Source organism: Clostridium sp. AF28-12 (assembly GCF_003435225.1).
In the GTDB taxonomy this organism is placed as follows: domain Bacteria; phylum Bacillota; class Clostridia; order Lachnospirales; family Lachnospiraceae; genus Pilosibacter; species Pilosibacter fragilis.
In genome coordinates this window covers 1-57,671 of sequence record NZ_QWGJ01000010.1, presented here as the reverse complement: position 1 = coordinate 57,671, position 57,671 = coordinate 1, and the positions used below count along the sequence as shown (strand labels likewise).

Below are 57,671 nucleotides of genomic sequence, written 5' to 3'. Positions count from 1 at the left end.
AGTAACTGCTGCCCTAAGCACTTCCTTGACTGAATTTGTCAGCGAAAAACAGCAGTGATACGGAAAGGAGTTTTTATGCGATATCTGATCAATCCAGTGAAGGCTCTGCTTTCACTGTTTGCCTTTATTTTATTTCTTTTCCTTTTTGTCGTCTCATTTCAATCACACAAAATAATACCAATGGTTCTGTACGCCGTACTTTCCGTAGTCTATTTTCTTCTTTTATGTCATTTTACGAAATATCTTGAAATCGACGAAAATGGTGTGCGAAATCGTTTTTTATGGAAATCCTACAATGAACTTTCCTGGGATAAGATTCAGGAGGTTGGGATCGCCAATATGAAGGTCATGAAAAATGCTGAAAGAACGAAAGTTGGAGAACTTTATCTTTACTTTTCTCCAGAGTCTATGACCGAGAAAGAACGTTTTCATATGTGCCTCAACTGGCCGCCAAAAGAAAAACGCTACATGCGGTATTCCGTAAAACGTCTGAAAGCTGTGCAGAAATATTGGGAAGAGAAACCGGTTCTCGCATGGCTGAAAGAAGAGGCTTATCTGGATCGCTATTTTAGACGCTGATTAAAAAAACCGTCATCCGGTGTGTTCTTCCTCTCACACGCCGGATGACGGTTCTTTTTTTATGTATCATCCACGAGTTTATACTCTGTGAATTCCTTCCGGATTGAACACAACCCAACTGATTCCATCCAGGGACGCGACCGTGATCGTCGGATCCGCTCCTTCTAACTTCAGTGGATTATCGATCTGCATCAGATGCGGAGTTCCTGCTACCAGATCCTTGCAGCACTGAATCGCGTTCGGCATAACCGTCGGAGCTATCGGTCCTCCGACTGCCCGGTAATCATGATGGGAATTCATCACGATATCATAGCGGTCTCTCATGTTCCAGATCCGTTCCAGATTCTCCCCGGCTTCCTCTGTGCTGATGAATCCCGGTTCTCCAGGTCCAAGTCTGAACAGCAGATGATTATTGCATGCATCCCCGCAGAATAAAATACGGTTTTTGTCATCAATCACCACCATCTCACCCGGTGTGTGTCCACCGCATTCATAGAACGTCAGCGTTCTTCCGCCGAGATCAAAGACCTGCCCATCTTCCAGCGGTTTTCTCTCCGGAATCTTCGGCCACTCCACAATATCCACTTCTTCCTTATATGGATAATACTTGTGCTCTCTCGCCCGGATCATCCTCGCGTAATCTCTTCTCTGCTCCACAGTCGGCGGAAACGGATATAATTCATAGTCTTTTCTATTCAAATAGACTGTATCAAACCATCCAGCACCGCCTGTATGATCCCGATGTCCATGAGTCAGGACAACATCATACGGCTTATCCGTAATTCCTTCCACAAGCCCTTTCAAATCTCCGATTCCAATCCCCGTGTCAAGTAAAAGTGCTCGTTCCGTTCCCACAAACAGGAAAATCGAAGCACAGTCAAACTCATCGATCTCATATGTATCAGGTGCAAATTCAAACCACGGCATTTTTCTTGTTTTCACTTAAAATACCTCCTTTTTCGTTGAACACTACTTATTCAGCGCGTCATCAAACATATCCAGCATTCCTCTTATGATCTTTCCATCATTGTTTCCCGGCCGCACCTTTGCGAAACTCTGGAATACTTTATGGTCCGCAGATGCATCGTCGAGAATATATCCTGCTTTTCTTCCATCTGTATGGGTCACAACCACTGTGTTCTTAAGCGGGGACGCTTCTTTACATTTCGCTCCGATCCGGCAGTATGGCTCCGCGGCTTCCCCCACAAAAGCAGCATCTCCAAGAATCGCAAGCTGCATATAGAGATCCACCGTTCCATCCGGCACCATCTCTACAAGTTTCTTTTCCGGATGTTTTCCGTTTTCAAACAGGTCCGGGCGATATCCCCGAAGGAAATTATCCACCAGAAGACGATTGTACTGCATATCAGCGCCTTCCGGAGCTTTCTGCCCCTCCAGTTTTACAATGGTAGACGATGTTGTTATCTTCATCCGTTCTTTCATATCCCGGATCGACTCGATCACATGGATCGCGTCGATCCCGTGCTGGAATCCCCAATGTTTCTGGATCATGTACTGGGTTCCATCCGGTGTGTCTATACTCTCAGAATATCCATCCTTCTCATATGTTCTCGGAAATCCCTCAGAGGAAAACAACGGATTCTGATCCCCGGCTGCCCCTGATGACCAGATAATCACAGGAGTTCCACCGTAACGCTCCTGCACATAATTGCAGGCATATCCCATGAATTCCGGCGAAGTCTTAATTTTTCCGTCAACGTCACGTCTTGTAAACGCGCACGTTCCGTGACAGCAGTAATTCAAAAATGCCGCAATCAAATTTCCATCGTAATCTTCCCATTTCATGACCGCTAAAGTCTTATCTGAAAAACCAGTATAATTCTGTCCCTGCATCCAGAAACCATCCTCAAAAAGCTGGTCTCTGTTTGTATTGATATAGCTCTCTCCAGTTCCAAATCCATACCGGGCCGGACGCAATGAAGCGATCGCGCCTTCAACAGCTTTATGAATCCCCGCCATTACTGTTTTTTCATAGACGATCTCCCGTTCGCTCTGATCCTGCGGCTTTTTGCCCCGCGGTGCCGGAACATGACCCCAGCAAGGAGCGGAATGATTGTGTGTATTGAATGTAAGAATATGCTCATAGTCAAATCCGTACTTTTTCGTGATCTCCGCTTTCTGCTCTCCGTTCAATGTCTCCCCGACATCCATTCCAAGGATCAGAAATCTGGTCGCTCCATTGTCAAGAACGATTGCTTTTGCCTTTAATTCATCGAGGCATCCCTCGAAAAATGAATTTTCATATTTGCGGAACGGAAACAATTCTTCGGGCGGATTGATTCCGGCTTCACAGGCCCCTGCTTTCAACTCGTACATGGCAGTTCCTCCTATCAGTCAATCTCCTCGATCCGACAGCACTGGACAAAATGTCCACTCTCAATCTCACGCAGCTGCTGCGGTTCCTGACATTTTGCAGTCGCATAAGGACATCTGGCCGCAAAACGGCATCCCGGTTTCGGATTGATCGGGGACGTAAGCTCCCCCTTTAACTGGACACGCTGCATTTTCCGCTCAACGTCCGTGGACGGAATTGCGGAGAGAAGTGCCTGCGTGTAAGGATGAAGCGGTTTTTCAAACAACTTTTTTGAAGAACATGTCTCAACAAGCTGTCCGAGATACATAACGCAGATATTATCTGATATATGGCGGACAACAGAAAGATCATGCGTAACAAACATGTAGGTAAGCTGTTTCTGCTCCTGCAGATCCATTAAAAGATTTAATACCTGGGCCTGAATCGATACGTCCAAGGCTGATACCGGCTCATCGCAGACAATAAACTTCGGATTTAAAGCCAGAGCGCGGCCGATTCCCACACGCTGTCTGCGCCCTCCGTCAAGTTCATGCGGATAAGATCCGCGGAGACGTTCCTCGATTCCGACAAGATCCATGATCCGGTCTGCCTCTCTGCGGATCTCTTCCTTTGATTTAAATCGTCCGGATATTTCCAGCGGTTCCATAATGGTTCTCGCGATATTATACCGTGGATTCAGGGATGAATATGGGTCCTGAAAGATGATCTGGACATCCTCGCGGTATGTGCGAAGCTCCTTTTTATCCAGATGCGTCACGTCTCTGCCCTCGAACAGGATCTTTCCCCCTGTACTCTCCTGAAGATGGATCAGGGTCGTTCCAAGTGTGGATTTTCCACATCCGGACTCACCAACAACCCCCATCGTCGTACCTTTTTCAATCTTAAAACTGACATCATCCACTGCGTGGAGAGTTCCATTCGGAACGTCAAAATATTTTTTTAAGTGCTGAACTTCAATTAATGCCATGTTCTAACGCTCCTTTCTGATCTCATCCAACCGGATACACTCGCAGAAGTGACCCGGTTCCAGCTCAACCGCCGGGATCGTTCCCTGTCTGCACTTGTCTGTTGCATGCGGGCAACGCGGTGCAAATGCACATCCTGCCGGGAGATTTGTCGGATCCGGAAGAAGACCCTCAATCGGGCGCAGTCGACTGGAGTTTAAGTTCATGTTCGGAAGTGCTCCGAACAGACCATTCGTATACGGGTGTGCCGGGTGTTTAAAGATATCATATTTTTTGCCGGACTCAATGATCTTTCCGGCATACACAACTGCCACATTGTCACATGTCTCATTTACAACACCGAGATCATGTGTAATCAGAATCATGGAGGTATTCAATCGCTCCTTCAAATCGTTGATCAGCTCAAGAACCTGTGCCTGAATCGTTACATCCAGAGCGGTCGTCGGCTCATCGGCTAAGAGCAGTTCCGGGTTGCAGGCCAATGCAATTGCAATGACAACTCGCTGTTTCATTCCACCGGAGAACTGGTGTGGGAATTCATTGTAGCGTTCTGCCGGGATTCCTACTAATTCCAGCATCCTCTTACCTTCTATTTCCGCCTCTTCTTTGGAAATATTTCGATGAGCAGATACAACTTCTGAAATCTGTCTTCCGATACGCATGGTTGGGTTTAAGGCTGTCATCGGATCCTGGAAGATCATGGAGATCTTATGTCCGCGGATCTTCTGCATCTCTTTTTCCTTGAGTTTCATCATATCGGTTCCCTGGAAATAAACTTCTCCGCCGGATTTTGCGGAAACATCCGGCAGAATCCTTAAGATTGCCTTCGCAATCGATGTCTTTCCGGCACCGGTCTCTCCTACAAGAGCAAGTGTTTCTCCTTTATTTAACCGGAACGAGATGCCATTTACTGCGTGGATCACGCTGCCCATGGATGTATACTGAACTGTGAGATTTCTCACATCAAGAAACTCACCGATATCTGCCGCCTTCTTTTTTTCATCTGCACTCATTTTTCCACCTCCCTTTACTTTCTGAGTTTCGGATCCATCGCATCCCGGAGAGAATCACCAAGAAGTGTAAATCCGACAACAGAAAGTGCGATAAAGATTCCCGGGGATATCAACATGTACGGATATGTACGGATATATCCGCGTGCGCCCGCGAGCATTGCCCCCCACTCTGGCTCCGGCGGCTGTACGCCAAGACCGATAAAGCTTAGGGATGCACAGAATAATAATGCTGCTGCAAGACGTGATGTACAGTTAATGATCATTGGCATAACTGAATTCGGGATGATATGTGAAAATATGATTCGGAAGTTGGAACAGTTGGATGCCTTGGCCGCCTGTACATATTCTTTTTCACGGATACTGAGGATCTGTGCCCTTAAGATTCGTGAAAGGGCCGCAACATTTCCGATTGCCATAGCGATAACGGTATCGTGATATGCAGTACCGAGAGCTGCTGCAACGATAATGGAAAGCAGCATGCCGGGAATTGCGGAGAGCACATCCATCATACGCATTAAGAGGTTATCTACCCATCCACCGAAGTAACCGGCTATAGAACCGATCACCATAGCTACGATCGCTCCGAGGCCTACAGAAAGGAATCCGAGGGACATGGAGTAGCGGCCACCATACAGGATACGGGATAAGATGTCGCGTCCAAGGTCATCTGTTCCAAAAATATGCGCAGCGCTCGGGCCCTGCTTTGCGATCGCCAGATTCATCTCCAGATAATTATACGGAGAAATCCACGGAGCAAGAATTGCCAGAACAATCAAAACCGCCACGATCACAAATCCAATGATCGCATTCGGGTTATGAAGCAGAATATTTAATACTTCCTGCCATTGATTGACGCCTTTACGTTTTTCCTTTTTCATATCAGCCATTCTCCTCCTTTCTTTTTTTCTTCTTCGTTCCACCCTGTACAAACTGTGCGCGGATGATCGGATCAACAGCCGCATAGCCGAGGTCTGTTAAAAGTACGATCAATGAGAACAAAATCGATAAGAATACAACACTGGACTGCGCCACCGGATAGTCACGGGTATTTACCGCGTTGATCAGGTATAAGCCGATTCCGGGAATCGAGAATACCTGCTCGATAACAAGAGCACCGCCAAGCTGATTCGCAAGCTGCCCGCTTAAGACAGAGATGATCGGAAGCATTGCATTTGGAAGTGCATGTTCATAGATAACTTTTCTTTCAGAAAGTCCCTTGGAACGGGCTGTTGTCACGTAATCAGCACGGACAACCTCCAGCATCGCCGCACGGGCGGTACGGACCATTCCGGAGATTCCACCTAAGCTCTGTGCAACTACCGGAAGAACAAAGTATTTAGCTCCATCCATTCCCTGTGCCGGCAGAAGTTTCAATTTCAGTGCAAACAGCAGCACAAACAGCATTGCCAGCCAGAACGTCGGCATCGAAACACCGATTACACAAAGTAAAACTCCGATGCGGTCTGCGAATGTTCCTTCATGGATCGCGGTGAAAATACCCAACGGAATACCGATGATAACGGTAAACAACATTGCGAAACCGGCAATCGCCAGTGTGCGCGGGAAGCGGGCCATCAGTTCTTCTGTAACAGATGTATTTGTCCAGTATGAACGTCCAAAATCAAAGTCAACAAATGTCTGTTTTAAGAAATTTCCAAGACGGACCACATATGGCTGATCCAGCCCCAGCTCATGTTCTTTAATGAGAATCTGTTCCTCTGTGGCGTCCGCACCTAAAATCAGCGAGGCTGGATTTCCCGGAACAAATGTCATGATCGTAAAGATCAGAATCGCAACTGCCAAAATAACCGGAATCATCATCAATAGACGTTTTACAATATATTTCCCCATATTTCTCCTTTCCCGCTGTCAGTAGTAGAAAAGCGGCACGCGGAGCGCTTGCCCGCGTGCCGCCCTGCAGCGCGTAGTTGTTATCCGTTAGTCGGCAACACCCTTATAATCAGGAGCAAAATCAAATGTCCACGGCTGTGCATAGGAAAGGTACTGAACCTTTAATCCTGTGATTCCATCTTTTGCTGCTACGTAGTTGATCGGTCCCCAGAGACCATAGAGGATAGCATTCTCTGTGTAGTAATCAAATACGGCGTCAACTGCTTCCTGGCTGTTTGTGTCAACATTGTTTGCAACATCACAAAGTTTGCTTAAGTCACCTTCCGGAAGACCATTGAAGCTTGTCGGAACTCCGTTGTAGCTTGTATGGGTAGCGGAAAGGAAGTTGGAGTAAAGAGCTGCGAGGGATACACGGTTTCCGTTGTTATCGATCTTAAGATCCCACTCAGAGAAGTCATATTTATAGTTATCAAACAGAGCTGTATCAGCCGTCTTAACTTCCATGTTGATACCAATCTCTTTACAGTAGTTCTGGATCATCTGAGCTGCTTTTGTCTTAACTTCGTTGGACTCAGTCATGATAACGAGAGTCGGGGAACCGTTCTTTACATAATCGGACTCTGCGAGGTATGCTTTTGCCTTCTCGATGTCATAGCCATTGTCTTCTTTCTCCCATTCCGGATTATAGTCGCCGTAAAGAGGAGTTGCAAATCCGTAAGATACGCTTGCGGTCTTACCCATAATCGTGTTTGTGATACCTTCTTTATCGATTGCCCACTCGATTGCAAGTCTTAAATTCTTATCATTTGCGACCTTAGATCCAGCATCCGGGAACATGTTGAAGCTTACATTTACGCAAAGGATGGAGTTGAATGGCTGAACTGTATATCCGTCAAGCGCATTTCCATTATCGTCCATGAAGAACTGGAGGTTATCTGCAGAAACATAGTTGACTGCGTCTACATCACCTGTCTCAAGTGCCAGTGCAAGCTGTGCATCCTCAAGAATGATCTTAAAAATACATTTTTCAACATTCTGTTTCTTAGCGGATGCAAGAAGGCTTTCATCTGTCTGCCAGTAATTCGGATCTCTTTCAATTGTAACGGATGCGCCTGTTACAAATTCTGTTACTTTATACGGTCCGCAGCCAACCGGATTTGTTGCGTAGCTGTCTGCACTATAAGCATCCTTATCGTAAACGACACATCCACTCAATACAGATTTTACTGCAGATGTCTCTTTACATTTATCTTCTTTCATGTGAAATACAACATGAGTTGCATCCGTCGCTTCTGCAGAATCCAGATATTTTGCAAACTGTGTCGCATTTCCTGTTGCCAGATATGTATTATAAGACCATGCGACATCCTCTGCATCGATCTTATTTCCGGCCTGATCATGAACATAATCGTAAATTTCCACGGTTAAAGTTTTTCCATCATCGCTGACTTCATAACTCTTACCGATCTCATTTTCCAGTTCTTCACCCAGCGCCGGGATGCTGTATAATGCGTCATGAAGTGCTTCTGTCAAATAAATTGTACCTGTGGACGCACCATTGAATGGATCCAGAGTAGAGATCTGTGTGTTCATGCCAAGAGTAACTGTTTTTGCACGTCCGCCAGCACTCTCTGCTGCTCCTGCTGCTCCTGCTGCCTCTGTCGCTCCAGATTCTGCCGCTGCCGCTGTTGTCTCAGCTGGTTTGCTTCCGCCGCCGCATGCACATAAACTAAGTGCCATGGACGCTGCCAATAACGCCGCTAAAGTTTTTTTCATAAGTGAATCCTCCTGATCTTTTTTGCCCTCCGGCTTTTTTAGTTGTCTCTATTTTAGACGGGATTTTTTATTTTTGAAATGTGCTGTTTTATTGTTTTTGTGTAATATTTTTATTTTTTATGCAAAAATCCCCTGCGGCTTGTGCATTATTTTTACACTTCGCAGGGGATCACGCTTTTGTTTTTGACTGATTTTTTAATTTTTCTGCTTCTTCTCCTGATTTTTAGGTAAAAACGCAGGCAGTGTCGGTATTACCGAGTACAGGACAACCACACTCGTGATCACATACTGATAATATTGGATGCTTCCTGAAAGCTGCATTCCATTCTCAATCACTGCAATCACCAATATTCCAAGATAAAAATTGCTGATGGGGACTCTCCGCTTCACCTCACTGTTTTTCAGGATCAGGCTGGCGCCTCCGGCAATGCACACAGCAAACATGCCGTCAACCTCCAGACCATTGCCCATGTTTGACACTGCCAGTCCCTGCCTCGAAATCAGTAACAGCGCCGCCACTGCAAAAAAGAAGCTTCCCAGAATGTAGGCACTCAGTTTATATTTCCCCACAGGAATTCCATTCTGGCGCAGGACCTGTTCGTCATATCCCATGGAAAGGATATTTTTTCCAAGTATCGTAAAGCAGAACATTCCCTCCAGAAAAAGAATACTGAGGATCATGATGATGTGCCCTGCAGGCATTGTTGAGCCCTTCATTCCGGAAATGCTCATGATTGGCTCCGGGAAATCTGAATATGTCATTCCCTTTGAAAGCAGGTACGAAATTCCCTGAAACAGTTTCTGGGTGATGAGCGTCACAATAACAGAGGACAGATTAAGCCCCGCTATCAGAAATCCATTTAAAAGTCCACAACAGCATCCCGCCGCCAGTCCTATGAGAATACAAATCGGAACCGGAACATCTGCCGTCAGTAGTTTTCCAATCAGAATTCCCACCAGCGATATCTGGTACCCCAGAGACAGATCGATCTCTCCACCCAGCATGATGATCGCAAGACCTGTGATCATCACGATACGGTACTCATTCTGCATCAAAAAATTATAGAGATTAAACGGAGAAAGGAAGTTTGGATTCAAGACCGTAAAAACTGCGACAAGAATCAATAATATGACCTGTGTACTGTTGCATTTACGACGCATTTTCTTCCTCCCTTACAAATATATCCATGTTCGAAATACCGGTATCATAAAACACAACAATACCATTCGCGTCCGATATCTCATTATATCCTGAATAATAACTGTAACACTGATATACACCTTTTTTCCGTACCAGAAGACTGCGGATGATGTTATCCGACTCCTTACTGATACTGTAATCACCTACAAAACCACGAAATATTCCGTTTCCTTTTGCCGCCTCGGAGACCAGCCTGCGATTTTGCTCTGTATTGTCCACTCCAAATACAGCAATCTTGTCCGCCGAGTAGGACAGATCACCTCTGGAAAGGCATTCTTCCAGACGACTCGCTGCACCTACGGCTGCTTCGCCGCTCGCCGCAACAACAATTCGAATATCCCTGTTCTCGCGGTCTCCCAGAAATGCGTCCATCGCCTGCTGGCCTTGAAGATTTGTCTGGATATTCATATACTTTTCAGCTGTGATCAGCTCAATATCCGGCACATAGTACGGATTCAGGATCGCATCACCATTCTTATCGAGAATCAGCCCCCCTGTCGGCTCTTCCACCGCACACCGGATCCCGTATCCATCGGTATATTCCACCTTTTTTCCATCTTCTCTGTAAAATTTCAGATGTTTCATATCATAATGCCTCAGATATTTCTCACCGATCAGCTGGTATCCCGCCATCGTCATAATATCTGCTTCCGTGGCTGCATTACCAAGCAGGAGAAGTTTTGCAGGTTTTTCTGTCGTCGCATCATTTGTTTTTTTCAGAAAACTCCGGATCAGATTTACAGCGCAAATTCCGCGACCCAGACTGGAATTAACCATTTGGATGTCCGCATGTTCCAGTTTTCCGGAAGAGCTGAACACAACCACCTGCATATTGTCATCATGAACCCGTTCCAGAATTTTATCGTAGGCGGAACTGTCTCCTGTACACTGGATCACAAGAACCGCCGGGTGCATCGCCACATAGTTCTCGATCTGGTTGATCTGCTGGTTCATGTCATTATCGCTGAAGGACACAAGAACCCTGTTTCCGCAGGTTTTCAGCTGTTTTTCCAGTTCCTGAGCAACAGACGCGACAAAACTGTCATCCGCAGATGTCATCGCCAGACAGGCTAATGGTTTCCCATTCTCCCTGTTCCGGCAAATACAGAGCATTACAACGATCAAAAGCAAAAGAAATCCGGGCATGATCCGGATGAAAAATATGTTTTTTTCTTTCATCACTGATCCCTCCCCGGTACTTCATAAAATCTCTTGTTTTCAACTTCCTTAAGCAGCGGTTTTACTTTCTCGTAAGTCATACGTCCGGATTTTCCCTTTTGGGTCATCGTAATATACCCATCAGCAGAATTCGGGCATTCTACAGGTGTGAAAATTCCGAGCAGCAAGGTTCCCTCATATAAAAGTTCCGAAAGGACTGAGAGAACTACCTGTCTGGAATCCTGATCCAACATGTGATAATGCCAGAACAGGATCACATCCGGCTTCTCCAGCTTCAGTCGGAACGCGGCGATTCGAATTCTTTCGCGGATCGTCAGAAATTCGCAGTCCGTCATATCAAAATATCTTTCATCCCTGGCCCAATGCACAAATTCCTGTAACAGGTACTTTTTCAGATGTTTTTTTATGATCCCATGCTGACTTGTCTTATCTGACAGGCCAAAGATCAGATTGTCCTCCGGGCTCATCCACTTTACAAGGTATCCGAAATTGGAGAAATCAATCTGGTGGACATGGACTGTATGCTTTTTTTCTGTTTTCACATCCAATTCTGCTATCAGCTTCTGATTCGGCAGGACTCCGCCAAACATATCTTCCTGATCGATCAGTGCTATAAATTCCCCACGATGCCCGGAAATGTTGAATTTTTGTCCCATGACATGAATCTCTTCATCCCAATTTTTTGACTTTTGTTTCGTGATCGGCATCTTTCCAGCCTCAGAAACCGCACGGGATGGAATTCCTTTTCCCCAGATTTCCTCTTCCCACAAAATCTGTCCATCATTGATCAGGCAAATCCTGTCCATCAATGTTCCAAGCCATCCGGCATCGATTCCGGAAAAAAGGACCGATATGCCCTGTGCCTTTGCCGTTCCCAGAATTCTGTGCATCAGCTCAAAACCGGACATGGAATACTCCAATTCTGATGTTTCCGCCATAATAAGATCCGCGCCTTCCAATTTCGCCTTGATGAGCGCTACTGCGAATTTCTGGACCGCGCTCAACCGGTCCACTGAGATTCCAAGGGATACATCCACTCCATAGAGTTCCAGCTGTTCTCTTATAAAAGAGCGCATCCTGTTGGGAACCAGAAAATGGCTCTGTTTTCCCTTTGCCCGGAACGTAGCGATGTTCTCCCACACCGTCATCTGTCCAATGAGGCCAAAGTTTTTCTTTAAATTGCGCACTTCAATATTGTCCGGTACTTTCTCCCAGCCACACATCGTTCCGCGAATAAATCTGATACCCTGATCCGGGACACAATTTCCCTCAAGGATTTCCAAAAGCAGTGTTTTTCCGGAATGGAATCTTCCAACGACTCCCACCACCTCGCCTTTGTAGATTTTAAAATCCAGCCCCCGGAGCGCAGAATTATTCTTCTCTTCATAAATCGATCGCAGACGGATCAGTTCATTCTTCATCAAACGGCTCCGTTCTCATCGGAAGAAATACCTCGACAAAGGTTCCGATGCCAGAGAAACTTTTTACAGAAAGGCCATATTCCTTTCCAAACAGCAGTTGGATTCTTCTGTTGACATTGTGGAGACCGATTCCGTGTTCCTTTCCCTCTTCCACATGTTCCGCGTGGATTGATGCGTCCAGCTTTTTTAACTGTTCCGGTGACATTCCGGATCCATTATCCGCCACCACAATGCTTAAATTTCCGTCGGTGCAGAACGCCTTCAATGTCACTCTCCCACCTGTCGTGATCTCGTTGAACGCGTGCAGGATCGCATTTTCTACCAGCGGCTGAAGACACAATTTCGGAAGCCGGCAGGCCAGAATCTGCTTTTTTTCTTCCGGCTCGATATCCACATGCATGGTAAATTTGTTCTTGAACCGATACTGTTGGATTGAAATATAGTTTTCCAGATTCTTCAGCTCTTCCTCGAAAGAAACCACCGTTCCCTTTACACTGATATTATAACGGAAAAAGAGTGCAAGCGCCTTTACCGTGTCCGCCAGATCATCCATTCCCTCATTTAACGCCTGTCCGCGGATACATTCCAGCGTGTTATACAGGAAATGGGGGTTGATCTGGTTCTGGAGGTATGTGATATCAGCCTGCTTCTGTGCCAGATCTTTTTCCAGACTCACATTCTGTACCATCATTTCCTGAGCCACACGATTCTTTACAAGACGTTCAAATTTCGATGTTGTGAGGATCATGATCTTATCCATATGCATCACCCATAAATTCTTCGATACTCCGTCGGTTTCAATCCCATTTTCTTTCGGAACAGTTTGCTGAAATAACGTGCATCCGTGAATCCGAGAGAATCCGCAATTTCATTGATATTCATATCACTGTCCGCAAGAAGCTCACAAGCCTTTTTCAGCTTGAACAACGTAACGTATTCTGTGAAATTCTGGCCGGTCTTGCGCGCGAACAGTGTTGAAAAATAGATTGGATTTAAATTTACAACTTTCGCGACGTCCTCAAGTTTTATAGGTTCGTTATAGTGGGACTCCACATAACTGCAAGCCAGTCGAATCGGTTTCAGGTTTTTCTTATCCGCCATTTCTGAACATTCCCTGATTTGTGCGCCGTAGAGTGAAATCAGGCTGTCTCTGTATTCTTCCATAGAATCCGAGTCATCCAACCGGGAATTCGGTGATACTTCTCTGTCTTCCGGTGCTTCCAGACCTGTTTTCTGGAAAAAGCTTTCTTTCCCCTCTTCTGCAATTGCACCGATCTCGTGAACAAATTCCGCAAAATCCTTTGTTGTCTCTACCGCTCTCGGCACAGAGAAGATATCATAGATCGTATTCGCAAACATTTCCTCATCGAGAACATCCCAGGCATGCCGGATCTGCGTTTCCCATTCTTTTTTCTGGGCAGATATATCTGCTCTCCTTAACTGCCCATACCAGATCAGGCGATTTGTCCCAATTCCGAACCGACAGAACATCGTATACCATGCGCTGCGAGCTGCCGCCGGAATCTCTTTCGGGTCATTCATAGAATCTCCAATGCAGACTGTAATGTTCATGCCGTTAAATAAGTCCGCCAGCCCCTGTGCTTCTTCGTACAATCTTTTCAACTCACTCTCTACCTCATCTTCCTGATCAGACGGGTAGTTCAGGAAGATCTTCATGGATCTGGTCCTTGCACGGCATACATATTCAAAACAACAGTGAGACAGTTTCTTCTCTGCAAGATCTTTTAATTTCTCTATGACGGAATTCAACTGTTCATTTCCCTGCTTATCTTTTCGAAGGTCGTCCACACAGATAAACAGAAATCTAAAAATCCCCGGCTCTACTTTCAGCATAAATTCCTGATTTACCATATCGACATTGTCGTAAACCGGCTTCTGTCCGTTCCTGTAGTAAGACACAGTCTTCATAAAATGCTCATGGAGTGACTGGATATAAGCAGAATTATCTTTTTTCTGTTCCCCTTCGCGGATTCCCTTTGCAATCCTCTCCAGAGTCTCGTTTAATTCGTCCTCGTTGAGAGGTTTTAGAAGATAGTCATTGACTTTGTATTTCAACGCATTATAAGCGTATTCAAACTGATGATATCCACTGAGCACGATAAAATTCGTTTTGCATCCGTTTTCATTACACCATCGGATAACCTCCAGACCGTCCATGACCGGCATATGGATATCTGTGATCACAATATCCGGCTTTTCTCTTACGATCACGTTTCTCAGATCTTCTCCATTGGAGACCATACCGATCAATTCGAGCCCAAGATCGTCAAAACGGATCAGACGTTTCAACATCTCGCAGATGTTCTGTTCGTCGTCTGCTATTACAATTCGAATTCTGTCGTTTCTCATAAACATCCCTCGTTATCTATTCGGCAATCTCTTATTTTATGCTTATTTCGTAACTATTCAGTACCTTCATAGTTACGTGCAAAAATCCATTCCAGATCAGCTTCGCTGATGGGATTTTTGCCTTCCAGCCTATGTTTCCTTACGGTCAGCGCAGCAAGTGCGCAGACCTACTGAACAGTTCCCTTATTTCAAATAATTCTGTTCAAGTTCTTTTTCGCGTCCTTCTCCCTATCCGGATCTGCAAAACTCTCAAGAATCACGATCCCACGCGGCGGTACCGCCAGCATCATCTGGTTTTTCGGGACTTCACAGGTTCCATCCGTTGGAAGGTCGGTCACATCCGGATCACCTGTGTTGCAAATCACACGCCACTTTGCTCCTTTCGGGAGATGTGGAAGTCCAAACATATGCGGCTCCCAGTGCATGTTATAGGCTACATAGAAGTTCGCGTCATCACTCCCGTCCGGGCGTTTCGCGTAGGCACCCCAGTAGAGGATCCCGAACTGGCGGCGGAAATTTTCAAACTCCGGCTTCCAGGCGTTTTCCCCGTGATAGGACACATCCGGTCGTCCACAGGACTTATAATCCATGATCCGCGGTTCCCGGTCCATATGGAACATCTTGTGGGCTTTCCGGAAGGCAATGAGGCGTTTCACAAAGTCTACCTGATCCTTGTGGGTCTCCAGAAGCTTCCAGTTTAACCAGGAGACCGCATTGTCCTGACAGTAGGCGTTGTTGTTTCCGTCCTGACTGTTCCCGAACTCGTCGCCCGCCATGAGAAGCGGAACACCCTGACTTAAAAACAGGAGCAGATACGCATTCTTTAAGAGCTGTTTCCTCAGCTCCACGATTTTTTTCTTTCTCGTCGGACCTTCCGCGCCGCAGTTCCAGGAATAGTTGTAGTCGCTTCCGTCCCGGTTCTCCTCGCCGTTTTTTTCGTTGTGCTTCCGGTCATAGGAGACGGTATCCATCAGCGTAAAGCCGTTGGTGTTCGCCATGTAGTCGATCACAGCATACTCCGCCGGGTTTCTGCGGTTCCGGAACTCAAAGGCCGACAACATTCCCTCATCGCCCTTCAGGAACCGGCGCATGTCCTCCATGAACTGCATATTGTATTCCGCGAGATTCTTTTCCTCCACCGATACCGCGCCATCTCCCGGAGTCACATAGCCCTGTTTCGGCCGGCGGTTCATGACCTCATTCCAGTTTTCCGCAAAAAGCTTCGTCCGCTTTAAAAACGGATCCTCCGCTGCCAGAGAAAGATCCGGGAATCCGGTCAGATGGAAACCATCCACATGATACTCTTCCACCCAGTACCGGAGCACGGAAAGGATCTCCCCCGGAAGCTCTTTTCCTGTAAAGTACATCTCCGGGATACACTCGATCCCGGCCTTATGCAATTCTTTGACTAATGTTTTAAACTCACCTTCCGCCGACATTGTCTCACGGGAGGCATACGCCGTCTTCACCGCGTAGAGATAGGACGGACCATATCCCCAGTAATTTAAGTATCCTGTCGGCTCCTGTTTCGCGTTATGGAAGCTGCTTCCGGAGGATGACATCATGATCTCATCGAACTCTGTCACCGGCATCAGCTCCACCGCCGTGATCCCGAGTTCTTTTAAATATGGGATTTTCTCCATGACACCGGCATACGTTCCTCGGGCAGATACCCCGGAGGACGCATGCGCCGTAAATCCCCTGACATGGAGTTTGTAGAGGATCGTTTCTGCATAAGGGGTTTCCGGGTTTACATCATCCTCCCAGTCAAACTCCTCCGACAGTATCCTGCCACGCACCGGTTTTCCGGCACGTTTCCGGTCTGCCCATTTCTCCCGGCCTGTGATGACGCGCGCATTAGGATCTGTCACAATTTTTCCATCTATCATGAAATTATATTCAAATGATGCAAAATCTGTCCGATCCAGCGCCAGCTCCCACACATCTCCCATCCGGTATTTCGGATCAAACGAGATCTCCTCGCATGGCTTTTTCTCTCCTGGCCTGTACAAGAGCAGCCGAACCTCCCCGGCACGTCCCTGTACAAGGATGTGGACGCCGTTCTCTTCCTGCGTGACACCAAGTGGATACAGGATTCTGTTTCTGTTTCGATATTCTGCCATTCTAAAATCCCCCGTTTTCCCCGACATGTTCTATTTACTGATTTCAGCAACGGTTACCTGCGGTCCTGAGTTTCCGATAATCAACATCAGTAAAAATATATTTTTGAACAACTGCCGCTCTGGCCTTTTCCTGCTGCTAGGTCTCGCATAACTGGCACAACAAATACACAAGTCCGCTGACAGTTATCATATTACCTGTTCTTCTGCGCCTCGATCTGCTCCGCCAGATCGTTTAAGTAGACCCAACGATCCATCTTTTCTTCGAGTTGCGCTTCCTTCTCTTCTTTTTCTTTCATAAGCTCATTGAGCTTTGTAAAGTTCGTCGCAGAGGCCTCGATCTCCTTCTCAAGGTTCTCTACTGCCTCTTCCAGAGCGGCGATGTCATCTTCGATGGTATCCCACTCTCTCTGCTCTTTGTAGCTGAATTTCAGTTTTTTCTCCCTTGGCTTCGCGTTCCCGCGGGATGCGCTGTCTGTCTCAGCCGCGTCATTTCCCTTATCCGCAGACTTCTTCGCTGCCGCCGGATTCTCCGCCGCGCTCTCCGCAAGCTTCGCTTCCCGCTCCGCCTTCGCTGCCTGGTAATCCGTAAATCCGCCCTCGTACTGCTGAAGCTTTCCATCTCCCTCGAAGGCGAAAATCCTGCCGACCACGCGGTCCAGGAAATACCGGTCATGGGATACCGTGATGACGATCCCCTGAAAGCTGTCAAGATAGTCTTCCAGGATCATCAGCGTCTGGATATCAAGGTCATTCGTCGGCTCGTCCAGAATCAGGACATTCGGTGCACTCATGAGGATTTTCAAAAGATAAAGGCGTCTTCTCTCGCCGCCGGACAGCTTCTCGATCACGGTATACTGGACAGACGGCGGGAATAAAAACCGCTCCAGCATCTGGGACGCGCTGATGCTGCCGTCCTTTGTCTTTACATACTCCGCAACATTCTTAATATAGTCGATGACCTTGAGGCTCGTGTCCATGTCCTCATTTTCCTGTGAAAAATATCCAAGCTTTACGGTCTGTCCGATCTCGATCGTTCCGGAATCCGGTTTGATCCAGCCGGCGATCATCTTCATCAACGTCGATTTTCCACTTCCGTTGGGACCAATATAGCCGATGCGGTCATCCTTTAAGAAAAAGTAGGTGTAATCCTTTACAAGAACCTTGTCCCCGTAGGATTTGCAGAGATCCGAGATCTCGATGGTGGTACGGCCGAGACGGCTGGAGATGGACTCCATCTCGACTTTTCCGTCCTCCACCGGTCCCTTTTTATCCCGCAGTGCCTCAAACCGCTGAATTCTGCCTTTCTGCTTTGTAGAGCGGGCACGGGCGCCTCTCTGCATCCATGCGAGTTCTGTCCGCAAAATCGACTGACGTTTGCGCTCAGAGGCCTTTTCCATATCCATGCGCTCTGCCTTCAGCTCCAGGAATCCCTCGTAGTTTGCCTGATAGCTGTAAAGCTTTCCGTTATCCAGCTCCACGATCCGGTTCGTCACGCTGTCAAGGAAATACCGGTCATGGGTGATCATAAGGAGTGCGCCCTTGAATTTCTTTAAATAATCTTCCAGCCAGTCCGCCATCTCGCTGTCCAGATGGTTTGTCGGCTCGTCTAAGATCAGAAGCTCCGCCGTCGATAAAAGTACAGATGCCAACGCCGCGCGCTTCTTCTGTCCGCCGGATAAATGCTCCACCTTCTCGTTGAAATCCGGGATTCCGAGGCGGTTTAACATGGATTTTGCCTGACTTTCGATATCCCAGACATGTTCATGTCCCTCATTTTCCCTTAAAACGCTCTCCAGCACCGTCTCGCCCGGATGGAATACCGGGTTCTGAGGGAGATATCGGATATCCAGATTCCGTCCGCGGACGATCCGGCCGGAGTCCGGCTCCTCAAGTCCCGCCACCAGCTTCAATAACGTCGATTTTCCTGTTCCGTTGATTCCGATGAGACCGATTTTGTCACCCTCGTTGATGGAAAAATCGGTATCGTCAAAGAGCAGCCGCTCCGTATATGATTTCGTCAGATGTTCTGCCGTCACTAAATTCATGTTATGTCAACCTACTATCTCTTTCTAAAATTAATATCTGCACCAGGTATGTTCTAGGCACATTGATTTTCTAAATCTGAAAATACGTATTTTTGTGCAGATAACTGCACAAGGCTTTTACCCATATATACAATTTTGCCTTAAGCCGATCACTGCACAAAATCTATTCTACCGGATATCTAATTCCACCGGACAATGATCACTTCCTAATACTTCCGTATGGATCTTCGCGTCCACAAGCCTGTCCTTCAGACTCTCTGAAACGCAGAAGTAGTCGATCCTCCACCCTGCATTCTTCGCTCTTGCCGAGAACCGGTAAGACCACCAGGAGTAGATCCCTTCCTGATCCGGGTAAAAATATCGGAACGTATCAACAAATCCAGCCTCTAAAAGCTCCGTAAATTTCGCTCTTTCCTCATCAGAGAAACCTGCATTCTTCCGGTTCGTCTTCGGATTCTTTAAGTCGATCTCCTGATGTGCCACGTTAAGATCACCGCAGAAAATTACCGGTTTCTTCGTCTCCAGTTCCTTTAAGTACGCCCGGAATGCGTCCTCCCACTGCATCCGGTAATCGAGGCGCTTTAAGCCGTCCTGGGAATTCGGGGTATAGCAGGTGACCACATAGTATTCCGGAAATTCTGCCGTGATCACCCGGCCCTCATGATCATGTTCCTCGATCCCAAGACCGTAGGTCACTGAGACAGGTTCTTCCTTCGTAAACATCGCCGTACCGGAATATCCCTTTTTTTCCGCGTAATTCCAGTACTGGTGATATCCCGGAAGCTCCAGCTCCACCTGCCCTTCCTGCAGCTTACTCTCCTGAATACAGAAAATATCTGCATCCGACTCCTTCAAATATTCTAAAAATCCCTTTCCCAGGCAGGCACGCAGCCCGTTTACATTCCAGGAAATCATTTTTTTCATAGACAACTTCTCCGTTTCTATCGCACTTTTTCAGCCACCGGACTGCTCCGGATTTTCTTCGATAAATGCCGGAACATTCAGAAAATGTGTGGCCCGCATATAGGTTCAGTATAACATTATTCCTAATGTTTTACCATCGAAAAAATAATCCCATATAATATTAAAAGAATGTGCCTTGGCACATTCTCGCGCCTCGCCCGGTCGCTTGTGACAAAATTCCCCGGAATTTCCTGTTACAAAAAACAGGTCCCCACACAGCATACCGCCATATGAGGACCTGTCTATTTTCAGCCTACCACACTCTTATCGATCACTTTCCAGTAAAGCGCCTTCTTCTCGATCAGCTCCGAGATCAGGTAAAGCGCCAAACCGATCACACTTAAAAGAATGACCGCATTCAGGATCATCTTGATATCGTATGTCTCACTGCCCAGCGTAAGCAGATATCCAAGACCTGCTTTCGCTCCGATCATCTCACCGATGACCGCGCCTGTCATCGCCTGCGTTAAGGCAAGCTTAATTCCAGATAACATCATCTCGATCGAATACGGAACTTCGATCTTACAGAAGGTCTGCCATTTGCTGGCCTTTAACACCTTCATCAGATTGTATACATTATCCTCTATGGAGCGGATCGCCGATACCTCATTGATCATGATCGGGAACGATACAACCAGAATAACTAACGCCGCCTTGGATTCGATTCCGAGTCCCATCCAGAGGATGAAAAGCGGTGCCAGAGAGATCTTCGGAGCTGTCTGGATAATGATGACGAACGGCATGATCAGACGCTCAATAAAGCGGATCTTCGCCATAATATAGCCGAGGACCAGTCCGATCACGATACCGATCACCGTTCCCACCAGGATCTCTTCCATTGTAACGCGGATATGTTTCATCACATCACCGCTCACAAACAGCTTTACCATCGAGTTCGCCAGCTCTGCCGGACCGGGAAGCAGGTAGTTCGGTACATGAAAGATCCGGATATACAGTTCCCACACGATCAGAAACAGCGGCAGAAACAGTGCCGGAAGAATGGTTTTTCTATATTTTCTGTAAAACATCTCTCACCTCATAGCTCTTCCCGTCCGAAGCGGGGAAAATTCTTTATTTTGCCGGTGTGTAAAGGAGTTCAGATGCATCGAAGGTCTCGTCGATATTGCCGATCTCCTTGGACTCATCGATCAGTGCCTGCCACTTCTCCGGGTTGGACGCGCCGATTCCGTTCTCCTTCGTGTAATCGCTCTGCCATAAGGTCTTTACGAATACATCGTTTAAGATCTGGACAACAACATCTCTCTTCTCAGCGAAGGTCGGTGCATATTTCTCGATGGACATATCAACAGCTTCCTCAACGTGACCGTCGATGATGTACTCGATCGCCTTGTTTAACGCGCGGCAGAATCCGTCAACAGTCTCCGGATCCTCTGCTACTAACTTGTCGCCTGCAACTAATACGTTGCCGAAGGACGGAAGGAACTGGTCGCATGTGATCTCGCTTGCCGCGTAACCGGAGTTGTTTAACTCGATGGTTCTGAGTTTGGAGAACACGATCGCGTCAACCTGACCCTCTGTGAGTGCTGTCAGAATTGCGCCTGTACCAACGATCTCAACCTGTACATCGTCGATCGTAAGGCCTGCAGACTCCATAGCTGCCTGAAGCTGGAAGTAGTTTGCGCTTCCAAGGCTTGTAACTGCTACTTTTTTGCCCTTTAAGTCAGCCGGTGTGCTGATTCCGGAATCGCTTCCGAAGATGATCGCGCCGAGACCTTCCTGATAGGTTGTATGAACAACTTTAACCGGGATACCCTGTGCCTTTGCCGCTACAACTGCATCTGCGTTCGGGAAACCGAACTCAACATTGCCTGCTGCAACGTTCTTTACGATATCGGCGGCTGCTGCATAATAAAATTCAACATTCAGTCCCTCTTCCGCAAAATATCCGTTCTCCTGCGCAAGGTATAACGGTGCGTAATACGGAACTGCGGAACCATCGATCTGAATGGAAACCGTCTTTAAATCGCCTGTGTCCTTTGCTTCTGCCGCCGTTGTCTCCTCAGCCTTTGTCTCCTCTGCGGCTGTCGTTGCCTCTGCGGTCGTTGCTGCTGCTTCGCTTGCTTTGCTTGCGCTCTCAGAGCTGCATCCTGCGAGCATGGACACTGCCATTGCCGCTGTCAGTACGGTTGCAAGAATTTTTTTCTTCATGGTACTCTCCTTCTCCTTTTTATAAATACATTGGTTCTTTGTCTTACCGGAACTGCATTTCCGGCATCTATAATTTCCCTCGCCATTTTTGGCCGGGTCATTATCTATATTTTATTTGATTGCGGTCAGCGGGCGGGCCCGCAGGCCTTACAATCCGTTACTTTCTGTGCAGATATTCCTTATAAAGCTTTTCTCCCGCGGCAAGAGCCGTTCTGCACATCTCCTTCTGGGCCGGTTCAAAATCCACCAGCCACTGGTCCGTGATCCGGTTGCAGTGTACTGCACAGATACTTCCGGAAAGAACATTGTTTAACGATGCCAGCGTAAAGATCGTCTCCGCCTCCATCTCCATGTTCAGAATGTTCCATTTTTCATACTGTTCCAGAACAGCATTTTCATCATATCCTGTCTCAAACGGCATCTGACGTCCCTGTCCGTGATAGAAGGAACCGACCGACATACAGATTCCCATGGAATATTCGTTCTTTCTCTCCTCACACGCGCGCTTTAAGCAATCCAGCACTTCAAATGAGGCTAATGCCGGATACTCAGACGGAGCGTAGAAGCAGGAAGCACCGCCTTTCCGGACAGCACCCGTGTTCAAGACCATCGCCCCGCACGGTACATCTTCTTTCAGCACGCCGGTCCCGCCGATGCGGATCAGAGCTTTCGCGCCGAGGGCGATCAGCTGGAGCACAGCGATCTCTGTTGATGGACCACCGATTCCAGTCGAGCACACTGTAACTTTGATTCCGTTGTAATATCCGGTTCCAACCACATATTCCCGGTAGTTGCTGACGATCTTATAATCCTCTAAAAGATTCTCGAACATGGCAACGCGCCCCGGATCACCCGGAAGCAGTACGATCTCTCCGATCTCCTCAGCCGTACACTGGATATGCGGCATTTTTCCATTCATCGTCGGTGATGAAGCCGATGTAAAATTCACACTCATTTCCTCCCAAAATCTTTCTCTCATCCAGCACACCGCATTTTGTCAGAAGCGGCGGGCTGAGCACTAATTTTTCGATTCGTGCCAGTACAGGAACTTATCCTCCAGCACACTGATCACCTGATACGTCGCGATTCCCAGAATGATCGTGACGATGATGCCCGCGAGCAGCATCGGGGTGTCATAGGTCGATGACGCGTAAGTCAGGATATATCCGAGACCCTGTTTTCCGGACATCCATTCGGCAACGATCGCACCGATGACTGCCTGAACGATACCGACCTTCAGACTTGCAAACAGCGCCGGTAATGAATACTGCATTTCAACCTGTGAAAACACCTGCCATTTTGACGCTTTTAAGATCTTCATCAGGTTTCTGACATCCGGCGGGATCGATTCCAGACCCAGCATCATTCCCGACAATACCGGGAACAGGACCATGGATATGATCAAAACAACCTTTGATACGAGTCCGATTCCGAACCATACGACGAATAACGGGACAAGTGCGATCTTCGGTGCCGTCTGAAGGAAGATCAGGTACGGCATCAGCATCGTTTTTAAGGCATCGATCTTGATAAACACATATCCCAGAACAATTCCTAAAAAGGCGCCGATCACAAATCCGAGAATGACCTCATAAGTCGTCGTCCAGAGATGTGCGTATACAGTTCCTTTTACAAACATTTTGACAAGGCTGCTCCAGACCTTCGGCGGAGACGGCAGGATGTACGCCGGGACATGCTTTACCGCAACGTAGATCCACCAGAGCGCGATAAACACGCCGACGGAAAGCGCGTATTCCCCGATGGTTCTCAGGAGTCCCTGAAGTTTTCCGTTCTTTTTCATCCGATGATCCCCCTCAGATACTTATTGTATTCCGTGAACTTCGGATCATTTCTCGTTGCCTCTCCCCTTGGACGCGGCAGATCGATCTCCACCATCTCCTTGACTCTTCCCGGTCTCGCAGACATGACGAGAACGCGGTCCGACAGGAAGGTGGCTTCCTCGATGCTGTGGGTAACGAAAATAACCGTCTTTTTCGTCTTCTGCCAGATCTTTAAAAGCTCCTCATTTAAGTGGTCACGGGTCAGGGCATCCAAAGCTCCGAAGGGCTCATCCATCAGAAGTAACGGAGCGTCGTAGGAAAGCGCCCGGACGATGGACACACGCTGTTTCATACCGCCGGAAAGCTCTCTCGGAAGCGCAGTCTTAAACTCCGAAAGCCCTGCAAGTTCCAGGAGCTCGTCAAGTTTCTCTTCATTCTCTTTCGTCTGCTTTTTCTGGATCACTAACGGAAATTCTGCATTCTGTCTCACATTTTTCCACGGGAGAAGAACGGAATCCTGAAATACGAATCCCATCTGCTGGTCTGCCCCGTCGCGATACTCGATCGTACCGGAGGTCGGTTTATCAAGGTTTCCAATGATCCGCAAAAGTGTCGATTTTCCACAGCCGGACGGGCCGATGATAGAAATAAACTCCCCCGGACGGATCTGGAGGTTGATATCCTTCAGTGCGATCGTATCCTCTTTTAGCAGGTTACTGTACACCTTATTTAAGCCCTTTAACTCTACACTATACTCGCTCATAACAAATCTCCTTTTTTCTATCGGATTGCCTCGGAAATTTCTTTCGCACATTTCTTAAGCTGACAGATCCTCTGGAACATTTTTTCCGTATCCCCATCCTTCATGGACGTAAACGCGATCGCAGCCGCCAGCTCTCCGTTTCTGTCAAATACCGGGCACGCTGCGCCGATGATCCCCATCTGTAATTCCTCGTCAATGACCGCATACCCCTGATTATGAATGCGGTCCAGCTCTTCATTCAGCTCCTTCAGATCCGTTTTCGTATTCGGCGTCGTTTTCGTGCGTTTCTCACGATCAAGAATATCCAATGCCTCGCTCCGGTTCATGTAAGCCATAAAAACACGGCCAGCCGACGTGGAATAGAACGGGATCTCATGTCCGATCTTAACCATATACATATTGGAATCGCCGCGTTCGCTGCATGCCACATTCATCACTGCTCCATGCTCCATGATGCAGAGGACCACATTCCGGTCGATCTTTTCCGCCAGTCTCCGCATAGGCATCTGTGCCGCCTGCGTCAGCGCACTTCCCTTTACGACCCCGGTAGCGATTGCGCAGATCTTATATCCAAGACGATATTTTTTCGTATGTTCGTCCTGAACGACAAAATGATTTCCCTTTAAGCTTGAAAGGATCCTGTGAGTGGAGCTTGCCGGGATCCCAAGCTGCTCCGCTAGATCCGTCACCGACATTCCATTCATATTTTGGCTCAGTATTTCCAGGGCATTCAATGCCCGGTCGATCAATTGCATAGTCTCCTCCAATTTCTGTAATGTGCGCAGCCACAGGATCCGTGGCTGGCTTATGTCAATGAGTTATCGTTTCTATGCTATTCCGCGTATCGGAATACTGTTCCGTTTATCGAAATATTACAATTTCATTTTAGCATTATCCAATCTTCAATGCAAAGCTTTTGCTACATCGAGCCGGAGTTTTGGCATATGCTACAATTCCCCTATTTTTTTTCGTATAATTTCACGGAAACATGTTCCAGCCAGCGGAAAATCAGGTTTTTGTCATTCCGCGGCATGGAAAAAGGAGGCAATACTCTGCCCCCTTACATTCACACGTTTCCTTCTTATGATTCTTTGATGCCGGATTGCTATATGCTTTTCGCTCCGATATCCTGTTATTTTAAAAAACGTGCTTCCCACGCGTATTCCTGCATCTTCTCGATCTCCTCGTCGGTGAAACCAAGTTCCTCCTTCAGCACTTCCTTCTCTTTCTGAAGTGTAGTTCTCGAACAGGTGCGGTTGTCGGAATTTACGGTTACATGGACACCTGCCTCAAGAAGCTTGTGGATCGGGTGCATGTTGATCGCCGGAACTACTTTTGTGTGATAATTGCTGGTAACGCAGACCTCGAGGGTCACATTCTCGTCGATAAGTCTCTTGATCAGTTCCGGATCATCGATGGCTGCAATACCGTGTCCGATCCGCTTTGTTCCGAAGGAAAGCGCTGTCTTCATGCTGTCCGGACCAGCCGCCTCCCCGGCATGGAGCGTCATCGGAACGCCGTACTCACGGACTTTCGCAAATACCGGGGCGAAATTCTCAGTCGGGAACAGGCCTTCCGCGCCTGCGATGTCCACCGCGCAGACCACATCCCCAAGATATTTCTTCGCAGTTTCTACCGTCTGCATGTTCAGCTCCTCATTATCCGCTCCACGCATACAGCAGAGAATCAGACCCACACGAATCTGTGGATACATCTTCATGCCGCGTTCTGCTCCGCGGATGGCTGCCTCGACGACCTCATCCTGAGTTAGTCCGTCTTTGATGGAAAACTGCGGTGCAAATCGAAGCTCCGCATACTCCACGCCCTCTTTCGCAAGATCCTCCACCAGCTCAAAGGTCACACGCTCGATGGCATCTGCCTTCTGTAAGACGAGTAACGGAAGATCGAAACGTTCCAAATATTCTTCCAGAGTCTTACAGTCCTCCGGGACTTCCATCATATATTTTACTTCCTCCGCACTCTTTGCCGGAAGCTCCACGCCCTGCTCTTTTGCAAGCTCCCAGACGGTCTCCGGGCGGAGCGATCCGTCCAGATGTAAGTGAAGTTCTACGATATGGCTCATATCTGACAATATTCTCCCTTCTAAACTATTCAGTGTCTTCTATATTGTGTCTTCTATGTTGTGTTTTCGTACAGTCAGCACAATCGCTGCACAGATCTTCTAATTTACTACAAAGCAGCCCCTATGTCAGGAGCTGCTTGCATCAATTCTTTCCGACCGCACTCTGCTGCCGTTTTTTATCTCAGTCGAGAAGCCTCCCACCTCTTTAGGTGGTGAGTAATAGCAAATTTATTTCCCGGCCGCCGCCTTCATCTGTTTTTTCTTCTTATTGTGCTCCACCATCGCGCAGTAAACCGTATACGCGATAATAATGATCAGATACGGCATCATCTGGATAAACTGCAGCGGGATCGAAGAGTTCTGGAGATAGTTCGCAAGACTCTGGCAGAATCCGAATAACAGAGATGCCAGCATGCCGATCACGGCATTTCCCGCCGCGATGGCCTGAGTTGCCAGAGCGATGTAACCACGCCCCGCTGTCATACCGGAGGAGAAGAGTCCCACATATCCCATGGACAGGAACGCGCCAGCCATACCGGTCATCATTCCGCTTAAGCAGAGGGCGATGTACTTGATCCTCTTTACCGGAATTCCGACGGATTCCGCCGCATCCGGGGACTCACCGACGGCACGGATATGCATGCCGAGTCTTGTATACTTAAACATGTACCACACAACTGCCACCAGGATCAGCGCCGCGTAGGTCAGCACATGATGGCCGGAAAGCACCGTGCCGATCACCGGGATATCCTTGACGACCGGGATCGTCACACTCGGGAGCTTTAAGGACGACAGGGATGTGGACGCACCCTTTTCGCCTGTGATCAGGTACAGGACAAAGATCGTTCCGCCGGAGGCGAAGGTGTTTAACGCGATACCCGAGATGACCGCGTTGGAGTTTAATTTCAGGATAAAGTAGGCGAGGATGTTGCTGACGATAAAGCCTGCAAGCACCGCGCCCAAAAATCCGATCCAGGCGCTCTGGGAGAACGCACTGACAACAACGCCCACAAAGGCGGAGATCAGCATCGTTCCCTCAAGGGCGATGTTGCTGGTTCCGGATCTCGAGGAGATCATAGCCCCCAGTGTCGTTAAAAGCACCGGTGTCGCGCTTCGAAACATTGCGAAATAGAACTCCGGGAGACTCAATGTTTTTAAAATTTCCTGTAAGATTCCCATCTGTTACGCCTCCCCTTTCAGTGCTTTTTTCGCTTCCTCGCGCTGTTTCCAGCCTGCCATGAACCGCTCGGCCGTCACAAACAGGATCAGAACCGCCTGGATGATGGATACCAGCTCGTTCTGGACATCGGAACGTCTGGACATCAGGTCCGCGCCGACACGGATGTATGCCAGGAAAAATGCCGCGAACGGTACCATCTTCGGATTATTGCCGGACAGGATCGCGATAATAACACCATCCCAAGCGTAGGACGGAGAATCCTGCCAGTTAAAACGCTGGTACATTCCCATCTGCTCGACTGCACCGCCAAGCCCCGCAACGGCACCCGCAATGACCTGGGTCATGATGATGACACGGCTGGTACGGATTCCGGAATACTTCGCGAACTCCGGGTTGCTTCCTGAGATGCGGACCTCATAACCAAACTTCGTCTTGTATACAAGAATATATAACAGGATCACTGCCACAATGGCAATCAGATATCCCACATGGAAGTTCGTTCCGGAGATCAGCTTTCCGAGGGAAGCTGTCGCCTGGTATTTCTTAGACGCGAAGGTTCCCGCCTCACGGTCAGCAAGGAACTTCGTCACGTTGTAGATCCCAAGGTAAAAGAACACATAGTTGAACATTAAGGAAGTTACCAGCTCATTCGTGTGGAAATACACCTTTAAGAGCGCCGGGATACTTCCGATCAGCCCACCCACAGCCGCAGCCGCGATCATGATCACGATCGGGTGTACTGCGAACGGCAGGGATGTCTTGATGGCGAGGGCCGCTGTCACGACAGCGCCCGTGTAGAGACATGCGTCCGCGATCATGGAGAAGTTTCCGGACTTGAATACAAGTCCCAGAGCAAGTCCCGTAAAGATCAACGGCACGCTGCTGGCAAACACTTCAAAAAAGTGACGTTTGGACTGCAGCGGTCCTAAAAACAGGTTATAGATCGCAGTCACCGGCTCCTCACTGACTGCGAAGATCACCGCCACCGACAAGGCGATGGCAATGGCAAACGCGCAGAGAAGTCTTACGATCGTAAATTTTTTATTCACAGTAAGCACCTCCGATCTGCTCCTTGGAATCTTCTTTTACCCCCAGCATATAAAGACCGAGCTCATTCTCTGACGTATTCTTCACATCGGAGATATGTCCGACGATGCGGCCCTCATGCATGACAAGGATCGTATCACTTAAGGAAAGGATCTCGCTTAAGTCCGCGGATACAAGTAAGATTGCTTTCTTTCTGCTTCTCATGTCCACGATCTTCTTCCTGATAAACTCGATGGCGCCGACATCAATACCCCTGGTCGGCTGGTTCATGATCAGAAGATCCGGTTCATAATCGAACTCACGTCCCACAACGACTTTCTGGACGTTACCGCCGGAGAGCTCCGCGATGGACTGCTTGGAGTTATCGAATTTTACAAGGAACTCTTTTAAGATCCGGTTTGTAAATTCACTGATCTTTTTGCTGTCCAGGAGTCCGTGGGTCTTTAATTTGTCGGTATAGTAGACCTTGGAGATCGCGTTGTCCTCCAGGGAAAGCTTCGGAGCCGTGCCGAATTTCATACGGTCCTCGGAAACGTGGGAGATTCCCGCTTCCTGGCGTGCGAGCACCGGGGCGTTGGAGATGTCCTTTCCATTCATTGTAATCGTTCCCTGCTGCTGTTTTAAGGTTCCGACGATGGCCTCGACAAGCTCCGACTGGCCGTTTCCGTCGATTCCGGCGATTCCTAATATCTGACCTTCTCTGATAGAGAAGGAGACATGATCCAGTCTCGTCTTTCCGAACTGGTCCACATAGACCATATCTTTCACAGAGAATACGGTCTTTCCCGGCTCCATCTCTTCCTTTTCAATGTCCAGGCTGACATCACGGCCTACCATCAGGCGGGAGATCTCATGCTCGTCGAGATCCGAGATCTCGTAGGTTCCCATGGTCTTTCCATCCCGGAGGATCGTCATGCGGTTGCAGAGTGCCTTAACTTCGTTTAATTTGTGGGAGATAAAGATGATCGTGTGGCCATTTTCTCTTAAAAGCTTTAACTGTTCAAATAATTCTTCTGTTTCCTGTGGTGTCAGCACGGCTGTCGGCTCGTCCAGGATCAGAATATGGGCACCCCGGTAGAGTGCCTTTAAGATCTCAAGCTTCTGACGCATGGCAAGAGAAATGTCCTCGACCTTTTCCTTTGCCTCTACTTTCAGATTATATTTGTCGGAAAGCTCCGTGGTGATCCGCACCGCCTCTTTCCGGTCTACTTTAAATGCAGTTCCTGTCTCCGCGCCGAGAATCAGGTTCTCCGCAACGGTCATGGACGGAACCTGCATGAAATGCTGGTGTACCATGCCGAGTCCGGCCGCGATCGCATCGCTGGATGATGAGAAGTGTACCTCTTTTCCATCCACGAAGATCTGGCCTTCTGTCGGTGCCAGCATGCCAAACAGCATCTTCATTAAGGTGGATTTTCCCGCGCCGTTTTCACCGACGAGGGCATGGATCTCACCCTTTTTGATCTGCAGATTGACATTATGGTTTGCCACAACGCCGCCCGGATAGACTTTTGTGATGTTCCGGGCCTCTAAAATGATCTCCTGCTCCATTGTTTCCTCCAAGTAAGGCATCTTTGTCTGCCTGTGAAAGTGGTTCCTGTTCGTAACTGCCTGAATCGCAAATATATTGCAAATGCGGGCATTGGACTGCGCCCGCGTAAATGTAAAAATCTCCTGCGATTCGCGGAGCCGTGATACGGCGTCCTGCCCAGCCCCAGATGTTCCGGGAACCGGGCAAAAACATCATATCACGGTTTTCTCCGCATGAATACAGGAGATAAATGCTCGCTGCCCCGACATGCCTCTTCTTGTTTTCATTGACATGAAAACAAGAAGCTATGGGCGTTTACTGAGCTCCGTTGATGATTCCCTTCAGAGTTGCCTCATCCATACCATAAGCGGAATCAACGGTAACCTCGCCTGCGAGCAGCTTCTCTTTTGCATCCTCAACGGCTTTCTTTGCATCCTCAGATACTGCAGACTGATAAATATCGTTGTCAGCAAGGCCTACAACGTCGTCCTCGATACCAAGGATCTGGTACTCACCATACGGAAGTGTTCCATCAACTGCCTTCTCAACTGCATTGTAGATGCTGTCGCCAACGCCCTTGATCGCGGAAGAGATGATGAAGTTTGCTTCATCCTTGCCCTCGTAAGCAAGTGCCTGGTCGGAGTCAACACCAATGCAGTACTTCTTACTTTCTGCAGCTGCCTCGATAACACCTACGGATGCCGGACCTGCTGCTACGAATACAACGTCAGCGCCGTTGGAGTACTGAGTGATTGCAAGCTCTTTTGCTGTTGCGGAGTCAACATAGGAACCAACATAGGAAACAAGTACCTTCACATCCGGATCTACGAACTGAGCACCCTCAATGAAGCCTACTGCAGAGTCGTTGATAACGGCTGCTGTATCCTTTGCGCCTACAAAACCGATGACGTTTTCCTCGTTTGCGTATTCCATATCGGACTTTGTCGCACTTGCTGCAAGAACGCCTGCAAGGAATGCGCCCTCGTTCTGCTTGTAGCTCATGGAGTATACGTTGCTTAAATCACCAAGTGTGTAGTCAACATCTGTATCGAAGATGATGAACTTCTTCTCCGGGAACTCCTGAGCAACCTTCTCTGTGATCTCCTTCATATCCCAGAGACCTGTAATGATAAGGTCTGCATCGGACTCACAAGCGTCTAACATGGAACCTTCGAACTTTGTCTTGTCGCTGCCCATCTCGACCATGTTTACTTCAACCTTGTCACCAAGCTCGGCCTCAAGCTTTTCCATACCGGCCTGTGCGGAGTCGTTGAATGCCTTATCGCCGAAGGAACCGGTAACAAGAAGTGTTACTTTTAACTTCTCGCCGTTTGTCTCAGCCTTTGCTGCCTCTGCAGTTGTCTCAGCAGCTGCTGCGGTTGTCTCGCCTGCTGCTGCGGTTGTCTCGGTCTTGCTCTCGCTTGCGCATCCAAACAGCATGGAAGCTGTCATCGCCATTGCAAGTGTGCTGCATAAGAATTTCTTTTTCATAATTAGTTGTTCTCCTTTTCGTAAAAAGTTGATTTATTCAAACTATCCAGAGTTTCCAGATAATTTTTCTTGTTCATCACCGGCTTGAACGCCTCTTTGATCTTCCACGCGGACGCACCGCCGTCGGATAAGAGATCTGCCACGGTATCTGCAAAATAATGAGCCGGGACACAGTATGCCTGCTCCGGATCCGCCGTCTTAAAATCTTTTCCGTGGATGCTGCCCTCAAATCCGGCAACACCGATCTCAACGATCGGCCACATAAGGGATAAGTCTCCCATATCTCCGGAAGCGAAGCCGTGGGTTCCCTGGGCGATCATGCTCTCGTCGATATAATCTAAAATGTGTTTCTTCACAAGCTCTGTCAAGTTCTCGTCCTGATGGAGCGGGAAATATCCCGGTGTATCCTGGATCTCAAGATCACAGTTGATCGCAAGTGCTCCGGCGCGGATCGCGCGGGTCACTTTCGCGTTTGTCTCAAAGATCGCCGGAACTGTCTTCGCCCGGACATACATCTCAAGCTGTGTTCTTCCCGGAACCGTATTGACGGATTGACCACCTTCCGGCACATAGAAATGGACGCGGATCGCGTCATCTGCTCGGAAAGTCTCTCTCAGGAAGTTGATCCCTGTCATGGCAAGGTTTACCGCGTTGAGCGCGTTTACGCCGCCTTCCGGGTTCGCTCCTGCGTGGGACGCCTTTCCTGTAAAGATTGCCCGCTTCATGATAAAGCCGTTTAAGCTGGAACCGATCTCCGCATGATACTTTGTCATATCGATCCCCATAGCGTGGCAGGATAACATGATGTCCACATCATCAAAAATGCCTGTGGCGATCATCTCCTGCTTGCCTGACGGGTGGGAGATCTTTCCTTCCTTAATAAGCCCCTTCCGGTAATCCATATCGCAGAACTCCTCCGCCGGCGTCACGAGAAGTGTGACCTTTCCGCAGAGATCCTTTAACATACCGGATTCCCTGATGGCTAAAAATAAGCTCATCATAACGCCCAGCTGACCGTAGTGGCCGCAGGTATGAGCCGCGCAGCTGTCCTCACTGGCGTACGGATGTCCGAAGGTCGGAACCGCGTCGAATTCCGTGATCAGGCCGATATTCGGCCCCGGCTTTCCGGAATCTAAGACTGCCCGGATTCCCGTGTACGCGACATCTTCATGCGGAATCCCCGCCTTGTCGAGTGCCTCGATCGCCTTTTTTCTTGTTCTGAACTCCTTAAATCCAAGCTCCGGATGACAGTAAATATCTTCGCTCATTGCGATGATCTCCGGCAGGATCTGATCTAATGCTTCATGAACTGATTTCATGGTGTTTCCTCCTTCACTATATCTGTGCGGGCTGGATGCAGAGCCTTTCACGGCAGTCTGCCTGAAATTCCTTAGAAGTCCCCATTACACAAAAAAGGTCTGCAAATGCAGACTTTTTTACGGGTTACTCAGGCAACTAATGAGTCAGTATAGTGCAGAAAATATCATAACGAGTTTTATGGACAAATGTCAAGATTTTTCTATGATTTTTTGACAGTTTTTAGAGGCATTCCGCTCATCAGAATGTATATTATTTATGCTTATAAATAATTGTTTGATACACTAATAAATATCTGCACACCTCCCGCCCGCAATGGTTTCTGTATCCATTTCATAAAATTAAAATTCACAGCAGACCGTCTTTTCTTTACGGCTTTTGCTGTGAATTTAAATTAGGATGTATAAGTTTTTATGAAATACCTGATTAACGTTGTCCAACTTACATAAATCTGGAAACCGCCTTGCGGATCTGCGGACCTGCGATGATCGCAATGATGATCTTCGCTGTGTCGCCCGGAAGATACGGGATAACGCCGATGCCGAGAGCTGCCACGAAGCTCATTCCGAGCTGTCCCGCAAGCCATGCGGTTCCGAAGATATAGCAGATCGCCATTCCGATGATCATTCCGACTACATGCATGTAGATCTTTGCCGGAAACTTCTCAACGAAGAAGCCTGCGATCGCTGCCAGAAAGATAAATCCGATCAGGTAGCCGCCGGTCGGTCCGAGAAGCTTACCGACACCGCCACTAAATCCGGAGAATACCGGAAGTCCTACTGTTCCTAAGAGCAGGTATAATACATAGCTCGCTACGGAAAGCTTCATTCCGAGAATATACGCCATAAAGAAGATGACAAGGTTTGTCAGGCTGATCGGTACCGGGCTGATCGGAATCGGAAGTGCCATCGGTGCCAGGATACAGGTAATCGCTGTCATAAGTGCTGTCACCGTCATCTGCGCGGTGGACATGTGTTTTGCTGTTGTCTTTTCCATCTTTGTGTTCCTCCCAACATCCATCATTTCTGCCGCCGGATCTTAAATTCTATCGTTCTTAAATTCTACATTCCGGTACGCATATCACAAAATGGAATTGTTCTGATCGATTCTTTTCCTATCATACGCAGATTCCGTGCATTTGTCAACCCGTTTTTATTATTTGGTTTACATTTTTCCCCTTTTCTTTTTTGCCTATAATCTTCCTATGTGCCATTTACCCGCCCAGGAAAACGTGCTATACTCTATGTACTTGTCCTCCCACCGCCAACTGGGAGAATTTAGCAGTTACCAGTTATCAGTACAGAGCAGTGTCCGCATGCATCACCGATGCGCTGCACGCGTTTTATATGCCGGACATAAGGAGATTCACTATGAAAATGAAAAGCGGAAACGAACGAAAAAAAATCATCCGGGAACTCCTGAACAGGACTGATCAGGAATTTACAGATGAAGAGCTGATCCATCAGCTGATCATGACAAACATCACAGAAAATTCCAATGAGACAGAAAAGCTGTCCTTCGGCCAGAGAGCATCCGACGCAGTAGCGAAATTTGCCGGAAGCTGGGCATTTATCTTCAGCTTTATCGCTGTCATGGTCGGATGGATGGCTGTCAACGTTATCCTTGGAACGAAGGCCTTTGATGCCTACCCGTTTATCCTTTTAAATCTGGTACTTTCCTGCATTGCTGCCATTCAGGCTCCCCTTATCATGATGAGCCAGAACCGACAGGAGGCAAAGGACAGACAACGCGCGGAAAACGACTTTAAGGTCAATTTAAAGAGTGAACTCATTATCGATGACCTGCACAAAAAAATGGATCTGATCATCGAAAACCAGAAAAAGATCAACCATCGTCTGGATATGCTGGAACAGACCGGCAAGGCTATAGACACGCCAAAAGCCGGATCCCCTATCCACAATGCTTAATACAAAATAAGAATGTGCCTTGGCACATTCGCGAGGTCACTTGCGACAATCTACATCTTCACGCAAGTACACAAATATTCCGCAGTACAGTTTTTCTGTACTGCGGATTTTATACAGGAGAGTTTTATTATGGCTGCTGAAAATGATCTCGGCCGTGACGACATAAAAAAACTCGTCGTCCGGATCGCAATTCCCAGTATGCTGGCACAGTTTGTCAGCGTCCTTTACAGTATCGTAGACCGCATGTATATCGGAAATATCCCCGGCTCCGGCGACATGGCACTGGCGGGGGCCGGTGTCTGCGGTCCGGTAGTCACTATGGTCGGCTCCGTCGCGTTTCTCGTGGGAATCGGCGGTGCCCCGCTTATGAGCATGAAGATGGGACAGGGCGATAAAAAGGCCGCCGAGCGGATCCTTGCAAACTGCTTCCTCATGCTGGCAGTATGTTCCCTCCTCATGGTGGCCTGCATCTACCCAATCCACATTCCGATGCTGCGGTATTTTGGTGCCAGCGATATCACGCTGCCCTACGCAAACGCATATTTTACAATATATCTGACTGGAACCGTATTCGCCCTGATGTCCACAGGTATGAATCAGTTTATCATCTGTCAGGGCTTTGCAAAGACCGGCATGTACTCCGTCGTCCTCGGCGCGGTGCTGAACATCATTCTGGATCCGATCTTCATCTTCGGCCTCCACATGGGCGTCTCCGGTGCCGCCGTCGCAACCGTCATCTCCCAGATGGCGAGCTGCGCTTTCGTCCTAAATACACTGTTCGGAAAAAATATGCCGGTGCGTATCACCTTCGGCGGTTACAGCTGGCGGCTGATCCGCAGAGTGCTCACCATCGGCTTTACCCCATTTATCATCATCGCCATGGATAACGTCATGATCATCACCATGAACGCGATCCTGCAAAAATACGGCGGTGCGGAGCGCGGAGACCTTCTGATCACCTGCGCGACCATTGCCCAGAGCTTCATGCTCGTAGTCACCATGCCTCTCGGCGGTATCACCAGCGGAACTCAGGCTGTTCTTGCCTACAATTTCGGAGCCGGAAAGACCGACCGCGTAAAGAATGCGCAGAAGTACATCTTTAGCCTTGCTGCGGCATACACCGCTCTGCTCTTCGTCCTTGCGCGTACCATCGGCGGCCTGTTTGTCCGTCTCTTTACAGCAGACCCGGTTGTTGCCGCAGAAGCGCTCCGGGCGATCCGGATCTTCACTCTGGCGATCATTCCGCTGGCATTCCAGTATGAGATCGTCGACGGTTTCACCGGCCTCGGTCAGGTACAGGTTGCCCTGCCGCTTTCCTTCTTCCGAAAAGGCGCATACTTCGTATCCCTTTTCCTGCTTCCCGCAGTGTTCGGAGCTGAAGCGGCATTTTACGCAGAACCGGTATCTGATATCCTTGGACCGATTGCTTCGGTGATCGTGTATCTCACTTCGATGAAGAAGGTTCTGGCGAAAGCCGGGGCTAATTAACCGGTTCCGCCAAAACTAAGTGTAAATACGCAAAAACAGAGCATATATCTTCGCATGCCAATGTTTTACATAGGGTATGGTTGAATATATGCTCTGTTTTTTCTGCAGGCAGTTTACACTGCCATTTTCTATCTCAATTCAGGCGGCAGAATCAGTCATCATTCTCTTCACTCTCAGTGATCGTATAGGTGAATCTCTTTCTCGCCATCTCATCGCTCTCAAGGTACTCGTCATAGGTCGTGATCTTATCGATCAACTGGCCGTTGATGATCTCCATGATACGGTTTGCGGTCGTCTCTACGACCTGATGGTCACGGGAGGAGAAGATGATCACGCCCGGAAACTTCTTCATTCCGTTGTTCAGGGCTGTAATGGACTCCATGTCCAGATGGTCCGTCGGCTCATCGAACATCAGCACGTTCGCGCCGGAGATCATCATCTTGGAGAGCATGCAGCGCACCTTCTCACCACCGGAGAGAACCTTTACCTTCTTTACGCCGTCTTCACCGGCAAACAGCATTCTTCCGAGGAATCCGCGGACATATGTGACATCCTTTTCCGGGGAGTACTGGGTCAGCCAGTCTACGATCGTATCATCATTATTGAACTCTGCGCTGTTATCCTTCGGGAAGTACGCCTGAGTCGTTGTGAGACCCCATTTGTAGCTTCCGGAATCCGGCTCCATCTCACCGGAGAGGATCTTGAAGAGTGTGGTCTTCGCAAGCTCGTTCGGTCCTACAAGGGCAACCTTGTCCTCTCTTCCCAGGGTAAAGGAAATATTGTCGAGAACCTTTACGCCGTCGATGGTCTTTGTAAGTCCCTCAACGGAGAGAACCTCGTTTCCGATCTCACGGGCCGGACGGAAGTCGATATACGGGTATTTTCTGCTGGACGGGCGGATCTCGTCAAGCTCGATCTTCTCTAACGCACGTTTTCTGGATGTCGCCTGCTTGGACTTGGAAGCGTTGGCGGAGAATCTCTGGATGAACTCCTGCAACTCTTTGATCTTCTCCTCTTTCTTTCTGTTTGCCTCCTTCATCTGCTTGATCATCAACTGGCTGGACTCGAACCAGAAATCATAGTTTCCGGCATAGAGCTGGATCTTGCCGTAGTCGATATCAGCGATCTGCGTGCAGACTTTATTTAAGAAATAACGGTCATGGGATACCACGATAACAGTATTCTCAAAGTTGATCAGGAACTCCTCAAGCCATGCGATCGCGTCGAGATCCAGATGGTTCGTCGGCTCGTCGAGGAGCAGGATATCCGGATTTCCGAATAATGCCTGGGCGAGGAGAACTTTTACCTTCTGTGGTCCGAGAAGGTCTTTCATTGTTTTGTAATGGAGGTCTGTCTCGATACCAAGACCGTTTAACAGGTTCTCAGCGTCGGACTCCGCTTCCCATCCGTTCATGGTAGCGAACTCTCCCTCAAGCTCTGCAGCCTTGATTCCATCCTCGTCTGTGAACTCTTCCTTCATGTAGATCGCGTCTTTTTCCTTCATAATGTCATAAAGGCGCTTATTTCCCATGATAACGGTATCGAGAACTGTGTACTCGTCGTATTTAAAGTGGTCCTGCTGTAAGAAGGAAAGACGCTGACCCGGAGTGATCGCAACCTCACCGTTTGTCGGCTCGAGCTGACCGGATAAGATCTTTAAGAATGTGGACTTTCCAGCACCGTTGGCACCGATCAGACCATAACAGTTTCCTTCTGTAAATTTAATGTTTACGTCTTCAAATAAAGCTTTTTTACCGACACGGAGTGTCACATTATTTGCACTAATCATTTTCTAAATCTCCTTTTAACTGACAAGGGGTATCTGTGAAATGCGCCTTAGCGCATCCCCCGCGCCGGGCACAAGCAGCCTGCCTCGGATCTAAACCCTGGCAGAACTTAAAACGATAACCTTCCGCAAATGTCTCCAGCCTGCCGGTCAGTTATCAAAGTCCTTCTTATTCTATTAAAGAACACAGTTTTTTGCAAGGCTTTTCGCGAAAAAAGCCTGTTTTTCAAGGAAAAATCCTGCGAGACAAAAAAACTGCCGACCCAAGTGCAACTCGGAACGGCAGTTCTTTTAATTCTTGTTTATTCGAATTAGAGTTTAACTACGTTAACAGCGCGAAGCTTCTTGCTGTTCTTCGGATCCTGCTCTGTGTCGAAAGTAACCTTCTGGCCCTCTTCAAGAGTCTTGAAGCCGTCGCCTACGATTGCGGAAAAGTGTACGAATACGTCGTCGCCGCCATTATCGTTGGAGATGAATCCGTAGCCTTTCTCAGAATTGAACCACTTAACTGTACCGTTGTTCATTTTGGTACCTCCATAAAAAATTGAATTTTTCCGTACTAAGACTATTGGAAATCCCCACACATCGCTGTTGGTCTTTATTTCAAAAAACTCACATGCTTTTGTAATTCATCGTATCGCGCAAATGACTTACAAAAACATGTGAGTTCAATAGTGCATCGGAATTAACTTAACAATATCACACTTCTGGTCTTGTGTCAATCGAATTTCCAAGAAACGGGCGGTCTGTTTTATCCTTACGAACCGCCCGTTTTTCCTTATTTCTCGGCACTGTGCCGCGTACCGCAAACATCTGTTTTTCTCGACAAAAATTGACTTTTCCCTTCGGTAATTCTACCGTGATTTTTGCATTTTTTTCGATCTAAAACCGTCCGAATGTATCGACCAGCCATGACAGATGGTTGATATGATCCTGCGTCAGCTCGCCCGGTTTCATTCTCCATCTCCAGTTGTTTCCCACCGTACCCGGCGTGTTCATTCTCGCCCAGCTATCGAGCTTTAAGACATCCTGCGCCTGGAAGATCACAACGCTGGCTACAGACGCGTAGGCGGTCTTTAAGACCTTGTCTACGACCTCATGCTGATGGGAGACACCCATGTAGTCTGCGATATACTGCAACTCCCACCACTGGCGCGCCTCCGGCTTAAAGTAGCCCACCAGAGTCTCGTTGTCATGGGTTCCGCCGTAAACGACGGAATTCGGGGAGTACATATGCGGCAGGTGCTCGTTGAAGCGGTCGCCGCTGAAGGCGAACTCGATGATCTTCATTCCCGGATATCCTGTCTCCTCAAGAAGCTCCTTGACCTCCGGAACAAAGATTCCAAGATCCTCCGCGATGATCTTCGTGTCACCGATGACCATGTTGATGGCATCTGTGAGCTTCTTTCCAGGTCCCTTTAACCACTCGCCTGTCTTTCCGTCCTCGGAACCCGCCGGAATCGCGTAGTACTGGGTTACACCGATAAAGTGGTCGATACGGACCACGTCATACAGGCGGGCAGACGCTTTCATGCGCTCCTTCCACCATGCGAAATCGGTCTTTTCCTGAACATCCCAGCGGTAAAGCGGATTTCCCCAGAGCTGTCCCGTCTCGCTGAAGGCGTCCGGCGGAACTCCGGCAACCTTGATCGGAGTCAGGTTCTCCTCATCCAAAAGGAATAACTCCGGGTGGGTCCAGACATCCGCGCTGTCAAGTGCCACGTAGATCGGAATATCACCGATGATGGAGATTCCCTGCTCATTCGCATATGCGCGGAGCTTTCCCCACTGCTGGTAGAATTTATACTGTAAAAACTTCCAGAAGTCGATCTCGTCCTTCAATTCCTCGCGGTAGGACTCCACCGCTTCTTTCTTCCGGAACCGGATATCTTCCGGCCATGCCAGCCATTCTTTATTATCAAAATGGAACTTTAACGCCATGTAAAATGCGTAATCATTCAGCCAGAACCAGCTGTCCATACAGAACTTCTCGTAGCCCTGTTCCTCGCGGTACTCACTTCTCGCGTACGCCTTTTTCAACAGTGGAAACCGGTACCAGAACACCGCGTCGTACGCCACCTGGGTCGGATTATCCCCCCAGTAACAGGCGTTGATCTCGTCCTGTGTGAGAAGTCCCTCCTTCACCAGGGTATCCAGATCGATAAAGTACGGATTTCCCGCAAAAGCGGAAAATGACTGGTACGGGCTGTCCCCGTAGCTTGTCGGTCCCACCGGCAGAACCTGCCAGTATTTCTGTCTTGCTTTCTTTAAGAAGTCCACGAAATCATAGGCCGCACTGCCAAATGTACCGATTCCGTATGGTGACGGCAGGCTTGACACCGGCATCAGAATTCCGGCTCCGCGCTCCAGCATTGTCTTCATATTTGTATCCCCTTCTGTCCGGCAGATCCCCGCCTGTTTATCTTTTACCATTCAGCATTTTACCATCCATAACGGCTCACAGCCCGGCACATATTATGCGCAGGGCTGTTGCTGATTTCTTCTGTATCGTCCACCTTCTACACTCCGCTGTTCATGCCATTGGCAGACAGCAACAGAAACTTTCTGGTGAATTAACGATTCTTCTTGATTCTCTCGTCGTTTTCAAGGACTTTCTTCGCGATCATGATAAAGTGGAGCTTGAAGTTATCCTCTGTATCGTTTACGTCAAGTCCGGTATTGATGCGGACCATATTTAAGCTTGTCTTTACATCATCCTCAGACATTCCGAGCTGTCTTGCAGTCTCAGCGATGTCCTCTTTGCATTTGTAGTATTTCGCGAGAACCCGCTTCTCAGTCTCACCGAGCTGTTTTAAAACGGTTCTGGTAAGGCGGTCACCGAAGTTTACAACCATCTGGTTGATGCTGCTGTAAATCTCCATACCCATGTATTCAAGGATCACACGGTCTTTCTTGAAGATCTCGCCGGCCTTTACCGCATCCTGGGCATTGATGTATGTATGCTTGATTCCCTTGATTCCGCTCTCGATCGTACCGATGCCGACGCGGATCTTTCTGTCAGAATTGATCTTTTCTACCTGCTCAAGGGCTGTCTCCTTGATCTGCGGGATCAGGTCACGCATTGCGGATTTGTCGTTCATGATCAGGATCACGCATACGCCGCTGTCGCAGGTGATAATCTGCTTTCCACCGATCTTCTTGTTGATATCGGAGAGAGCGATGATCGCGTTTGCCGCGTCTGTGAGCTTCTCACGGTCTTCCGGTTTTACATTCATATCAGACGGATACTGGAAAGAGACCGCCATAAAGGTGTCCATATCCACGTCGAAACCAAGCTGTCTTCCAAACTGTTTTACCAGATCCTCGTCCTCGTAGTATCCGATTACGATGTCATTAAAATAAGCCGATAATGTGATATCTGTCGTGTTCTTGTTCATGAAATACACCCCTCATTTCTATATATTCGCCGCCGCTCTTTCTGTCCCTTCACCGGATCCGTATGCGGCGGACAATGCTCTCCGGGAAAACTTAATTATAAGAAAAATCTTCTTATTTGTCAAGATGTCTGACAATATTTCTCAGTATTGCTATGACTTTTTGCAATTTTGAAAGGTACCAGCAGTAAAACCAGCCTTCAAAATGATTTTCCATGGATTTTATCTCATTCCGGGTACTTTTAGTTTACATAACTTTTCAGAAAAATTGCCTGCTGCTGTCTTTCTGAAATTAACTCAGCATCTCACCTATCTTTTCCAACGTATCCGCCTCGTAATCCACATGCACCCCGGCTGTATTCTCCTGATGGTGCGGGTTGTACCACAGGGTATCGATTCCGGCATTGTTTCCTCCACGGATGTCAGAAGTCAGGGAGTCACCGATGATCAGCATGTTCTCCACGTCATTTCTGCCCATCTTTTTAAAGCAGTAATCGAAGTACTCCTGCTGCGGCTTCTGGTATCCGGACTCCTCTGAAACATAGATTCCCTGAAACAGTTTATCCAGTCCTGCTGCCGCGAGGCGTTTATACTGGGTCTCAGCGACACCGTTTGTAACGATATGAAGCTCATAACGATTCTTTAAGCCATTAAGAAGGTCCATGACTCCGTCTAAGAGAAACGCACTCTCATTTAATGTCTGGCGGTACAATCCATCGACCTCAGCGCCATTTACCTTGATTCCGAAGTCACTGAAGAAATCCTCAAATCGCAGGCTTAACACCTGCTCTCTCGTGATCTCCCCGCGCTCTAACTTCTGCCAGTAGCTTTTGTTCAGATGGTGGTACTTCTGCACATTCTCCTCTGTAGCCGGTACGCCAAAGTGGGTGAGTACCCGCTCGATGCCGATCCTCTCCGCCTTGTCGAAATCCAGAAGTGTTCCATCCACATCAAAAAGAAGCACCTGGTATTTTTTCATGACTTGTTTTCTCCTGTTCTTTATTTCTCACAATTCTCAGCTTTGCCTCCTCCTGCATTGCTGAAAACAGCTGCACTCCCCGGATCCAGCTCCAACCGGACTCTCTGAGTCTTATCAGCCCGATGCCAGGGAGCTCTGCTGAATGTTCTTAATCCTTGTATACAATCTTTCCACCGCAGATCGTATACTTCACACGTCCGAAAAGTTTTGTTCCGATAAACGGCGTGTTGTGGGACTTGGACGCGATCTCATCATCTGTAACGGTCCATTCCTCGTTCTCATTGAAGATCACGATATCGGCATCCCCGCCCTCTGTTAGATATCCCTTATCAAAGTGATACAGCTTCGCCGGATTCACGCACATTTTCTCCACAAGCTGCATGGTAGTCAGGTGGCCTTTCTTCACAAGCTCTGTCACCGCAAGGCCGAGAGCAGTCTCAAGACCGATAATTCCGCTCGGTGCTTTCCATACCGGAAGAACTGCCTTTTCCTCCGCGCTGTGCGGAGCGTGGTCGGTGGCGATCATATCGATGGAGCCGTCCTTGATTCCTTCAATAATTCCCTCGCGGTCCTTTGCGGTTCTAAGGGGCGGGTTCATCTTCGCCATTGCGCCATGTTCTAAAACAGCGGTCTCATCTAATGTGAAATGGTGAGGAGTGACCTCCGCTGTCACGTTTGCTCCAAGCTCTTTCGCAAGCTTCACAGCCTTTACAGATGTGGCGGAGCTGATATGCTGGATATTGACTGACGCGCCTGTGTGCAAGGCGATCATGCAGTCACGGGCCACGAGAGAATCCTCAGCAAGTGCCGGGGAACCTGTGATTCCAAGCTCTTTTGCGACTGCACCTGCGTTGATTCCGTTCTCGGAGATGAATGCCGGGTCTTCCTCATGGAAGCTCAGCGGTACATTTAACTCTTTCGCCTTCTTCATGGCCTCGTAGACGAGTTTCTCGTTCATCAGCGGGATTCCATCGTCCGTAAATCCAACAGCTCCTGCTGCCTTTAAGGCGTCCATATCCGTGAGCTCCTGCCCCTTCATTCCAACAGAAACGCATGCGGCCGGAAGAACATTGATACCTGTCTTCTCTCCTTCTGCGATGATATATTTTACGGTCTCCACATTGTCTACCGGCGGTTTTGTATTTGCCATGGTGACAACCGTTGTGTATCCGCCCTTTTTCGCTGCGGCGGAGCCTGTCTGGATATCCTCTTTGTATGTAAGTCCCGGATCGCGGAAGTGAACATGGACGTCAATGAGGCCCGGCGCTACGACACAGCCGTCTGCGTCGATCACCTGCTCATAGCTTCCATCATCTTCCACTTTTCCGATGGTCTTTATCTTTCCGCCATCAATGACAACGTCCAGGATCCCGTCGGTATTGCTCTTTGCGTCTACTACTCGTCCGTTTTTAATCAGAATCATCTTAGCTCCTCCTGTTTTATCTGTTTCTATGTTTCCTATCTCTGACCGGCTGCTATTTTTCCAGTGAGAACAGTTTCCGTCATTTCTGCCTGATGTGTGAATTTTTCATATGTCTGGCTGTCGGACCTTTTCATTATTTTCTCGTCGGAACGATCTCCAGCCAGTAATTATCCGGATCTGTGATAAAATAGATCCCCATCTTCTCATTTTCAAAGCAGATGCATCCCATCTCTTTGTGCTTTGCGTGAGCCGCCTCGAAATCATCTACCCGGAATGCAAGATGGAACTCGTTGTCTCCAAGATCATAGTGATCTTTCTCCCAGTCCCTGAGCCATGTGAGCTCTAACTGGTGCGGTGTCACGCCGTCTCCGAGGTATACCAGGATAAAGCTCCCGTCCGCCGCTTCTTTTCTTCTTACTTCCTTTAATCCAAGAGCTTCCTCATAGAATTTTAAGGACTTGTCAAGATCTATGACATTAAAATTATTATGCGCAAATGTGAATTTCATGGTGTTCTCCTCTCAAATTATACTTGTTTCACATTACGGTATCGTAGACAAAAGAATCCCTGTATAATTATGTAAAATATCATCCGGCTGGATTGCGTCCGATACCATAGAAATTTCAAGCTTATACTCTGTTCCCTCTTCGCCAATCGAGCCATGTACCGGTACATACCGGTCAAAGCAGACATTTTGTTTTTTCTTTGTTGTGACGATTAACGAAACGTACTCTTCCGTTGTCAGAAGCTTGTAGTAAACATCTTCTTCCGGAAATGTATTTCTCGCCCGGTCGATCATATCTGCATAGTTGTAATCTTCTGATCCATCATCCGGACCGGACCTTTTTCCGTTGATCGCAGCCTGCAGTTTTTCTAAAACAGCTGCCGTCCTTGCCTCATTTTTCCTTTGTTCGATTTCTGACGCAATACTCACCTGCAGTGAAATGATCAGTACGATTCCTGTCATGCCAGCTATAGTCGTCAACCATACAGCGATTATCTTTGATTTCTTTTTCTTCTCGTCCTCTCTTGTAAGCCGGGTACAAGAAAATTCTTTTACAAAGGATGGCTGATTTTTATTTCCGTAAGCAATAATGGCATCTATCGTGTCATATCCCTCTTCAACACTGTACTTTCTCCAGACAGCATGCTCTGAATAAAACTTTTCCAGCCTATCGTAGAAACGCGGGAACCATCCCGTGTACCGCTTCCTTCGAATGAAAAATACGCTGATTCCGCCAATAAGAATCGTAAAATATCCGACTCCTATCACCCCGTAATAAAGGCCTTCTATTTTCGATACCTGTTTTTCCGGCAGTATGGCAAGGAAATGATACTCACCATCCGTTTCCTTCTCCCAGTATGTCTGAAGCCTGTTTCCGTAAGAATACTGTACCGGATCCATTCCAAGTTCGGCAAGTGTATACTGTACATGCTCACCTTTATTTGGATCTTTCAGACGCAATGACTGTCCATCTTCCTGTACAACTGCGATGACATTCTTTTTTCCTGTGAGTTTATAGCCCGTTATGCTCTGAAAAGGATCATACAGCCCAGCACCGAAAAACCATGTCAATGATAAGATCATATAAATAACGAATAGTGTTATGAGTTCTTTCCACACGTTATATTTCAATGACTTCTCTATCATTTCTTTTTCGTACTCAGGAATTCCAGGTAATGTAATGTACCAGGAAGCAAACCGTTCTCTTTTCGCTTCTTCATCCATCACTTTTCCGATATTCATTGAGGTCGCAAGCTGCATTTTATTCCCCCTCTCAGATTTCCCAGCCTTCTCCCTCTTCATGGATCTCAACGATCCTGTCACGGTATCCCGCCGAACACGGCATTTTTTTCAGCCGCTCCGCCACATCGTATTCCCCCCAGAAGTGCATCGGGAAAATATGTTTCACGTCGACTTCCTTCACGAAATCATCGATTCCCAAGTAAAAATATTCACCGAGTCTCGGATCCAGCGGTAAAAACGCAATATCCGCCTTCCTGCCATGCATCTTTGCGATCTCCTCCCGGTAAGCCTTCGTCATATTCTTATTCCACTGCGGATCTTCCCCATCCCAGTACCAGTGGTTTAAATCTCCGGCATGGTAGATCTCCAGGCCATCCACACTGCACCAGAACGCGACGCCCTCATCCGTGGACTTAAATCCCTCGACCTTCAGCGTTCCGTCATCCAGTATCTGCCCCGGATTTAAAAATTCTGTCTTTCCTTTACAAGATTCCGGAACCCGCTTACTCCAGATATCAAATGCCAGAATATAATGGATCTTCGGATGTTTCTCCTCCAGTTCAAAGATCACCTTTGAAAAATGATCCGGATGTCTGTGACTGGCGAACACATAGAGCGGTTTTTCCTCCGAAAACTCCGGCAGCTTCCCCTGGAAATAGTCAAACAGCAGGTACGCCGACTCCGTCTCCACGAGAAACGCGCTGTGATGAATGTATGTGATCTTCATGTCTTAAAACCTCTTTCCGCACTTCGGGCAGTATTCAAAGTTTTCCTTCGTCTCATAACCGCAGTTCGAACACCGCTTCAACGGCACGTCCCAGGCCGGAGCGTCATGTCCCTCTGAGACGAGCGTCAGATCTTCCTCACGGATCGAAACATCCTCTCCTGCGGCGATCCGCTTTCCGACTTCCTCGTCCAGCTGGTAAATGGTCCCGCAGCAGCTTGTCTTCACATAATATTTCCGCCCCCATTTAAAGATTGGAATAAAGAAAAAGGACAGGCACATATAGGTCATAAACACCTGATACCGTCCATATCTCCCGCAGCGGCCACAGATCATCGCCGCCGCGTTATAAATCAGTTCTTTTGTTCCCTGAGTAATTCCGCCAATAAAAAACATTGGGTTCCTCCAGTAATCTTATTTTAATAGCCTAAATTTTCCCCAACGATCACAACCTTGATCCGTCCGTCATATCGGGATCTCCGTGTAACAACGATCGAACAGCACATACAGTCGGGGGACTGGCAGTCCATGCAGACTCCCTTTACACCACATGGCGTTTTCCGGCCGGTAGCATCTGCAATGATCGGACAAGCCTGCGTCTGGATCCGGTCGATTCCATCCTCAATACTCCGCACCAGCTTATTCATTCCGACAACAATGATCACCTGTCTGGGTCCATGGATCAAACAGGCCACACGGTTTCCCGCACCGTCAATATTGACCAGTTCGCCTTTTACAGTGATCGCATTCGTTCCCATAAGGAAACAGTCCGCACTGCAGGAGCCGAGATATGAAGGATTTCCCATCGTCTCTTTATCTTTCATCGGATAATCCCGCATCTCATGTCCGGATTTCTCCAATTCAGCCAGAATCCCCAGCTCCCGGATCGATGCCGAGCCGCCCCAGCCGATGGAAGCACCGGGTTCGATCAGCGAGAGTACCGTTTCCACTGCCTCTTTCTTATCCCGGCAATAGATTCCCTCCATATTTCTTTTTTTCAAATTACAAATGACATTTTCTGCCATCCGTTTTTTTGCGTCCTCCAACATCGTATCTCTCCTTTACAACTGCCTGACCATCGTTTTCCCGATGCTTCGCATTCCAAATCGGTAAAATCCACCACTGTATTGTACGGAATTTTCAGTTCAGATAATTCCTATTCGTATACAGTAACCACTTTCTCAGTGCTAATTGTAGCATACTATTCCCATATCTTGCAATTCCTGCTCAAATATTTTATACTGGAATCCATCAGCATGTTACTGTTCGTGCCTTGCGCAAACAGTGGCATCGGCGTCCATCCGACCCGCTGCGTGACTACCTGAAACACAATTTTAGGAAAGAGGAAGATATTTTGAGTATAAACCCAATGATGTTTCTGCAGTTCAAAAACTCCTGGCAGACCTTTACCAGAAACCACCCGAAATTCCCGGCTTTCTGGCGTGCGGTCTACAAACATGGCATTCAGGAAAACATGATCATCGAATTTAAGGTTATCGAACCGGACGGCAAGGAACTTGCCTCCAACATCCGCGTGACAAAATCCGATCTGGAACTTTTTGAGAATCTGAAAAAAATGATCACAGACCAGTAAGTCTTTTCTTGCAATTTATGTATGAGTATTCTATACTTTATATGTCAGTGTCAGGCAGGATAACGCCGCGCTGATCACACTTTCCCGGTTTAAATCCCGGATCTTTGCTGTCACTGTCAGGATCTCCGGTATTGTAAACTGTGGTATTCAGTAACTATTCAGTAGGTCTGCGCATTTACTTCGCTGACCGTAAGAAAACTTAGACTAGAAGGCAAAAATCCTATCGACACAGCCGATTTAGAATGGATTTTTGCGCGTAACTGTGAGGGTACTGAACAGTTACGGTATTCATTTAATCATGGAGGACAAACTTATGCTGGAAACTGGAATAAAAGGAAGACAGGAGGTTGTTGTCTCTGACGCAAACTCCGCAAAAACAATGGGAAGCGGCACACTCGACGTGTTCGCGACACCGGCTATGACCGCTTTAATGGAAAAGACCGCCTGGATGAGCGTTGCTGATCAGCTCGACGAGGGCTGCGGTACTGTGGGTACACTCTTAAACGTAACACACGACGCACCGACACCGCTTGGAATGACCGTATGGTGCGAGACTGAACTTGTCGAGGTAGACGGACGTCGTCTCGTATTCGATGTTGCCGCTTACGACGCCAAAGGAAAGATCGGCGGAGGCCGCCACGAGCGCTTTATTATCCAGAACGAAAAGTTCCAGGCGAAAGCGAACAAGAAGGCACTTGCTGAATAATTTTTTGTCTCCCGCCATCTCTAAATTTGGCGGGAGACAACTTTCTTTTTTATTTCATAAATATTCTTCTGATGTTCAATTCGTTTTAATCTGGTTCTTTTAATCTTTATCAAATCTTTTGATTCATGATTTATTAACCTTTTTTATTTCTAAATTACAATTCCATTGACTTATTGAGATATATCTCATATCATATAAGGAGACACACAAAACACCAAAGAAAGAATTATTGACCGCACTTTTGAGAAAAAGAAACTATATTCAGAGGAGGACATGCATGACACTTCAGGAATATAAAAAACAGAAAATGCAAAATCCAGATTTTTCCGCCGCATATGACGAGATTCAACCGGAAATGGATATCATCCGGGCAATTATCGACGCCAGAATCAGTCAGAACATGACGCAAAAAGAACTTTCCGAAAGAACAGGAATCAACCAGACTGAGATCAGCCGTCTGGAAAATGGAAGTCGAAATCCATCCATCAAACTGCTTCAGCGCCTTGCCGAAGGAATGGGAATGACTTTAAAAATTTCTTTTGTTCCTAGGCAGACCCGCTGACCAGCCAGGAGGTACTCTATGATTTCAAAAAACTTAAAGAACTTCAACCTCCGCCAGATCGCCGACTCCGGTCAGTGTTTCCGTATGATTCCCTGTGCCCCGAATGATCCGCAGACAGCTTACCGGGTCATCAGCAGCGGACATTTTCTTATTGTGGAGCAGAATAGGGATGAGGTGATTTTTCACTGTCCCGATGACGAGTCTGCATTCTGGAATCATTATTTTGATCTTGGGACGGATTATGGTGCTTATATCCGCACTGTTGACCCTGCGGATGAATATCTTTCAAAAGCGGCGGCTTTCGGCAGTGGAATACGGATCCTGAACCAGGATCTCTGGGAGATGATCATCACCTTTATTATCTCACAACAAAAGACAATTCCGGCGATCCGAGCGCTAGTGGAGGCGCTGAGTGAGAAATATGGAACGCGGCATGAGTTGTCTTCCGGATATTATTATGCGTTTCCAACTCCTGAAGAGTTAAACCACGCCTCCCTGGATGATCTCCTCGCCTTAAAGCTCGGTTACCGTGCCAAGTATATCAAGCGAACCTGCGAAGACGTCTGCTCCGGAAAGATGGATCTTGACCGTCTGCGGGGACTGAATTATTCCGACTCCATGGAAGCTCTTCTCTCCTGCTACGGCATAGGCGTCAAAGTTGCCAACTGCATCTGCCTCTTCGGTCTGCACCATATCGGTGCCTTCCCGGTGGACACCTGGATCAAAAAGATCCTGCTGCGGGAGTATGCCCCGAAAAGCCGCTGCACCAGTCATGTTCCCGAATCACGGCTCTGCGAGGCGCTGATCGAAGAAAATTTCTCGAAATATCCGGGGTTCGCCGGTGTGCTGCAGCAGTATATCTTCTTTTATGAGAGAGAGTTCTCATCAAAAGCAGCCCAGACTGCTAACGTCTAGGACCTGCTGCCGGCAGCTTCTTCCAGATGCACGACTATAAAAAGCCACCGGAATGATAATTTTCACTTTCATCCCGATGGCTTAATATTTACTCTATTTCCCGTTCCCAGCACACATTTCATGTGCCGGCACCGATAATTTCTATCTCTTATTTGATCTCATCCGCAATATCATAGATCAGCTTCTCCGTATCATCCCATCCAAGACACGGATCCGTGATGGATTTTCCGTAAATATGCTCGCCAATCTTCTGGCTGCCCGGCTCTAAGTAGCTCTCGACCATAACGCCCTTGATGAAATTATGGATCTCCTCAGAGTGGCGGCGGCTGTGAAGAACTTCCTTCACGATACGGATCTGCTCCATGTAGCGCTTGTTGGAGTTAGAGTGGTTTGCGTCAACGATGCAGGCCGGATTCAACAGCTCTCTCTCCTGGTACAGGCTGTAGAGAAGCTCCAGATCCTCATAGTGGTAGTTCGGCAGACACTGACCATGCTTGCTGACTGCGCCTCTTAAGATCGTGTGCGCCAGCGGATTACCCTTTGTCTCAACTTCCCATGTACGGTAAATAAAATCGTGGCCATGCTGGGCAGCATAGACCGCATTTAACATAACCCCGAGATCACCGCTGGTCGGGTTCTTCATTCCAACCGGAACGTCCATACCGCTGGATACAAGGCGGTGCTGCTGGTTCTCAACAGAACGCGCACCGATCGCGACATAGGAAAGTACATCGGAAAGGTAGCTGTAATTTTCCGGATACAGCATCTCATCGGCTGTCGTGAATCCATAATCCTCGATCACGCGCATATGAAGCTTACGGATCGCTACAAGTCCTTCGTACATATTCGGCTTCTTCTCGGGATCCGGCTGATGAAGCATTCCCTTGTATCCGCCGCCTGTGGTACGCGGCTTATTTGTGTATACACGCGGTACGATAACCAGCTTATCCTTAACCTGCTCATTGACCTTGGCGAGACGGCTCATGTACTCACATACAGCGTCCTCGCGGTCCGCGGAGCACGGTCCAATGATCACGAGGAACTTTTTGCTCTTTCCCGTGATAACATCCGCAACCTCTTTATCTCTTGCCGCTTTTAACTCCACGCACTCCGGTGTCAGCGGAAATTCCGCCTTGATCTGCGCCGGTGTCGGAAGTAAACTTTTGTAATTGAATGACATAATTTTCTCCCCCAAAATATTATTTTCATGTAGATTCAGCCCTGCCTTTCTATATCGAATATGAACCGCGAACCAACTGTTCCAGACTGCATCATTCAATATCCAAATGCTGGCAAAACCAAATCATCACCTTTTAAGCACGTATTTTATTTTTAAGCACTTTATCGCTTTTAACTGCTGATGTGTCCATTTCTAAAAATGTCCCGCGCTGCACATATGTCAGTGCGGGACATTTATTATTATAGTACACTTTTTTTAGGACTTCAAGTACTTATGTCTCTATATTTCTTTTTTTCGATGCTCCTTCCTCAATCTGTTTGCGTCCTGCTTGCCCGCATATATTTTGCATACTTTTTCTGGTAAAACAAAAACCTCAGAGTCCTTATAAACAAAGGATTCTGAGGCTCTCATAAGAGAGGCGGCAACCAGATTTGAACCTCCTGTCATCTCTCGAAACCCAGATAAAGAAAGGAGTTTACATGCCGATTGATGCTTGTGTTTGCGGACGCAAACAGTGCGCAAACACATAAATCTCACCTTTTCTGGCTCTAAGTTCATTTTTTCTGATTTAATATACCGGTACATTGTAATGGTGCGTTGTTTATAAAAATGTCTCAAAAAGATATAAATTTATGTAATCGGAGGGTCACAGTCCCTCCGCAGAGGGGCAAACCGCCTGCCATGTTGCGCAATTAGACGGTGCTGCTTGAGACGGATATCTAAGCGGACATTTTGTACAGGGCATATTTTTAGCAAAACTTGCAACCCATTTCATGGACCAAGTACAACGAGGCTGTCGCATTAGCAATGTTTTTGCTAGGCGACAGCCCCATTTATTATTACATTTGTAATGCAGCGGCCTCTTCAGAGTGCACAGATGGAAATGGAATGACATTTTCTGGAAGATGCTGTTCAGCTTCCCATAGTGTCAATTTCTGTTGCATATTCATCCAGCTCTCTGGAGAAGTATTCGTTGCTTTCGCGATGCGAATTGCCATATCAGGGCTTAGCATTGCTTTTTCATTTACAAACTCTGACAATGTCTTTCGACTGACCCCAAGCATTTTGGCAGCCTCTGTGATGGTAAGACCCAGCGGCTTTATAACATCTTCCAGGAGGACAGCTCCCGGATGTGTTGGTTTTCTATTGGTCATACATGTTCCTCCTTCTAATGATAATCTTGGTAATCTAGGAGGTACGCATCCTGTCCTTCAAAATAAAATGTTAATCTCCAGTTGCCATTAACAGTAACAGCCCACATATCCTGTTTATCTCCTTTCAGAGGATGTAATCGATATCCTGGTAAATTCATATCCTGTGGACTTATACTTGCATCAAGACGATCAAGCATTCTTCCTAGTTTTGGCGCATGCTCTGGTTGGATTCCCTTCTTGGAACCACTTTCATAAAATTCCCTTAAGCCTTTGTGCGCAAATGATTTAATCATATTTATATTATACCGTGTAACGCTATGGGTGTCAAATAAGAAAATATAGTTCAGAAAAAATAAGATTCAGGAATTTTCCAGTTACCGTTTGCTTGATAAGCATATCTGATGAACGAATCTGCGGAAGATTCCTGGGAGCATCAGTATCCCGGACAGCATCCACGCCTAGTTCAGGCCGGGGAGATCAATCCATCCTGTAACCACAAAATAGAAAAACCCCGGAGTTGCAACCTCCGGGATTTTTCACATATTACTTGAGCACTTTTGTCGTTTTTGCCTAACGGTAGCCTAACATTAGTATAACATGTATGTTTTTTTCTGTATACCTAATAGTTTCCTTTTTTAATCTAATTTCTCATATAATTAAAATAATCGCGCCATTCGAATTCTGTACGGTATCATTGTATTGCGATTATTACGGAAATGGTGCATTCGCATGTTACCCAAGCGCGCACTGGAAAGAGCTGTGCTTTCCGCATGCAGGGGGGAAAAATCTCCCATGTTTATTTGCTCCCCGATATGCATCCTGTTAATGAAATTTTTTATGGTATGATTTCTTTATATAACAGAAGAAAAGCCATGAGGTGATCAACGATGAAAGAAAAATTTTTAATGGACCTGATCGGTTGCTATCGGGAATATTTTCCGTAAAACATACCTGTTGAATGCCGAAAAACAGCGGCATTGATAGTATTCCGCTTTGCAATTCCAGATGAGGAATTAGATCATATATGTAAGTTGCTTATAGAGACTGAACTGGGAGAGCTGGAGTCGGCCGTGTATCAGGCATATCGCTTTTATATCAGCGAACCGTTCCGAGCGGCACTTGCATATATTTTACTGCACCAGGATCTTCCACTGTCAGAGGTCAGATATGGATTAACTGATGCCAGGCAACAATCCAGAACCAGAATCCGGAATACAAAAAAGGGAGAACAGTTCGTTGCAGAGCAGATGCAACGAATTGAGCGGATTAACCGGAATCTGCTTTTACTTAGTGAAGAAATACAGGCGGGCGAAGATTCCCACAATATTTAAAGCCGGATGACTACACGTAATCATCCGGCTTCTTTAACTGCTTAAAATAAATCGGTTGTAAAAAACATTTTCTGAGATGTGGATATTCTGGACTTCAGATCTGAAGGTATTTGAAAACTTTCCCCCTTTACTCTATGCATAACGCTAAAGATATAAAACAAACAATATAGTTAAGTGAATAGTATTACTACATACACATATAAAAATGAATAATTTCTTACATTTTAACCAAAAACTTACAGCATTTTTATGATTTGTTTATAAATATTGCATATTCAAAATAATTATGATAAAATTTACACACAAAAAATAAATGATGCGCCTAATTTTGAAATATTTAAACGTGAAAGAGGGTGAATACTATTGAACAAAAAATTGTATATATTTTTTTCTTTAACATCCTTTGCTTATATGCTATCTGTTAGCGTATATTTGCTTAATAGCTTTATACTGTTAAATGATACTATTTTTGCGGTTACCAGAATTTTAATGATATGTTGTTTGCTTATATTTTTACTGTTTGGATTAAAATTAAAAACAATTGCAAAAATAGAAGGGAATAATCAAACGCTAACCAAATTTCAACATATTCAAAAAGTATGGAGCATAGTCATAATAACTAGCCTAATAATTCTTGTTTTTAGAGATTTTGTATGAATATTATAGGGGCTGTTGCATTAACAAATATTCGATTCTCTCAGCAGGGATGAACTGATCCAGGTATTAATGACAAAATACGGAGCTACAGAAACTGAAGCTGAAAGGTTAGTTGACCGTGCTTATGAAAATACCCAGCCGTATTCCGCAAGGGCGAAAGCTTTTCCTTCGAACCCATCCATTGGGCAAACATGCGTTATTGATGTAACGATTCACGTTGACGATGCCGCAACAGCTGCTGGAATTGCTAGTGAAATTATGGCTGCTTCGCCTTATGTGACTTTAGCAGCCGCGCTTTATGCTGCCAATGTATTACTTACGGCTGGAAGTATGATATATGGATCTACAGTTGAACTCCATATTAGTTATACCTATGGATATACAAACGATGGTGTTTTAGGTTGGACCCCGGGCTATGTATCTTATGAGATTTATTAATTGAGAGGTATGCTATGAAATATAAGGGAAATGTCTATTCGTATTTTAATTTATCAGGGATATTATTTTGTATTTTTATTGCATGGGCATCCTATTACAATTATAAGAATTTACAAATAACCGGACTTTTGGCTTTTTTTGTATTCTGCGTATTGAAGTGTGCAATGCTTGCAAAATTTAAAAAAGATATACTTGAAAAAGATACTCCCTTATTATTTAAAGTTTCTAACCATGTGTTTGGAATAGCATTTATTATCATGGATATCTTTATCTTTTATGTAAATAGGTGATCACTGGTCGCCTATGTTAAAGGAACTTAAGGCGGAAATACACATGGATGCATTTCCGCCTTTTACTATGCAATTGGAAATTTAGATAAGTCGTTTCTATATTTGTAGTAAGTGCCGCGACTGATGCCGATTACTTTCATGCAGTCAGATGGACAAAGATCTCCACCAAAGAGCGTATCACGTTTCAGAATAATATTTTTTGCCTTTCGTTCCTTCTCGGTGATGCACCGGCCACGAGGCCGGCCGAGCTGCTTTCCAGAACGTCTGGCTGTTTCTAATCCCTCGATCGTTCGTTGCCTGAGATCATCCAGTTCCTTATGGGCCTGTTGAAAGGCAATACGGACTTGCTTTTCTGCAAGCTTCACTTGATATGCTTCGATGGCCTCCAGAATTATATCAACCTCCGTGCCAGTCCGTGGAATTTGCATCTGACAGGCTTCCCGATATACATCCGTGTTGATCCCAGGCTCCGCGAAGAAAAACAAGTTCACTTTTCTTTTATACAGATCCAGGTACTCCTTTACTCCATCATCCTCATCACGGGCCATTCTGGAAACCGAATCAAAATAGATATTATCTCCAGGCATAAATCTGGGATAATATCTCCGCCACTTAGGCCGATCCTGTGTGCTACCAGTAAAAATTTCCTTGATGATAACAAGGTTCGGATCCGGACACATCAGGCGGATGTTGCGCTCCTGTCGTTCCACGTTCTGAAATTTTGTAGAAATCCTTATATATCCATAGTTCAATGCACATCTCTCCCGATTGTATGAAAAAAATGTTATATTTATAGTGTACAGATGATTGGCAATATACGCAAGTTGAAACTGTATAAAAAAACGACCGTTTTTTTCGCACACTTATATCTTTCATTATCTGAGCACTTATTGTATAATATAAACGTAAGCTTTTTATCATACACATTGGAGGATACCTCATTGATATACGGATAAAGGACCTAAAATGGTCCGACATTGATGGAGACTCCATCCGTATACAACGCTTTGTAGATGATAAGAACCGAGTTATCAATTCTATTAAGGGCAATACAGCAGACGGAATTCGCTCCATGCCACTGACACCTGCAACAAAAGCCATTCTCAGCCGGATCCGAAAGTTACAACCCGATAATCAGGAATTTATCTTTTATCGTGGCGACAGCCCATTGGCAACAGTTACTTTCAATCGCCGTTTGAAAAAATGTTGTGAGGACTTAGGCATCGAATACCGCTCCTCCCACAAGCTGCGTTTCTCGACAGCATCTATCATGTATAAGAATGGTATGGAAGATACAGAGTTACAAAAACTGCTTGGTCATACGACACTTTCCATGACACAACACTATTTATGCAATATTACTTCCAATGAAGAGACAGCAAGTAAAATGGCCGCTATTCTCGGTTAAGGTATAGCGACCATTTTACGATTCTAATAAAGGAGATATGAGCTTCTGCTTGCGCAAACACACTCTCTTCTAAATATTTTTTTGTAAGGACAGCCGGAGCATAAATCTTGTTGAGCTGCAATTCCTTTATAGCTATAAGCAGATCAGCAATACTCATTGCTATCAGAAGCCTTGTTTGCGCAAACGATATATAGTCCTTTTAATGCATTGAAAATGTGCCAGATTCAAGATCAAATCAATTTATTGTATGAATATAGATAGGTAAATCTTCATACAATGCACTGTTTTCAGACCGCAAACACGCGCAAACATCAAAATTATAAAACAAAAACCCCAGAACCCTTATAAATAAAGGATTCTGAGGCTCTCATAAGAGAGGCGACAACCAGATTTGAACTGGTGATCAGGGTGTTGCAGACCCACGCCTTACCACTTGGCTATGTCGCCATATTTAGTTAAATGACCCCAACGAGGTTCGAACTCGTGTTACCGCCGTGAAAGGGCGATGTCTTAACCGCTTGACCATGGGGCCTTAAATATATACTACCATATTTACATGCCTCTGTCAACCGGGTAGTATTACCAGTCATCAGGTTCATCGGATAGTACGAAAAAAGCTCCCCGAGTAGGACTCGAACCTACGACAGCGCGGTTAACAGCCGCGTGCTCTACCGACTGAGCTATCGAGGAATAGTGAAGGAACATACCTTCAAAACCACATATTGAAATCCATCTTTACCGCTTCATCAACCAACCAGACCTTCCTGGATAAGCCCTCGACCG

55 protein-coding genes and 3 tRNA genes (1 of these 58 running past the window's edge) are annotated in these 57,671 nt (G+C 47.0%); 12 read left to right on the top strand and 46 right to left on the bottom strand.

The genetic code is table 11. The annotated features are described in order from the left end of the window. Both DWY93_RS10035 and DWY93_RS16965 read left to right on the top strand, forming a co-directional pair. On the top strand, window positions 1–58 hold the 3' portion of the coding sequence (locus tag DWY93_RS10035) for a PH domain-containing protein (protein WP_117470530.1). 368 nt of this gene lie to the left of the window's left edge; only the last 58 of its 426 coding nucleotides appear in the window; its start codon lies beyond the left edge, outside the window; the stop codon is at window positions 56–58. 281 nt (window positions 59–339) lie between these two features. After that, window positions 340–579: a hypothetical protein gene (locus DWY93_RS16965; protein ID WP_147324204.1), complete on the top strand. Its 240-nt coding sequence runs from the start codon at window positions 340–342 to the stop codon at window positions 577–579. Window positions 580–657: 78 nt separating this feature from the next. Here the strand turns inward: DWY93_RS16965 and DWY93_RS10025 are convergent, their stop codons facing one another. From DWY93_RS10025 to DWY93_RS09890, 28 genes are all read right to left on the bottom strand, one after another. Beyond that, the gene (locus DWY93_RS10025) at window positions 658–1,521 is read right to left on the bottom strand and encodes an MBL fold metallo-hydrolase (RefSeq protein ID WP_117470528.1); all 864 of its coding nucleotides are present in this window, start codon (window positions 1,519–1,521) and stop codon (window positions 658–660) included. Between the two features lie 27 nt (window positions 1,522–1,548). Further along, entirely contained in the window at window positions 1,549–2,916 is a 1,368-nt protein-coding gene (locus DWY93_RS10020) for a hypothetical protein (protein WP_117470527.1), read from the bottom strand. 14 nt (window positions 2,917–2,930) lie between these two features. After that, window positions 2,931–3,881, bottom strand: a complete 951-nt coding sequence (locus DWY93_RS10015) for an oligopeptide/dipeptide ABC transporter ATP-binding protein (protein WP_117470526.1) — start codon at window positions 3,879–3,881, stop codon at window positions 2,931–2,933. Between the two features lie 3 nt (window positions 3,882–3,884). Continuing rightward, window positions 3,885–4,892 carry an ABC transporter ATP-binding protein gene (locus DWY93_RS10010; protein WP_117470525.1) on the bottom strand — a complete coding sequence of 336 codons (1,008 nt, stop codon included), beginning with the start codon at window positions 4,890–4,892 and terminating at the stop codon, window positions 3,885–3,887. A gap of 14 nt (window positions 4,893–4,906) precedes the next feature. Then, entirely contained in the window at window positions 4,907–5,770 is an 864-nt protein-coding gene (locus tag DWY93_RS10005) for an ABC transporter permease (protein ID WP_207658698.1), read from the bottom strand. A 1-nt stretch (window position 5,771) separates the two neighbouring features. Continuing rightward, on the bottom strand, window positions 5,772–6,743 hold the full coding sequence (locus DWY93_RS10000) for an ABC transporter permease (protein WP_117470523.1): 972 nt from the start codon (window positions 6,741–6,743) through the stop codon (window positions 5,772–5,774). 87 nt (window positions 6,744–6,830) lie between these two features. Beyond that, window positions 6,831–8,519, bottom strand: a complete 1,689-nt coding sequence (locus tag DWY93_RS09995) for an ABC transporter substrate-binding protein (protein WP_117470522.1) — start codon at window positions 8,517–8,519, stop codon at window positions 6,831–6,833. Between the two features lie 195 nt (window positions 8,520–8,714). Continuing rightward, window positions 8,715–9,680, bottom strand: a complete 966-nt coding sequence (locus DWY93_RS09990; RefSeq protein WP_117470521.1) for an ABC transporter permease — start codon at window positions 9,678–9,680, stop codon at window positions 8,715–8,717. Next, window positions 9,670–10,899: a substrate-binding domain-containing protein gene (locus DWY93_RS09985; protein WP_117470520.1), complete on the bottom strand. Its 1,230-nt coding sequence runs from the start codon at window positions 10,897–10,899 to the stop codon at window positions 9,670–9,672. Before DWY93_RS09985 ends, DWY93_RS09990 begins: the two co-directional genes overlap by 11 nt. Then, a complete protein-coding gene (locus DWY93_RS09980; protein ID WP_117470519.1) occupies window positions 10,899–12,320 on the bottom strand; it encodes an ATP-binding cassette domain-containing protein in 1,422 nt (473 codons plus the stop codon). The genes DWY93_RS09985 and DWY93_RS09980 overlap by 1 nt, the downstream gene beginning before the upstream one ends. Continuing rightward, a complete protein-coding gene (locus DWY93_RS09975; protein WP_166462301.1) occupies window positions 12,310–13,080 on the bottom strand; it encodes a histidine kinase in 771 nt (256 codons plus the stop codon). The genes DWY93_RS09980 and DWY93_RS09975 overlap by 11 nt, the downstream gene beginning before the upstream one ends. A 5-nt stretch (window positions 13,081–13,085) precedes the next feature. Continuing rightward, a complete protein-coding gene (locus tag DWY93_RS09970) occupies window positions 13,086–14,690 on the bottom strand; it encodes a response regulator (RefSeq protein WP_181968527.1) in 1,605 nt (534 codons plus the stop codon). Window positions 14,691–14,878: 188 nt separating this feature from the next. Continuing rightward, window positions 14,879–16,813 carry an alpha-amylase family glycosyl hydrolase gene (locus DWY93_RS09965; RefSeq protein WP_117470516.1) on the bottom strand — a complete coding sequence of 645 codons (1,935 nt, stop codon included), beginning with the start codon at window positions 16,811–16,813 and terminating at the stop codon, window positions 14,879–14,881. Window positions 16,814–17,004: 191 nt separating this feature from the next. After that, a complete protein-coding gene (locus DWY93_RS09960) occupies window positions 17,005–18,858 on the bottom strand; it encodes an ABC-F family ATP-binding cassette domain-containing protein (protein WP_117470515.1) in 1,854 nt (617 codons plus the stop codon). A 168-nt stretch (window positions 18,859–19,026) separates the two neighbouring features. Beyond that, complete coding sequence (locus tag DWY93_RS09955) at window positions 19,027–19,782, bottom strand: exodeoxyribonuclease III (RefSeq protein ID WP_117470514.1); 756 nt, start codon at window positions 19,780–19,782, stop codon at window positions 19,027–19,029. Between the two features lie 287 nt (window positions 19,783–20,069). Beyond that, complete coding sequence (locus tag DWY93_RS09950) at window positions 20,070–20,849, bottom strand: ABC transporter permease (protein ID WP_117470513.1); 780 nt, start codon at window positions 20,847–20,849, stop codon at window positions 20,070–20,072. A 43-nt stretch (window positions 20,850–20,892) separates the two neighbouring features. After that, complete coding sequence (locus tag DWY93_RS09945) at window positions 20,893–21,990, bottom strand: ABC transporter substrate-binding protein (RefSeq protein WP_117470512.1); 1,098 nt, start codon at window positions 21,988–21,990, stop codon at window positions 20,893–20,895. A gap of 157 nt (window positions 21,991–22,147) precedes the next feature. Further along, entirely contained in the window at window positions 22,148–22,945 is a 798-nt protein-coding gene (locus tag DWY93_RS09940; protein ID WP_117470511.1) for a nucleoside phosphorylase, read from the bottom strand. 63 nt (window positions 22,946–23,008) lie between these two features. After that, the gene (locus tag DWY93_RS09935; protein WP_015552254.1) at window positions 23,009–23,791 is read right to left on the bottom strand and encodes an ABC transporter permease; all 783 of its coding nucleotides are present in this window, start codon (window positions 23,789–23,791) and stop codon (window positions 23,009–23,011) included. Beyond that, entirely contained in the window at window positions 23,788–24,534 is a 747-nt protein-coding gene (locus tag DWY93_RS09930; protein WP_015552253.1) for an ABC transporter ATP-binding protein, read from the bottom strand. Before DWY93_RS09930 ends, DWY93_RS09935 begins: the two co-directional genes overlap by 4 nt. A 17-nt stretch (window positions 24,535–24,551) precedes the next feature. Beyond that, complete coding sequence (locus tag DWY93_RS09925; protein WP_117470510.1) at window positions 24,552–25,289, bottom strand: IclR family transcriptional regulator; 738 nt, start codon at window positions 25,287–25,289, stop codon at window positions 24,552–24,554. 377 nt (window positions 25,290–25,666) lie between these two features. Beyond that, window positions 25,667–26,617 (bottom strand): adenosine deaminase, encoded by a 951-nt coding sequence (gene add, locus DWY93_RS09920; protein WP_117470509.1) that lies wholly within the window; start codon window positions 26,615–26,617, stop codon window positions 25,667–25,669. A gap of 228 nt (window positions 26,618–26,845) precedes the next feature. After that, the gene (locus tag DWY93_RS09915; RefSeq protein ID WP_117470508.1) at window positions 26,846–27,796 is read right to left on the bottom strand and encodes an ABC transporter permease; all 951 of its coding nucleotides are present in this window, start codon (window positions 27,794–27,796) and stop codon (window positions 26,846–26,848) included. Window positions 27,797–27,799: 3 nt separating this feature from the next. Next, window positions 27,800–28,846: an ABC transporter permease gene (locus tag DWY93_RS09910; protein WP_117470507.1), complete on the bottom strand. Its 1,047-nt coding sequence runs from the start codon at window positions 28,844–28,846 to the stop codon at window positions 27,800–27,802. After that, complete coding sequence (locus DWY93_RS09905; RefSeq protein WP_117470506.1) at window positions 28,839–30,395, bottom strand: ABC transporter ATP-binding protein; 1,557 nt, start codon at window positions 30,393–30,395, stop codon at window positions 28,839–28,841. The genes DWY93_RS09910 and DWY93_RS09905 overlap by 8 nt, the downstream gene beginning before the upstream one ends. Window positions 30,396–30,690: 295 nt before the next feature. After that, window positions 30,691–31,866 carry a BMP family ABC transporter substrate-binding protein gene (locus DWY93_RS09900; RefSeq protein ID WP_117470505.1) on the bottom strand — a complete coding sequence of 392 codons (1,176 nt, stop codon included), beginning with the start codon at window positions 31,864–31,866 and terminating at the stop codon, window positions 30,691–30,693. Between the two features lie 2 nt (window positions 31,867–31,868). Then, window positions 31,869–33,185 (bottom strand): amidohydrolase, encoded by a 1,317-nt coding sequence (locus DWY93_RS09895; RefSeq protein ID WP_117470504.1) that lies wholly within the window; start codon window positions 33,183–33,185, stop codon window positions 31,869–31,871. A 439-nt stretch (window positions 33,186–33,624) separates the two neighbouring features. Continuing rightward, window positions 33,625–34,179, bottom strand: a complete 555-nt coding sequence (locus DWY93_RS09890; RefSeq protein WP_117470503.1) for a biotin transporter BioY — start codon at window positions 34,177–34,179, stop codon at window positions 33,625–33,627. 374 nt (window positions 34,180–34,553) lie between these two features. On the opposite strand from DWY93_RS09890, the gene DWY93_RS09885 reads away from it, so the two are divergent. Further along, entirely contained in the window at window positions 34,554–35,111 is a 558-nt protein-coding gene (locus tag DWY93_RS09885; RefSeq protein WP_015552246.1) for a DUF1003 domain-containing protein, read from the top strand. A gap of 129 nt (window positions 35,112–35,240) precedes the next feature. Next, window positions 35,241–36,599, top strand: coding sequence for an MATE family efflux transporter (locus tag DWY93_RS09880; protein WP_117470502.1), 1,359 nt, complete (start codon window positions 35,241–35,243; stop codon window positions 36,597–36,599). Between the two features lie 151 nt (window positions 36,600–36,750). Here DWY93_RS09880 and DWY93_RS09875 read toward each other — a convergent pair whose 3' ends face one another. The 11 genes from DWY93_RS09875 to DWY93_RS09825 form a co-directional block, all read right to left on the bottom strand. Then, window positions 36,751–38,388 carry an ATP-binding cassette domain-containing protein gene (locus DWY93_RS09875; protein WP_117470501.1) on the bottom strand — a complete coding sequence of 546 codons (1,638 nt, stop codon included), beginning with the start codon at window positions 38,386–38,388 and terminating at the stop codon, window positions 36,751–36,753. Window positions 38,389–38,696: 308 nt separating this feature from the next. Continuing rightward, window positions 38,697–38,909, bottom strand: coding sequence for a cold-shock protein (locus DWY93_RS09870; RefSeq protein ID WP_015552243.1), 213 nt, complete (start codon window positions 38,907–38,909; stop codon window positions 38,697–38,699). Window positions 38,910–39,267: 358 nt separating this feature from the next. Then, window positions 39,268–40,767: a 4-alpha-glucanotransferase gene (gene malQ, locus DWY93_RS09865; protein ID WP_117470581.1), complete on the bottom strand. Its 1,500-nt coding sequence runs from the start codon at window positions 40,765–40,767 to the stop codon at window positions 39,268–39,270. Between the two features lie 191 nt (window positions 40,768–40,958). Then, complete coding sequence (locus tag DWY93_RS09860) at window positions 40,959–41,783, bottom strand: hypothetical protein (RefSeq protein ID WP_117470500.1); 825 nt, start codon at window positions 41,781–41,783, stop codon at window positions 40,959–40,961. Between the two features lie 289 nt (window positions 41,784–42,072). Further along, window positions 42,073–42,759 (bottom strand): YjjG family noncanonical pyrimidine nucleotidase, encoded by a 687-nt coding sequence (locus tag DWY93_RS09855; RefSeq protein WP_117470499.1) that lies wholly within the window; start codon window positions 42,757–42,759, stop codon window positions 42,073–42,075. Between the two features lie 148 nt (window positions 42,760–42,907). Further along, on the bottom strand, window positions 42,908–44,182 hold the full coding sequence (locus DWY93_RS09850; RefSeq protein WP_181968526.1) for a dihydroorotase: 1,275 nt from the start codon (window positions 44,180–44,182) through the stop codon (window positions 42,908–42,910). 133 nt (window positions 44,183–44,315) lie between these two features. Further along, window positions 44,316–44,690, bottom strand: coding sequence for a VOC family protein (locus DWY93_RS09845; protein ID WP_117470498.1), 375 nt, complete (start codon window positions 44,688–44,690; stop codon window positions 44,316–44,318). 33 nt (window positions 44,691–44,723) lie between these two features. Further along, the gene (locus DWY93_RS09840; protein ID WP_117470497.1) at window positions 44,724–45,947 is read right to left on the bottom strand and encodes a hypothetical protein; all 1,224 of its coding nucleotides are present in this window, start codon (window positions 45,945–45,947) and stop codon (window positions 44,724–44,726) included. Between the two features lie 13 nt (window positions 45,948–45,960). Next, window positions 45,961–46,656: an MBL fold metallo-hydrolase gene (locus DWY93_RS09835; RefSeq protein ID WP_117470496.1), complete on the bottom strand. Its 696-nt coding sequence runs from the start codon at window positions 46,654–46,656 to the stop codon at window positions 45,961–45,963. Window positions 46,657–46,659: 3 nt separating this feature from the next. Continuing rightward, window positions 46,660–47,049, bottom strand: coding sequence for a zinc ribbon domain-containing protein (locus tag DWY93_RS09830; protein WP_117470495.1), 390 nt, complete (start codon window positions 47,047–47,049; stop codon window positions 46,660–46,662). A 23-nt stretch (window positions 47,050–47,072) separates the two neighbouring features. Then, a complete protein-coding gene (locus DWY93_RS09825; protein ID WP_117470494.1) occupies window positions 47,073–47,702 on the bottom strand; it encodes a lactate utilization protein in 630 nt (209 codons plus the stop codon). A gap of 305 nt (window positions 47,703–48,007) precedes the next feature. On the opposite strand from DWY93_RS09825, the gene DWY93_RS09820 reads away from it, so the two are divergent. The 4 genes from DWY93_RS09820 (at window position 48,008) to DWY93_RS09805 (ending at window position 50,430) form a co-directional block, all read left to right on the top strand. Further along, window positions 48,008–48,247, top strand: a complete 240-nt coding sequence (locus DWY93_RS09820; RefSeq protein WP_242990583.1) for a hypothetical protein — start codon at window positions 48,008–48,010, stop codon at window positions 48,245–48,247. 313 nt (window positions 48,248–48,560) lie between these two features. Then, a complete protein-coding gene (locus tag DWY93_RS09815) occupies window positions 48,561–48,953 on the top strand; it encodes a thioesterase family protein (protein ID WP_117470492.1) in 393 nt (130 codons plus the stop codon). A 277-nt stretch (window positions 48,954–49,230) separates the two neighbouring features. After that, window positions 49,231–49,515 (top strand): helix-turn-helix transcriptional regulator, encoded by a 285-nt coding sequence (locus DWY93_RS09810; protein ID WP_015552232.1) that lies wholly within the window; start codon window positions 49,231–49,233, stop codon window positions 49,513–49,515. 18 nt (window positions 49,516–49,533) lie between these two features. Then, window positions 49,534–50,430 (top strand): DNA glycosylase, encoded by an 897-nt coding sequence (locus tag DWY93_RS09805; protein ID WP_117470491.1) that lies wholly within the window; start codon window positions 49,534–49,536, stop codon window positions 50,428–50,430. Window positions 50,431–50,578: 148 nt separating this feature from the next. On the opposite strand, the gene DWY93_RS09800 is transcribed toward DWY93_RS09805, so the two are convergent. The 3 genes from DWY93_RS09800 to DWY93_RS09790 form a co-directional block, all read right to left on the bottom strand. Continuing rightward, on the bottom strand, window positions 50,579–51,610 hold the full coding sequence (locus DWY93_RS09800; RefSeq protein ID WP_015552230.1) for a 3-deoxy-7-phosphoheptulonate synthase: 1,032 nt from the start codon (window positions 51,608–51,610) through the stop codon (window positions 50,579–50,581). Between the two features lie 839 nt (window positions 51,611–52,449). Continuing rightward, complete coding sequence (locus DWY93_RS09795) at window positions 52,450–52,764, bottom strand: HigA family addiction module antitoxin (protein WP_117470490.1); 315 nt, start codon at window positions 52,762–52,764, stop codon at window positions 52,450–52,452. Window positions 52,765–52,778: 14 nt separating this feature from the next. Continuing rightward, window positions 52,779–53,057, bottom strand: a complete 279-nt coding sequence (locus DWY93_RS09790) for a type II toxin-antitoxin system RelE/ParE family toxin (protein WP_015552228.1) — start codon at window positions 53,055–53,057, stop codon at window positions 52,779–52,781. A 777-nt stretch (window positions 53,058–53,834) separates the two neighbouring features. On the opposite strand from DWY93_RS09790, the gene DWY93_RS09785 reads away from it, so the two are divergent. From DWY93_RS09785 to DWY93_RS09770, 3 genes are all read left to right on the top strand, one after another. After that, window positions 53,835–54,095, top strand: a complete 261-nt coding sequence (locus tag DWY93_RS09785; protein ID WP_147324203.1) for a hypothetical protein — start codon at window positions 53,835–53,837, stop codon at window positions 54,093–54,095. A gap of 726 nt (window positions 54,096–54,821) precedes the next feature. Continuing rightward, a complete protein-coding gene (locus DWY93_RS09775) occupies window positions 54,822–55,190 on the top strand; it encodes a hypothetical protein (protein ID WP_117470487.1) in 369 nt (122 codons plus the stop codon). A gap of 14 nt (window positions 55,191–55,204) precedes the next feature. Continuing rightward, on the top strand, window positions 55,205–55,480 hold the full coding sequence (locus tag DWY93_RS09770) for a hypothetical protein (protein ID WP_015552225.1): 276 nt from the start codon (window positions 55,205–55,207) through the stop codon (window positions 55,478–55,480). Between the two features lie 65 nt (window positions 55,481–55,545). Here DWY93_RS09770 and DWY93_RS09765 read toward each other — a convergent pair whose 3' ends face one another. Beyond that, window positions 55,546–56,232: a recombinase family protein gene (locus tag DWY93_RS09765; protein ID WP_117470486.1), complete on the bottom strand. Its 687-nt coding sequence runs from the start codon at window positions 56,230–56,232 to the stop codon at window positions 55,546–55,548. 164 nt (window positions 56,233–56,396) lie between these two features. Between DWY93_RS09765 and DWY93_RS09760 the strand changes: the two genes are divergently transcribed. Beyond that, the gene (locus DWY93_RS09760) at window positions 56,397–56,888 is read left to right on the top strand and encodes a tyrosine-type recombinase/integrase (RefSeq protein ID WP_117470485.1); all 492 of its coding nucleotides are present in this window, start codon (window positions 56,397–56,399) and stop codon (window positions 56,886–56,888) included. Between the two features lie 376 nt (window positions 56,889–57,264). On the opposite strand, the gene DWY93_RS09755 is transcribed toward DWY93_RS09760, so the two are convergent. From DWY93_RS09755 to DWY93_RS09745, 3 genes are all read right to left on the bottom strand, one after another. Beyond that, window positions 57,265–57,335, bottom strand: a tRNA-Cys gene (locus DWY93_RS09755). A 13-nt stretch (window positions 57,336–57,348) separates the two neighbouring features. After that, window positions 57,349–57,420: transfer RNA gene (locus DWY93_RS09750), tRNA-Glu, on the bottom strand. Between the two features lie 85 nt (window positions 57,421–57,505). Further along, window positions 57,506–57,578: transfer RNA gene (locus DWY93_RS09745), tRNA-Asn, on the bottom strand. Window positions 57,579–57,671 lie beyond the last annotated feature (93 nt).

Excerpts from the sequence above, each read along its gene's own strand:
- DWY93_RS09880 (WP_117470502.1), top strand. The coding sequence starts at position 35,241 with ATGGCTGCTGAAAATGATCTCGGCCGTGACGACATAAAAAAACTCGTC.
- DWY93_RS16965 (WP_147324204.1), top strand. The coding sequence starts at position 340 with ATGAAGGTCATGAAAAATGCTGAAAGAACGAAAGTTGGAGAACTTTAT.
- DWY93_RS09875 (WP_117470501.1), bottom strand. The coding sequence starts at position 38,388 with ATGATTAGTGCAAATAATGTGACACTCCGTGTCGGTAAAAAAGCTTTA.
- DWY93_RS09930 (WP_015552253.1), bottom strand. The coding sequence starts at position 24,534 with ATGAGCGAGTATAGTGTAGAGTTAAAGGGCTTAAATAAGGTGTACAGT.
- DWY93_RS09925 (WP_117470510.1), bottom strand. The coding sequence starts at position 25,289 with ATGCAATTGATCGACCGGGCATTGAATGCCCTGGAAATACTGAGCCAA.
- DWY93_RS09895 (WP_117470504.1), bottom strand. The coding sequence starts at position 33,185 with ATGAAATCAGTTCATGAAGCATTAGATCAGATCCTGCCGGAGATCATC.
- DWY93_RS09850 (WP_181968526.1), bottom strand. The coding sequence starts at position 44,182 with ATGATTCTGATTAAAAACGGACGAGTAGTAGACGCAAAGAGCAATACC.
- DWY93_RS09915 (WP_117470508.1), bottom strand. The coding sequence starts at position 27,796 with ATGGGAATCTTACAGGAAATTTTAAAAACATTGAGTCTCCCGGAGTTC.
- DWY93_RS09830 (WP_117470495.1), bottom strand. The coding sequence starts at position 47,049 with ATGTTTTTTATTGGCGGAATTACTCAGGGAACAAAAGAACTGATTTAT.
- DWY93_RS09980 (WP_117470519.1), bottom strand. The coding sequence starts at position 12,320 with ATGAAGAATGAACTGATCCGTCTGCGATCGATTTATGAAGAGAAGAAT.
- DWY93_RS09905 (WP_117470506.1), bottom strand. The coding sequence starts at position 30,395 with ATGGAGCAGGAGATCATTTTAGAGGCCCGGAACATCACAAAAGTCTAT.
- DWY93_RS10010 (WP_117470525.1), bottom strand. The coding sequence starts at position 4,892 with ATGAGTGCAGATGAAAAAAAGAAGGCGGCAGATATCGGTGAGTTTCTT.
- DWY93_RS09995 (WP_117470522.1), bottom strand. The coding sequence starts at position 8,519 with ATGAAAAAAACTTTAGCGGCGTTATTGGCAGCGTCCATGGCACTTAGT.
- DWY93_RS09965 (WP_117470516.1), bottom strand. The coding sequence starts at position 16,813 with ATGGCAGAATATCGAAACAGAAACAGAATCCTGTATCCACTTGGTGTC.
- DWY93_RS09790 (WP_015552228.1), bottom strand. The coding sequence starts at position 53,057 with ATGATTAAATCATTTGCGCACAAAGGCTTAAGGGAATTTTATGAAAGT.
- DWY93_RS09775 (WP_117470487.1), top strand. The coding sequence starts at position 54,822 with ATGACAAAATACGGAGCTACAGAAACTGAAGCTGAAAGGTTAGTTGAC.
- DWY93_RS10005 (WP_207658698.1), bottom strand. The coding sequence starts at position 5,770 with ATGAAAAAGGAAAAACGTAAAGGCGTCAATCAATGGCAGGAAGTATTA.
- DWY93_RS10015 (WP_117470526.1), bottom strand. The coding sequence starts at position 3,881 with ATGGCATTAATTGAAGTTCAGCACTTAAAAAAATATTTTGACGTTCCG.
- DWY93_RS09810 (WP_015552232.1), top strand. The coding sequence starts at position 49,231 with ATGACACTTCAGGAATATAAAAAACAGAAAATGCAAAATCCAGATTTT.
- DWY93_RS09855 (WP_117470499.1), bottom strand. The coding sequence starts at position 42,759 with ATGAAAAAATACCAGGTGCTTCTTTTTGATGTGGATGGAACACTTCTG.
- malQ (WP_117470581.1), bottom strand. The coding sequence starts at position 40,767 with ATGAAGACAATGCTGGAGCGCGGAGCCGGAATTCTGATGCCGGTGTCA.
- DWY93_RS10020 (WP_117470527.1), bottom strand. The coding sequence starts at position 2,916 with ATGTACGAGTTGAAAGCAGGGGCCTGTGAAGCCGGAATCAATCCGCCC.
- DWY93_RS10000 (WP_117470523.1), bottom strand. The coding sequence starts at position 6,743 with ATGGGGAAATATATTGTAAAACGTCTATTGATGATGATTCCGGTTATT.
- DWY93_RS09825 (WP_117470494.1), bottom strand. The coding sequence starts at position 47,702 with ATGTTGGAGGACGCAAAAAAACGGATGGCAGAAAATGTCATTTGTAAT.
- DWY93_RS09870 (WP_015552243.1), bottom strand. The coding sequence starts at position 38,909 with ATGAACAACGGTACAGTTAAGTGGTTCAATTCTGAGAAAGGCTACGGA.
- DWY93_RS09975 (WP_166462301.1), bottom strand. The coding sequence starts at position 13,080 with ATGGATAAGATCATGATCCTCACAACATCGAAATTTGAACGTCTTGTA.
- DWY93_RS09890 (WP_117470503.1), bottom strand. The coding sequence starts at position 34,179 with ATGGAAAAGACAACAGCAAAACACATGTCCACCGCGCAGATGACGGTG.
- DWY93_RS09845 (WP_117470498.1), bottom strand. The coding sequence starts at position 44,690 with ATGAAATTCACATTTGCGCATAATAATTTTAATGTCATAGATCTTGAC.
- DWY93_RS09945 (WP_117470512.1), bottom strand. The coding sequence starts at position 21,990 with ATGAAGAAAAAAATTCTTGCAACCGTACTGACAGCGGCAATGGCAGTG.
- DWY93_RS09960 (WP_117470515.1), bottom strand. The coding sequence starts at position 18,858 with ATGAATTTAGTGACGGCAGAACATCTGACGAAATCATATACGGAGCGG.
- DWY93_RS09805 (WP_117470491.1), top strand. The coding sequence starts at position 49,534 with ATGATTTCAAAAAACTTAAAGAACTTCAACCTCCGCCAGATCGCCGAC.
- DWY93_RS09970 (WP_181968527.1), bottom strand. The coding sequence starts at position 14,690 with ATGAGAAACGACAGAATTCGAATTGTAATAGCAGACGACGAACAGAAC.
- DWY93_RS09795 (WP_117470490.1), bottom strand. The coding sequence starts at position 52,764 with ATGACCAATAGAAAACCAACACATCCGGGAGCTGTCCTCCTGGAAGAT.
- DWY93_RS09835 (WP_117470496.1), bottom strand. The coding sequence starts at position 46,656 with ATGAAGATCACATACATTCATCACAGCGCGTTTCTCGTGGAGACGGAG.
- add (WP_117470509.1), bottom strand. The coding sequence starts at position 26,617 with ATGAGCCATATCGTAGAACTTCACTTACATCTGGACGGATCGCTCCGC.
- DWY93_RS09770 (WP_015552225.1), top strand. The coding sequence starts at position 55,205 with ATGAAATATAAGGGAAATGTCTATTCGTATTTTAATTTATCAGGGATA.
- DWY93_RS09885 (WP_015552246.1), top strand. The coding sequence starts at position 34,554 with ATGAAAATGAAAAGCGGAAACGAACGAAAAAAAATCATCCGGGAACTC.
- DWY93_RS09935 (WP_015552254.1), bottom strand. The coding sequence starts at position 23,791 with ATGAAAAAGAACGGAAAACTTCAGGGACTCCTGAGAACCATCGGGGAA.
- DWY93_RS09940 (WP_117470511.1), bottom strand. The coding sequence starts at position 22,945 with ATGAGTGTGAATTTTACATCGGCTTCATCACCGACGATGAATGGAAAA.
- DWY93_RS09860 (WP_117470500.1), bottom strand. The coding sequence starts at position 41,783 with ATGAACAAGAACACGACAGATATCACATTATCGGCTTATTTTAATGAC.
- DWY93_RS09900 (WP_117470505.1), bottom strand. The coding sequence starts at position 31,866 with ATGAAAAAGAAATTCTTATGCAGCACACTTGCAATGGCGATGACAGCT.
- DWY93_RS09955 (WP_117470514.1), bottom strand. The coding sequence starts at position 19,782 with ATGAAAAAAATGATTTCCTGGAATGTAAACGGGCTGCGTGCCTGCCTG.
- DWY93_RS09950 (WP_117470513.1), bottom strand. The coding sequence starts at position 20,849 with ATGTTTTACAGAAAATATAGAAAAACCATTCTTCCGGCACTGTTTCTG.
- DWY93_RS09800 (WP_015552230.1), bottom strand. The coding sequence starts at position 51,610 with ATGTCATTCAATTACAAAAGTTTACTTCCGACACCGGCGCAGATCAAG.
- DWY93_RS09840 (WP_117470497.1), bottom strand. The coding sequence starts at position 45,947 with ATGCAGCTTGCGACCTCAATGAATATCGGAAAAGTGATGGATGAAGAA.
- DWY93_RS09815 (WP_117470492.1), top strand. The coding sequence starts at position 48,561 with ATGCTGGAAACTGGAATAAAAGGAAGACAGGAGGTTGTTGTCTCTGAC.
- DWY93_RS09985 (WP_117470520.1), bottom strand. The coding sequence starts at position 10,899 with ATGAAAGAAAAAAACATATTTTTCATCCGGATCATGCCCGGATTTCTT.
- DWY93_RS09990 (WP_117470521.1), bottom strand. The coding sequence starts at position 9,680 with ATGCGTCGTAAATGCAACAGTACACAGGTCATATTATTGATTCTTGTC.